The sequence below is a fragment of the Paraburkholderia sp. J8-2 genome, from assembly GCF_905220195.1.
Lineage (GTDB): Bacteria > Pseudomonadota > Gammaproteobacteria > Burkholderiales > Burkholderiaceae > Paraburkholderia.
The window spans coordinates 227,602-271,941 of record NZ_CAJMZA010000010.1 but is presented as its reverse complement, the minus strand read 5'-3'; the positions used below and the strand labels follow the sequence as shown (position 1 = coordinate 271,941).

Here is a 44,340-nt window from a genome sequence, read left to right as displayed (position 1 = left end):
GTCGAGCACGGCCTTCGCTTCTTCTTCGGTATCGCGCGCGATCACGAAAGCGTTCACACCGATACGGACCTGGTGATTGTTCTGCGCGGCCTTCGCACGGATATCGTCGATCTGGGCCTTGAGATTCTCCGGCGTGTTGCCGTTCGTGAAATACCAGTCCGAAACGCTCGCCGCGTTATCGCGCGCCGCACGAGAGCTTCCGCCCTGGAAAATCTCGGGATGGGGCTTCTGCACCGGCTTCGGACTCAACGTGTAGTTGTTGAAGCGGTAGAAGTCGCCCTTGAACGTGAAGTTGTCCTCGGTCCAGATACCCTTAAGCGCGCGGATGAACTCGTTCGAGCGGCGATAACGCTCGTCGTGCTCGAGCCACGGCTCGCCGATCGCGGTGAACTCGCCCTTGAACCAGCCGCTTACGACGTTGATCGCAATGCGGCCGTTCGAGATGTGGTCGATGGTCGCGATCTGCTTGGCGACCACAGCGGGATGCCACGGCCCGGGCAGGATCGCCGCGAGCACCTTGAGCTTCGTGGTCGACTGCAGCAGCGCCTGGCTGAACGACACCGACTCGTGCTGATACTCGGCGCCGTAGCCGGCTGTGAAGCGGATCTGGCTCAGCGCGTATTCGAAGCCCGCGCGCTCGGCCGTTTGCGCCAGGCGCTGGTTGTAGTCGAGACTCCAGTCGGTGCGCTGCTCGATTGTGCTGACGACAAGGCCGCCGCTCACGTTCGGCACCCAGTAGGCGAATTTGACGGCGTCGTTGGTTTGGGAAGTCTGGCTCATTGAAGGTTCCTTGGAAGACGTGGCATTCAGGCGGCAAGCGCCGCGGTGACGGTTTCCGCGCGGGCGCGCAGTTGTGGCGTGGCACGTTCGACAGCGAGCGCGACGCGGGCCCGCAACGCTTCGCTCGCGATCTCGTAGCGATCGAAATCGCTTTCGGAGGCGTAGACGCCGATCGGCAGCGTGCGCGCCTGGAAGAAGCTGAAGAGCGGCCGCAGTTGATGGTCGATCACGAGCGCATGGCGCTCGCTGCCGCCCGTGGCGGCCAGCAGCACTGGCACGTCGATCAGCGCCTCGTGGTGCACGAGATCAAAGAGATGCTTGAAGAGGCCCGTATACGAAGCGCGATACACCGGGCTCGCGGCGATCACGAGGTCGGCTGTCTCGATCGCGCGGATTTGCTCCTCGATATCCGCAGGCACCTGCGCACGCGTAAGCGCACCAGAGAGTCGCTCGGCGATGTCGCCCAGCTCGATCACGCGGATCTCAACAGGCAGTTCGGCCTCCAGCGCAGTCAGTATCGACTGCACCAGCGCCAGCGTGCGCGACGGTCGCTGCAGGCTGCCCGACACGGCCACGATCTTGTGTTTCTTGCTCATAAGGATTCCTTCTCGAATCGGGACATACTTGACCGGCCCCGTCGTGAGGTAAAGGCAAGCACCGTGCCAAATCGCGCGAACTGACCGCTCACGGCAGAAGTTCCGGCATAGCAGCAGTTTTCGTCGTCGAGCGGCGTTTCCAGCTGGGAAATGCACCTGATAAGCACATCCCGGCGATACTCGGATCGATATGCCGGAATGCGATGACGCACCGGCAACAACGCTGCTTCTTCGCTGCTTCTCACGCAGCAGCGTCGGTTCATCACATGAATGGAAGCACGCAGGACGCATGACTTCGCGGGTCGATGCTGCCAGCGCAGCAGCCTGATTAGGTTATGAGAAATCCTTGCTTCTCTCGCCGGCCAAAACCTTGAACACTGTGCTGATCCTGCAGCACGCATGCGCGTGTGGTGCTGCACCACCCGATCACACTGCAATGGCATCCATTTCCCTATCGTTGCCGCCGACCGACACGCCGGAGCCCATCCGGCCCGTCCTGCACGCATCGCCGCTAAGCGTCGCCCGGGATCTTGCCGATCGCTTCGTGCAGACCGCAGCGGAGCGCGACGCACGCGGCGGCACGCCGAAAGCGGAACGCGACGTGCTGCGTGCGAGCGGCCTGCTCGCACTGAGCATTCCAACCGTTCACGGCGGACTCGGCGCGAACTGGCGCACGACGCTCGACGTCGTGCGCATGCTGGCGAGCGCCGACAGTTCGCTTGCGCACGTGTTCGGCTTCCATCATCTGATGCTGGCCACGGCACGCCTGTTCGGTTCGCCTGCGCAATGGCAGGCGCTGTTCGAACAGACATCGCGCCACCGGTGGTTCTGGGGCAATGCGCTTAATCCACTCGATGAACGCACGGTCGGTCATCCCCGCAGCGCATGGTTCGAATTCAGCGGACAGAAGAGCTTCTGCTCGGGCGCGCTCGACTCGGAAATGCTGATCGTCTCCGCGCGCGATGCCCAAACGCGCGCGTTTCTCGTTGCCGCTGTGCCGGCCCAGCGAAGCGGTATCTCGATCGCCGAGGACTGGAACAATTTCGGGCAACGCCAGACCGACAGCGGTTCGGTGACGTTCGAACAGGTCCGCGTGGAGCATCACGAGATCCTCTCGAACCCTGGACCGCTCTCATCACCATTCGCATGTCTGAGGCCACTCATCGCCCAGTTGATCCTGACGAACATCTATCTCGGGATCGGCGAGGCCGCGTTCGATGACGCGCGGCACTACACGCTGAAAGAGGCGCGGCCCTGGCCCGCCTCGCAAGTCGCCAGCACCGGCGAGGACCCGTACATCCTGGGTCAGTACGGTGAGTTCTGGCTCGGGCTGGAAGCGGCGCGCGCGCTCGCGGACCGGGCCGCCGCTCGCCTCGACGAGGCGTGGTCGCGCGGAACCCGCCTCACGGCGGCCGAACGCGGCGAGGTGGCGCTGGCGATTGCCAGCGCGAAGGTCGTCGCCGCACAAACGGGTCTCGACATCTGTACCCGCATGTTCGACGTCGCTGGCGCCCGGGCGACCCACGGCGAGCTGCGGCTCGACCGGCACTGGCGCAACCTGCGCACCCACACGCTGCACGATCCGCTCGCCTACAAGATCCGCGAGCTTGGCGAATGGGCGCTCAATCGAACCTATCCCACGCCGAGCTTCTACTCATGAACCACCCGCTCCCCCACGCATGGTCCGACGACACCGAAGCCGACCACCACGTCCCCGTCTCTGTCCTGACCTTGCCGCACAAGCATTCGCTGACCACCTCGATCCGTGCCCGCGCGCAGGTGTTCGTCGATCCCCGTTCGCTCGAGCTGCTCGAGCGCATCCAGCTGGTCGCACCGAGCGACGCCAATATCCTGATCGTCGGCGAGACCGGCACCGGCAAGGAACTGGTGGCGCGTCACGTGCACAGCCTGAGCGAGCGGCGCGACAAGCCGTTCGTTGCCGTCAACTGCGGTGCGTTCTCGGAAACGCTCGTTGAAAGCGAACTGTTCGGGCATGAGAAAGGCGCCTTCACCGGCGCGTTCAACGCCAAGCCGGGCTGGTTCGAGGCGGCCAACGGCGGCACGTTGTTCCTCGACGAAATCGGTGACTTGCCGCTTTCAATGCAGGTCAAGCTGCTGCGCGTGCTGCAGGAGCGCGAGGTCGTGCGGCTCGGGTCCCGACGCGGCATCCCGATTGACGTGCGAGTCGTAGCCGCGACGAACGTCCACCTGCAGCACGCGGTGGCGGCCGGGCATTTCCGCAGCGACCTGTTCTACCGGCTCAATGTCGTTCAACTCGCAATTCCGACGCTGCGCGAACGTACCGGCGACATCCTTCCGCTCGCCCGCTACTTTATCGACGACTACCGCAGCCGGCTCGGTTACGGGCCGGGAACGATCTCACCGCGCGCCGAGCAGAAGCTGCTCGCGTACAGCTGGCCCGGCAACATTCGCGAACTGGAAAACGTGATCCATCACGCGCTGCTCGTGAGCCGCCACGACACCCTGCAGGACGGCGACCTGCACCTGTTCTCGTCCGGCATCACAGCGACGCCTGGCGCGAGTGTGCCGAGCGGGCCGCATCATGCACTCGAATCCGCGCTTCTCGAACTCTTCAACGGCGAGCACGAGAATCTCTTCGAACAGATCGAGGACATGGTGATGCGCACGGCGTTCGAGTACAGCCACCGCAACCAGATTCAGGCGGCGAGGCTGCTCGGCATCAGCCGCAACGTGCTGCGCGCGCGGCTGATCCGGACGAAGGAAATCGCGGCCCTGAAGTAGCAACGCCAGAAGGGCCGCCGCACGGCCGCGCTCAGGCAGCCTTCTGCCCCGCCGTGGGACCGGCGCCGATCGCCCAGACATACGGCGGCTCGGTGCCGTTGATCTCGCGGTCGCCGATGATACGCTCCTTGAAGACGATCGGGTTGTGCGAGGCCGCCGTGCGGGCGTTGCGCCAATGGCGATCGAGACGCTTCTGCTCGCTCGTGCCCGATGCACCGAGCGCATTGAACAGGAGCGTGGTCGCGCGCAGCACGAGATCGGCGATCGCGCTCTGGCCGCGCGCGGAATCCAGTTCGGCATCGACATTCGCTTCGTGCTCGGCCTGCGCATCGTCGCCGAAACGCGTCTCGTAAGCGCGCTGCGAAGCCTGCGCCGCGCGCACGGCCGTGGCCTCGGCCGCGAATACAAGCGACGATACCTGACCCACCACCTGCTGCACCTGCGCATCCTGTGCGAACGACGGTGCATTGCCGTGGCTGAAGATGCGCCGGCGCGAACGCACCTCCTGCGAGATGTCGCGCAGCGCGGCGCGCCCTGTGCCCGCGAGCACCGCCAGCAGCACCAGCTGGTAGAACGCAGTCTGGTATTTGAAGCGCGTCGAAAAGTCGATGATGTCGATCTCGTCCACCCCGGCGGCCACGAACGTAGTCGTGCCGCTACCCGTCGTACGCTGGCCGAAGCCGTCCCAGTCGTCGCGATGCGTTACGCCCGGCTGCCTTGCCCGCACGGCCGCGATCACATCCTCTCCGGAGTCGTCACGCCGGGCGAACACGTCGATCCAGTCGGCGAAGATGCTGCCCGTGCTGTAGTACTTCTCGCCGTTGACGACCCAGCGCTCGCCGTCATGGGACACCCGCGTGATCACGTCGCCGATTGCCACGCTCCCGACCTCGGTCCAGGCATTGCCGACCAGTTCGCCCGCAACGAAGCGCTTGAACCAGACATCGCGCGCCGGGCCCGGCTCGGCATTTAGGCGGTCCTCGACAAACGCGAAGTGGCCGCGTAGCGCCTGCGGCAGGTTCGAGTCCGCTTCGGCCAGCTCGATCAGCAACTGGATCAACTGCGGCAGCGATGCACCTGCGCCGCCATGCTCGACGGGCACACGCACCGCACCGAAACCAGCGGCCTTGAGCCATTCGATCTGTTCATAAGGCAGGGTACGATCGCGCTCACGCTCCAGCACACCCTCCGCAATGCGGGCGAAGATTGGTCGGAATCGCGATGCGAGGCGCTCGTAACCTGTACCGAGAGATAAAGCGGATGTAACACCCGCGCTGCTGGCGACATTCAATGCGGTCATGTGTGCTCCAGGTATCGGCTTGATGAGTGGCCCGTGAGGGGCCTCGTTCTTTACCGACAAAGCAGAAGCCATGCCAAATCGTCAGATGGGGAGCACGTATGCGAGAGATGGGAAAACCACACGCAGATTGCTGGCTCAGCGACAGGATATTGCTGATTCGCTGCTGCGTGGGCAGCGAGTCGTGCCTGATAGCCGCGCAGCATACCGGGAATTTGTCGCTGCGCTAATACGGGCGGAATCTGCATCTGCTTGCGCCGGCAGGTGTCCCGATGCGGGACGCTGCGGCGGTGACGGCCCACTCGGTTGGCTTCAGCCCGGCGGGATAGCACGCGCACAAATCCATCAAGCTGGTTAGTGACCGGTTACGCAAGGGCCATCGCTTTAAATTCAGCCCTCGCCCCCATTACCTCGCGAATGGCGGAGGCGGCGAAGTCTATGCCAGATTCCGTTACTCCCAAGTGAGTAGCCATTCGCAGGCGTCGCGGACCAAACTTGCTCACAAGTACGCCTTTTTGGCTCAGACGTGCGATGAGTAAATCTAGGTTGATGCCTGGGTCGATCACAGTCGCAAAAGCAAGATTGATGGGACTATCCTCGGGGGCCAAAATCACGCCTTCGATCTGCCACAGGTGTGTCCGCAGACGGGATGCGAGGCGATGATCCTCGGCCAGGCGATCGAGATTGTGGTCCAGCGCCCAGTTCGCCGCGGCCGCCAGAACCCCTGTCTGGCACATTGCTCCGCCAAGCTGCAACCTGACCCGTTTCGCTTCTGCTATCGCCTTTGCCGTGCCTGCGAGTACCGCACCGGCCGGGCAGCCCAGCCCCTTCGAGAAACAAACCGACACACTGTCGTTCTCTAAGCGTTATCGCACCGCGATAAGTTTCTCGTCAGATGCTCTACGCCCAGTATTCCCAACGCTGATAGAGGCGCCTGCTTTCATGACGTCTCCGGCAAAGAAACAGGCTGCTTCGTGGCGCTCACCAATAGCACGCAATAGTGGCACCTCTCTTGAACACTCAGTTTTCGCGAAAGTGCATCGCGTGCGGAATGCGCAGCCCGATGGCAGTTCGATGGGACTTGGTAGGTCACCCTTCAACGAACCGTCGCTAATGATTTTCCGTGTCGGGTCGGGGACGGGCACAGCTGCTAACAAGGCGCGTGTGTACGGGTGTGCAGGGGAAGCATAGACCTGCTCGACCGGTCCGCTTTCCACAATCTTACCCATGTACATGACGAGCACGCGGTCACAGATGTACTCGACCAGACTTAGGTCATGCGTGACGAAAAGCAGCGTGAGGTCCAAGTCCCGCTGCAGGTCGAGAAGCAGATTTACAACCTGCGCCTGGACTGAAACGTCGAGAGCTGACACTGCTTCGTCAGCGACAATAAACGACGGTTCGAGAGCCAGCGCACGCGCTATACCGATTCGTTGACGTTGTCCGCCAGAGAACTCATGTGGGTATCGGTTGATCTGGCTGCGGTTCAACCCCACACGCTCAAAAAGATTGACCACTCTATCGCTGCGTTCGGACTCAGAATAGAGATTGTGTATCGCAAACGTGTCAGAAATCTGAGAACCAACCGATTGCCTCGGGTTTAGGCTCGCGTACGGGTCTTGGAAGATGATTTGCATGCGTCGGCGAATCGACCGCATCTCACGCTGCGACGCTCCGAGGATGCTCTTGCCTTCGAACGTCACATTTCCGCTCGTAGGCTCGACCAGACGAAGCGCAGCGCGACCCAAGGTGGTCTTTCCTGAACCAGACTCTCCAACCAGGGCTACAATCTCACCGCGCGCGATGGAGAAATCAACTGAATCAACCGCGCGCACCACTTTCCGCTGGCCGAACCAGCGGGACCCAACCGCATAGTGTTTTGAAAGACCTTCAACTTTCAGAATCTCGTTCAACATTCTCTCCAACGGATACAGCGGCTGAAATGTCCTTCAACGCCAGCGGTTTCGAGGACCGGTTCTCGACTGCGACAAGCGTCCGTTGCCATGTCACAACGCGGCGAGAACGTGCACCCGTCCGGCAAAGCGATCGGTACCGAACCGGGAATGGCCTTGAGTCGAACACGCTCTCCAGTAGACGTACGAGTTCGGTTCCTTGAATCTGGAACACATGCCAAGAGGCCTTTGGTATAAGGGTGCTTCGGAGAAGCGAAGATTTCCACGGTCGGGCCTTCTTCGACCACGCGCCCTGCGTAAAGCACCACAACACGGTCGGCGACTTGAGCGACAACGCCCAAGTTGTGGGTGATGAAAAGAACACTCATTGTCCCGTGACGGTCATTCTGTTGCTTCTTCAGCAGCGCAAGAATTTCCGCCTGCAGCGTGACGTCAAGCGCGGTTGTCGGCTCGTCGGCGACCAGCAATGCCGGCTCGCAACACAATGCCAACGCGATCATGACTCGCTGACGCATCCCCCCCGAAAGCTCATGAGGGAATTGGTCCAGACGTCTTTTGGGGTCGGTAATGCCGACCTTCGTCAGCATCGCCAAGGCCGCCTCTCTGGCCTGACGCCGCGACACGCTCTGGTGCGTCAGGATGGATTCGGTTATCTGGTCCCCAATTCGATAGACCGGATTCAGACTGGTCATGGGCTCCTGAAAGACCATAGCGAGATCGTTACCCCGCAGCTTTCTGATTCCGGCGTCGCTGAGTTTCAGGATGTCGATATTCTCGGAGGCACCGGTCGCCTCGGACTTTGGGAACATTATCTGACCATTTGCTACTCGAACACCTGACGTAAGCAAGCCCAGTGCGGCAAGACTCGTCAACGACTTGCCCGACCCCGACTCACCGACGAGAGCGACGGTCTCGCCTTTGCCAATTGAAATCGAAACATCATTGACCGCTATCCTCTCGCCATTCGATGCGGGGACTGCAATATCGAGATTCTGAATCCGTAGTGCAGCCTGGCTGGAGACTGACCGGTCTACCAAGGTCGCTTGACGCCGGACATCAAGCTTAACTGCGGCAAGCTTCTTCTCTCCCTGTTTCGAGTGCCGTTCACGGGGGTCGTAAATCTCCTGAATGACGTCGCAAAGGTGGTTTACAGCGAACACAGTCAGTGCCAAAGCCACACACGGCCAGAGCAAGTTGAGCGGCTGAGTTGTCATCGTAGCTCTCGCGCTTTGGACCATGAGACCCCACGATGGAGTCGGCGGTGTCACGCCCAGGCCCAGGAAGCTCAGCCCGGACTCGAGCAAAATCACTGACGATACGGTGAGCGAGAACTGAACCAACAACGGCGGAAAGATGTTGGGTAGAACTGTCCGCAGCATGACCCGGGAGCTGGTTGCGCCGAGCGCTACAACTGCCTCGACGTACTCAAGCCGTCGAACAGTGAGGACCTCCGCATAAGTAATCCGCACAAAATTCGGCGCACTCAGCACGGCCAAGACCACTGCGAGCGTGACCGCTCCGGGCCCCACAAACGTGACGACCAGCAGTGCGAGGAGAATCGGTGGGAAAGAAAGCACCACGTCTGTTAGGCGAAGCGCTGCGGATTCCGCCAACCCGCCAAAATATCCGCCGAGCAGCCCAAGCGCAATGCCGAATATCGCAGACAGAACGGCGCTGCTGAATGCGACTGCGAGAGACGTTCGTGCACCGTAAAGCAACTGAGCGAGGATGTCATGGCCCAGGGCGTCGCTGCCAAGCGGGTGCGACCACGTCGGACTCGCAAAACGGTCTGCAATGTGCATAACGGTCGGGTCGTTCGACGTTATCAACGGTGCCGCTATTGCAAGGACAGTAATAAGTACAATTGCGGAACCCGCACGCGCGATGCGCCCGAGGTCGCGGTTAGTCTCAAGTTTGAGCCGGCTCATTTACTGCGTGCCCTCGGATCAAGTATCGGATAGATGACATCCGCGACCAGATTGATAAGGATGAATAGCGCCGCGACAACGAGTACTACGCCCTGAACTTCGGGGTAATCTCGGTAATCCACCGCAGTCACCAGCATCCCGCTCAGTCCAGGCCAGTTGAATACGTACTCCACCAATACCGTTCCCCCGATGAGCGAGCCAATTTGAAGACCTGTGAGCGTCACCACTGGACCAAGGGAGTTGCGGACGATGTGTCGACGCCAGACTTTTCGCTCAGTCAAGCCTTTGGCCCGAGCAGTACGCACCCAGTCCTTATCAATGACACCAAGCACCGTGGACCGCGCCATCCGGAGAACCATCGACGTGAAGCCAATAGCGATGGTCAGAGTTGGCAACAAAAGTGACTGCAGGTGACGTGCTGGCGATTCGCCGAATGACGCGTAGCCGCCAGCCGGAAACCATCCGAGAATCTGCGAGAACAGAAGCATGAGCACAGTTCCAATGACGAACACAGGGACGGACAAGGCTATTCCGGTCAGCCACTTCAATGCCCGGTCGGGCCACTCTCCCATTCGGCGTGCCGAGATAACTCCAAGCGGGATACCGACGAGCACTGAAAGCAGAGCGGCTGCGCCGACCAATTCCAGTGTTCGAGGAAGTCGATCTGCAATGACCTGCGTAACCGGCGTGTGGTCTTGAAAGGATGAGCCAAGGTCGCCATGTGCGATTCGGTCGAGATATGCCACGTACTGCGTGACCACCGGCTTATCCAGGCCCATCTCCTGTCGCAACTGCGTGACGGCTTCCGGCGGCGGCGCAACACCGCCGCTAGATAACAACATTACTGCCGGATCGCCCGGAACCAGGAATAGCAGGAAAAACACCACCGTGGCCACCACGTAAAGCAATATAAGTGCCGTAAACAGGCGCTTGACGATATATCCAGTCATCTGCCGACTTCCTCAAATAATGCTTCAGCGCATTGTCTAGACGGTCGTGTTTTGCAACGTGACGGCTGTGTAGACATCCAAGTTGCCGGGAAGAGTTTTGAAGCCAGCAACCTTCGGATTCACCGCGTAGGCTTCGACTCGATACGCCAGCGTGGTAATTGGCGTGTCCTTAGCAGCTTGGCGAGACACCGAGTCGTAAATTTGCTTGCGCTTTGCCGGCTCGACCTCTTGACGACCTTGCGCAAGCAGTTGGTCGAGCGTCGCGCTCTGAAACCCGAACGAACGACGATAAGACGGGGGCCCGGACCCGATAAGCGTCGTCAGGCCGTCTGGGTCCAGTCCGTCGAGCGCGCCGCCATTCACTGCGAGCTGATATCTGCCCTGGTTCCCAAGGCTGACCCGGGTACCCCAGTCCGGCAATTGCAGTTGGACCTGCAAGCCTACAGCGGTCAGATACTGCTGCACTATCTGAGCGATGTCGCGGTGCATTGCATATGTCGATGAGGCGAGCAGATTTATCTTCTGACCAGCAACGCCTGCTTCTTGAATGAGCTTCGCCGCCTTATCGGGGTCGTATGGCCACAGATGCTGTAACGCCGGGTTGTAGAAGGACGATGTCTTTTGGATAGGCAACCCGTCGAAGGGGCTTCCCTGACCGTAAAACGCGCCCGTGACGATGTCTTCCCGTTTAATAGCGTGCGCAACCGCAAGTCGGACGCGGGGGTCATTGAACGGCGCTGCCTGCGTGTTAAAGCAAAGGTACATAAACGCACCTTCACTGGCTTCGACCCGAACTCGCGAATCGGACTTGAGCTGCTGGAGGTTCTGCCAAGGCACGTATTCGATAATGTCAACGTCCCCCGACTGGACAGCGGCAACTCGAAGATTCTCGTCGGCATAGACAACAAAGCGCATCGAGTCGACTTTGGGCAGGCCCGCTCGATAGAAATACGGATTCTTCTTGAACGTCACCGAGATACCCCGGTCCATCGCTTCAAGGACGAACGGACCAGCTCCGAGCGGCTGTCCAGTCACAGGGTCTTTGAACTTTGGAGACACAATCGGTGCGTCCGGTCGCGCCAAGTGGTCTGGGAATGCAGGGGTCGGGGACTTGAGCGTTATTTTAACGACGGAGGGGTCGCTCGCATCGATGGACTCAATGGCCCGCATCTCATTCAGCAGGTATGCGGTCGAGTCAGGTGCAGCGATTTGTTCAAGCGAAAACTTGACGTCAGCCGACGTAAGAGGTGAGCCGTTCGCGAACCTGATGCCGGGGCGAAGCTTGAAAACATAGGTCCTGTCGCCCTGGAGCGTGTAGCTTTCGGCGATTTCCGGGACGATTTTTCCTTCGTCCGAGTAGCTGAGCAGACCGCGATAGATTTGCAGCTTCACAGTAGCAGCAGGTTGCCCTGTGTACTGGAACGGCTGCACGTTGGGCGGATAAGCCGAGAGGCCGTACCGGAGTACCTTGCTGCCGCCCTGCGCGAAGGCTTCATTCGTTCCCGTCGCAATCGTTGCGGCAGCGCTGAGACCGGCGATTAGGAACCGGCGGCGCTCGAGTGACGTGGCATCACCGTCTACAGAGATAGTCTCGATTTTGGTGGTCATGGTGTGAGCTATAGTGGCGCGTGATAATTCTTGTACGCGACAGGTCCGTGCAACGACCTGTCGTGAAGTCCCGGTGGTTCTAGCTTTCGGCGACAAGTCGCTTGCGCGCTTCTGTAACGCGCTCCGTCCCGTACTGCGAAGTTGCCAACTCGTCGCTCAGGACACCGTCGCGTAGATCTGCAGCCAATGCTTCGATGGGGCGGTCGGTCGCTGATCCGAAGCCTCCGCCGCCAGGCGTTTCAATCCGAATCGTCTCGCCAGCTCGCAGGAAGATGCCGCCCATCTTCGACTCGAGCGTTTCAGCTCTGTCAGTTCCATAATTACGAGTGATTCGACCTTTCCCGCCGTCGCCACCACCGTCGACACCTTCCGCGCCCTTCTTGTGACTGTCCGAGCGGAACGACACTTCGGTGTCGTCCAGCAAAGCGCGGATTTGGCGAACGATCCCCATCCCACCGCGTTGTCTGCCCGCGCCGCTTGAGTCTTCGACCAAACCGTAGTAGTCGACAAACAACGGAAATTCGTGTTCGAGTGCTTCAGTCGGCATGTTCAATGTGTTGGTGACATGCACATGGATGGCATCCATGCCGTCAGAGTCTGCGCGTGCACCCGAACCTCCACCCAAGGTCTCGCCCCAGACGTACATGCGTCCGTTCGGAGAATATCCAGAGAAATTGATGGACGGTAGAATATCGTTGCCGGACGCCATTACGCGGTGTTCGGGAAGCGCAGGACGCAATGCGCCGAAGATTGCGCCTGCGATTTTTTGGCACGTAATACTGCGTGCGCTCACGGCGGCGGGGAAGATCGGGTTCACGATCGTACCGGCTGGCGCGCTAATCGTCACAACGTCGATGAGCCCGCTGTTGGCCATTAGGTCAGGGTCAAGAAGCGCTTTCATGCAGTAGTACACGGTGGCGTTGAGCGCGTTCTCTGCGACATTCAGCCCGCCGCGCGCCTGACGGCCTGTTCCAGTCATATCGACCCAAAGCTTGTCGCCTTCGATGGTCACATTGGCGGTGATGGGAATCATCTCGCCGCCGAAGCCGTCATCGTCGAGATACGTCGTGAACGAATACTTTCCGTCGGGCATCGCCAGAATTCGCTGACGAGCCCGGTCCATTGTGTAAGAAAGGACGTCGTCGATGGCTTGCTGCACCCCGTGTTTGCCCATGCGGCCCACGAGCTCATGGACAGCGGCGGCGCCCCGAAGATTCGTCGCTACCTGAACCTTCAGGTCGAGCGTTCTCTCCTCCGGCAGCCGAGAGTTCGCTGCGATAATGCTCAGGAGGTCCTCATCGACGGTACCTGCACGCGCGATGCGGATGACGGGCAATCGAAGACCTTCGTCGAAGATGGACTTTGCGTTCGCCGAAGTAGAGCCTGGAATCGGACCGCCGATGTCTTCGTGGTGGCCGATGTTCGCTGCGAACATGAACGGCTTCCCGTCTTCGAAGATAGGGGTGACGATAGAAATATCGGGTAAATGCGTGCCTCCTGCGAGGTACGGGTCATTGCAGATGAACGCATCGCCGTCGACCATCTGGTCAAGGGTGTAGCGGCTCAAGACAGCACGGACGCTACCCAGCAAGGAACCCAGATGAAGCGGAATATGCGTTCCTTGCGCAATCAACCTCCCGTGAGCATCGAAGAGACCGACCGAGAAGTCACGGCGCTCCTTGATTTGTGACGAGAAGGATGAGCGCATCATATTGATGGCCATGTCTTCCGTAATCGTGAGCAATCGATTGCTGAAAACCTCCATTCCAATCGAATCGAATTTGGTGGACTTCATTGGCGTCGATTCCGGCGAATTTTCTTGCAACATGAGTGCGTTACCTGATAAAGAATTTGCGACTTGGTCAGTCGATAACGATGTTTCCGTAATGGTCGAGTTGAGCTTTCTGACCCGGGTGGACCACCGTGGTCGAGCTCATTTCCTCGATAATCGTTGGACCGACCACCGATTCAGCTACCGGCAGGCTCTTGCGGCGGTACACCTTGGTGTCGAGCCAACCATCGGCGGGTCCGAAATAAACTGACCGTGAATCGATGAGGGCGGACGCCAGCGAGCCGCCCTTCACGGGCGTCATGAGAACTGCGTTGGGGACAACACCGACGGCCTTGAGTCGGCAATTGACAATCTCCACCGCAACATCGTCGATGGCGTAGCCGTACTGATTCAAGTGGGCATCGTGGAACGCCTTCACGAAACCATCCAGACCGTCAACGCTAATTCCAGCCATGTCGACCGGGATATCGTGGTTCTGGCCTACGTAACGAGCGTCAAGCGACAGCACGAACTTCCGGTCCTGCTGTTCAATCTTCTCGCCCTCAAGCCATTGCTCGCCGTCACGCTGCAGGCGCTCGACCGCTTCACAGATGACTTCCCAACTCGCCTGGTTTGCGATGGCGAGCTGGGTGCGAACGAAATCACGGGAAACGTTGGAAACAAGCGCGCCCCGGGCACACATCGTCCCTGGCTCGATAGGCACCAGCAGTCGCGGGATGCCGCATTCGCGCGCAACTTCACTGGCATGCAGTGGCCCAGCGCCGCCGAAGGCCATCAGCGTGAAGTGCGCGAGGTCGTGTCCATGCTCCGTCGAAATTGCGCGGATGGCGCGGCTCATGCTCGCGCTTGCAATCTGAAGCATGCCGTAGGCCGCCTCGTCAACAGAAATCCCAAGCGGATCGGCGATGCGCTCTCTGATTGCAGCAGCTGCACGGTCGCGGTCAATTGGCATTCTTCCTTCGAGCAGAGCGACCGGATTCAGGCGACGCAGATAGATGTTCGCATCGGTTAGCGTTGGCTCGGTACCGCCCTTTCCGTAAGCGGCCGGTCCGGGCGCGGCTCCGGCGCTTCGCGGGCCAACCTTCAAGCCTCGCGCGTCGTCCACGTGCGCGATGCTGCCACCTCCGGCACCGATAACGTGGATATCTACCATTGGCACTTTCGCGGGGTAACCCGCCACCAGCCTGTTAGGTGTGAACTTCGGACGGCCCTTTTCAATCAGTGACACGTCCGTGCTGGTTCCGCCTACGTCGAATGTAATCAAGTCGGAAAAGCCTGCAGCGCCACCGACTGCCGCGGCACCCACGACACCTGCTGCAGGACCAGAAAGGCACGTAAGGACCGGAAGCTCCTCGACGGACTTAAGCGAAAGCAGTCCTCCATTCGAATGCACAGTCAAAGGCTCTACCGGGATGCCCACCTCGTTGACGCGCTCTTCGAGGCGAGCGAGGTAGCTCTTCATCGGCGGTCCAACGTACGCGTTCAGGACCGTAGTGGACGTACGTTCGTATTCGCGGAACTCTGGAAGCACGTCGGACGAGATGCTGACGTACGTGTTCGGCATAAGTCTCTGAACAACTTCCCTTGCTCGTTGCTCATGTTCAGCGTTGCGGTATGAGTGCAGAAAGCAAATCGCAACCGATTCAACTCCGCTATCACGCAGCGACTTGACAGCCTCTTCTGTTTGAGCGAGGTCGATGTCTTGCACGACCTCGCCTTTGGCATTGACACGCTCGTCTACTTCGACGCGTCGATAACGGTCAACGAGCGCTTCCGGCTTGACGGCTGAGTAGTCAAACAGCATCGGCCGCGTCTGCCGACCGATTGCGAGAACGTCGCGAAAGCCACGGGTCGTCAGCAGTCCCGTCGCCACCCCGCGGCGTTCGATAATCATGTTGGTTGCGACCGTCGTGCCGTGCCCGAAGAACGTAACCTGCGAAGGGTCCGCATCAAATAGGCGAAGCATCTCTTTTGCGCCTTCTGCGATTGCCACCGACGGGTCGTGGGGAGTCGAGGAAATTTTGAAGAACCGGAATTCTGCTTTGTGCGTGTCGATCAAAACGAAGTCCGTAAAACTGCCGCCCACATCTACGCCAATCCGCAACATCCGTAATTCCCCTAAGGTTCATTCGTTCGCGCACGTCACCATTAACGGCCACGGCCCTCCCTTGAGTGCGAGATTATGGTGGGGTCTCCAAAACATAGCGTCAAAGTCATTTTTTAATGCACCCTATTCTGGTTGGTTATACTGTTGAACCGACCTTTTTTAACTGCTACATCCACTGCCGGCCGTTAACCCTCATCCCTCGTCGTTTCCGACCGCAACAGCCGGTTAAGACTCCCTCTTTGATTGCGGATCCCCCTTGAGTTTCGAGAGTTTTTTAAAAAAACACAAACCTCAAAAAAAGGGCTCCCCCGCATTATCGAACTGAGATTTTCTTACTGTTGAATCAGCGCTGACCAATACTTTTTCAGGAATTTATTCTTCGGCTTTGAAAATTCATTAAACGTCCAAAATCAATAGAAACGTGTTGTAATGGTTCAATGTTCCTGGACACCTCTAAAGAGGATAATTGCTCCAACTGAGGTGAGAGATGAGCAGATGGAACCTGACTGACGAATTTAAGGCGGAAGCGGTGCAACTCGTGGTTGCGCAAGGCTATTCATTTTCGAAGGCCTGCGAAGGGCGACACTGCCCCGCGGCGCTGGGTTGCGCAATGGCGTGCCCAGCAGGCTGAGCCACCGCGCAGTCAGGCACAGATCCAGTCCGACCGGCGGCGCATCCGCGAACTGGAGGATCGCCTAATGGAGCTCGAACGGAAGCGCGAAATACTAAAAAAGTCTACGGCCGTCTTCGTCAAGGAAATGGATCGCTCCTCGAAGTGATCCGCTCGCTGAGGAAGGCCTGGCCCGTGAGTCTGATGTGCCGGGTGCCGAAGGTGCCGCGAAGCAGTTATTGTGCGCTGGCCAGGCGCCCCGCCAGGCCGGGCGCCACCGGGCCCGATTGCGCATGTGTGAAGCGCAACTGGCAGTCGCGCGGCGTCGGACACATCGATACCGTAAAGCCGAAGGTGAGGTCCTGATTGCGCCCAATCTGCTCGAGCGCCGGTTCGACCCGGGCGCCATCAACCGCGTGTGGGCAGGCGACATCACGTACGTGAGAACACCTCAGGGGTGGTCCTATCTGGCCATCATGATGGACCTGCACTCGCGCCGTATCGTCGGTTGCGCGTTTGCCATGCAGGCAGGCACCGAACTGGTGATCCGGGCGCTGCACCAGGCGCGTCGCAGCCAGCGCCCGAAGCGGGGTTGATGTTCCATTCCGCCCAGTACACCAGCGAGCGCTTTGTGCGCGAGCTGAAGTCAAACGGGATCATTCAGAGCATGAAGAGCGAGTGGATTGGCGAGCAGGACCACGCTGGTCACGAACAGGCCCAACGTGATATCACGGACTACATCGCTGACTTCTACAACTACCGGCGGATACATTCGGCGGCAAGCAACCTGCCACCCGCATCGTACGAAAGATCGACTTATTGAACAGCCACTTTCTGGGTGTCCAAAGAAATTTGACCACTACATGGTACCAATCAATTCTCTAGGCGAATACTGGGAAGGTGACTCGCTAGGCAGGACGGAGTCCGGCGCTTCATTCGCGGCTGCAGCCAAAATTACCTTGCCGTTGTCGGAACCGTCGAACGAAACTTTCGTGCTGCCTCTCTGCGCAAGGCGGGGTTTCCCCCAGTCTTCGAAGTCACTCCGCCGCAATTTTGGTTCTGTTACCCTAGAACCCAGCAAGCCGTTTGAGCCCATATCATTCGAAAAAGTTATACCACGAAGCTGCACACATGAGACACCAAGTTAACCTCCGCCAGATTGAAGCGTTCAAAGCGGTAATTGAGAGAGGAACCGTGAGCGCTGCCGCGGACGCACTGTTCGTTTCGCAGCCAGCCGTCAGCAAGCTCATTGCAAATCTCGAAGAAGACTGTGATTTGAAGTTGTTCGAGCGCGTTCGAGGGAAACTGGCGCCTACTCAGCACGGCATGCGCCTATATGCGGAGATCGATCGTGTCTTCGCAGGATTGCGCCAGGTAGAGCACGCGATCGAATCGATACACAGGGACGACCAGAAGCAGCTTACGGTGGGGGTCCTGCAAGCACTGTCTGGTTCCTTCATCAGCGAGGTTGCTCGCAGTTTCCTGAAGGTGCACCCCGATGTCTACGTCACCATCCACACACGTGACTCTCCCATCTTGGCCGATTGGTTGAGCACTCAGCAGATTGATGTCGCATTGATTAGCAGCATCGTCGACCATCCGTTCATAGAAAGAGACACCCTAATTGAGCACCCGCTCATGTGCGTACTTCCGACGGCGCATCATCTATGTATTAAGCAGGAGATCGACGTTACAGACCTGAATGATGAAGATTTCGTCGGCTTCATTCAGTCTGAATCGACAGCGACGCGCCAACGCGTAGACGCCATCTTTGACCAGTCGGGAGTTCGACCGAGAATTGTCGTGCAGGCGGCTACCGCCCCCACCGTAATGGAAGCCGTTGCGGCCGGACTTGGCGTCACACTTGTACATCCGCTATTCGCCGACGGCGTTAAGGACCGTGTGGCCCTCAGACACTTCAACCCCAAGCTTCCGTTTGGCTTCCAACTTTGCCGTAATCGAAGCTCTCACAACGTGCAATTGGTCAATGACTTCATTCGAGAAGCGAAGCGCGTCGCGGATGAGACGTCTCAGGAACTACTAGCTCGGTACTGAATCGCGACGCCGCACGCTATCCTCCTCGGCCTCTTACCGCAGCCGGAAACGTCCGTGCCCTCAGTGGCCAGTGCGCTGAGGTCACATCGCGCTACCTCGGCGTTGGCGTAGTCGTATGTCCTCGCAGGGCGAAATAGGAGACGTCGATCCTTCGCTACCACCAGGCTGGATAGGAGACCTTCACTCCCAAGCATGCTGTGCATTTTGGGACAAAAAAATGTCGCCCGAAGGCGACTGAATTTCCCTGGAGAAGAGGAGCGCCGATGCGACTCGGCGAAGCTACGCTAAAGCTGTTGGGTAATCAGAACTTATGCCGGATGCCGACGCGTGCGACGACCTGATTTTGGGTCGACGATGTGTTGCTGCCAAACAGATAGGCGTAGTCAAGCACGCTACCCGTACGATCGCCGCTGACGTGCTGATAGACGCCAAGCGCGTACACGTCGGTTCGTTTCGACAAATAGTAATCGGCCTGAAGGCCGACCATCTGGTAGTTCGGATTCAACTTCTCCACTGTTGTGTTGAAGTTGCTGTGTGTGTAGGTATACATCGCCCCAAGGAACAGGGCGGGAGTAACCGCGTAACGCCCGTTGATTTCGAAGTTCTGGTAGCGCAGGTTCGAGAGCGTGCCGGAAGCCGGAACAATCTTACCAACGTAGCCTGATGTCGTCGGGTCGCCGACGAAGGTGTTCGAGTAGGACAGACCGACTTGAGCGCTGCCGAAGTTGTACGTAGCGCCTGCTCCGAAGATGCGAAGCTTGCTGCCGACAAAGTTCTCGTCACCACCGTTGTTCACGGCACCAGTCGCGGTCGATGAAGGGTTGTTGCCTTCCATATAGGCAGCTGCGAGCACGAGGCCACCGACACTGTATTGGCCACCGAAGCTGTACATCCGGTTGTTCGCAAAGTTCGTATCGTTGCTGAAGCTATATGTGCCCCCAAACTTGAACCCGGCGACGGTAGGACTCGTGTACTTAACGGTGTTGTTGAGGCGGAAGCTGTTGTCGGTGTTGTCGTTGTCGTAAGGGTGCGAGAAAAGGAAACCGCCCCAGGCGCCGTTCGCAGTCGTCTGAGCAAGGTAGTTCACCACCGAATCATACTGACGTCCCAGAGTGACCGAGCCGTACGTATCCGAGGACACGCCGACCCAAGCCTGTCGACCAAACATTAACCCACCCTGACCGAGTTTGCCCGTACTCGCATTGAAGCCGTTCTCCAACTGGAAGATGGTTTTCAGGCCGCCACCGAGGTCCTCTGTGCCTCTCAGACCCCAGCGGCTCCCCTGCATCGTGCCACTGACAACCTCAAACTTATTGCTGCCCTGCTCATTGTTTGTGTAGCTCAGACCCTCGTCGATTAAGCCGTAGAGTGTGACGGAACTCTGAGCCATCGCTGGAGCTGCAGTGGCCGCCGTGACAAGTGCGGCAACAAGTCGTTTTTTCATTTAGGACTCCAAACCCTTGTGTGTCGTAGGAAGTTGAATTGCTCTGGTCGTTCTTATTGGTTTCTACATCAGTCGGTTAATCACGCCCGAATTCTGACGGTAGGTCCAAATTACGTATGCCGTCGCGTAGTGCTGACTGACTTACGGGCATGAGCGTATGGGGACGAAATACGAGTGTCAAAGTCGGATTTCGGATCGTCGCATTCTCATTGGTTATACCCTCGCAGTTCCTCTGTGTAGCTTGGTATGACGCTAAGGTGGCGCCGTCAGAAGTCCGTGGGAAAACGTTGTTTTTTTGCAAATGGACGCGGACGTCTGCGTCAAGATACCGCCCAGTAGATCAGCAGTACGAATCTGAAGACGACGGAATATTTAATATTCCTAAATTAATCCACCAGAATAGGGTGTCAGCTCAGATCGACTGGGCGTATCAGCTATGCACGAATACCAACAAACGGCGCGCTCCCCTGTCGCGATCCTAAGTAGCGCCGGCAGACTTCCGCGGGCTGCCGCATAGGCAGCGCGTCACCCGTTTCGAACGTACGTCCGACTCTGACAACGCGCTGTCTTCGGGTTTGCGGCGTTTACTTGAGGCCACCACCAAGGAACTGGCGGAGACGGTCACTCTTTGGTTGTCCAAGTACCTCACTTGGCACACCTTCCTCCTCGGTACGTCCTTTGTGCAAGAACACCACCCGATTCGAAACGTGTCGTGCGAAGGTCATTTCGTGCGTGACGACCACCATCGTACGCCCCTCTTCGGCAAGCGCCTGCATTACCTTCAGCACTTCTCCGACCAGCTCAGGGTCGAGCGCAGAGGTCGGTTCATCGAAGAGCAAGACTTCCGGCTCCATTGCCAAAGCTCGAGCGATGGCAACGCGCTGCTGCTGCCCCCCCGACAGGTGCGATGGGTACTGCTCGGCCACGCGAGCAGGAAGGCCAACCTTTGCCAGGTAAGCCTTCGCAGCCTCTTCAGCTTCTTTCCTGGAAAGGCCTCGAACTTGCATGGGCGCTTCCATAACGTTCTCGAGAGCCGTCATGTGCGACCAGAGGTTGAAGTGTTGAAAAACCATTCCAAGCTTCTTTCGAACCCGTTGCAGTTGAGCGGGGTTCAACTTGCTCGCGTTCGACTTGCCCTTTTCGCCGGCGTTGATAAGCTCGCCGTCGACCATAATGCTTCCCGAGTCGGGTCGTTCGAGAAAGTTGATGCACCGGAGAAAGGTACTTTTGCCTGACCCGCTCGCGCCGATCACACTGATAACGTCCCCAGCTATCGCGGAGAGCGAAATTCCGTTGAGAACGTCCACATCCCCAAACTTCTTTCTCACATCGTCGACCTTCAACTTCACCGGGTTTGCTTGATTTGTTGCAGCCATTTCTAATCTCCAAACTTTCCTTAGTGAGCTTCGTCAGCGACACCGACTTCAGATACTGGGCCTGACATCGACACCTTGGACGGCCGTCGGTACGGCGTCAGTCTCCGCTCAAGCCAATTCACGACTCGCGTAATTACGAAATTCAAGAACAGGTAGATTGCACCTGCACATATGAACACATCGATCGCGCGGTAAGTGTCCGAAATAATCTTGTGTGCAATGCCCGTGATTTCCATCAAGGTCACAACGCTCGCCAGTGAGGTAGACTTGACCATCAAGATAAACTCGTTCCCATATGCAGGAAGAGCCTGGCGGATGGCGAGCGGCACGACCACGCGACTCATAACCTTGAGCGGAGACATCCCGCAGGCGCGCGCCGCCTCAATCTGCCCCACAGGGACCGAGAGAATGCCCCCTTGGACAATCTTGCATCCGTACGCTGCGGTGTTCAGAGTCATTGCAAGCACTGAACACCAGAAAGGGTCGCGCAGATAAACCCAAAGGAAGCTCTCACGTACCGTTTGGAATTGGGCAATACCGTAGTAGATGAGGAACAACTGTGCCAGCAAGGGGGTCCCACGAAAAAGAAACACATAGAATGCGACAGCTCCTCTCAGCGGGCTCGCGCCATAAACTTGCAGGGTTGCCAACACGACGGCCAGCATCATTCCTACAACAATGGAAAGTACAGCGAGTTCGAGCGTGAGGGGAACGCCTCTGAGAAGACTTAAAAATGTGTCAAGGTAAAAATTGTCTTCCATTACGCCCTCCGTACTCCGCGGGATGTGTGCGATTCCAGGAACCTGAAGATCACGCCCGACACGCTGGTAATTGCAAGATAGAACAGCGCTGCTGCTCCATAGAAGTAGAACGGCTGCTGCGTCGTAGCCGAGCCAAGCGCCGACTGACGCATAAGTTCCACGAGACCGATCACGGAAATGAGCGCAGACTCTTTCAAAACGAGCTGCCAGACGTTGTTCATACCAGGGATGGAGAATCGCAACATCTGCGGAGCGATGATTCGTCGAAGCAGCGTCAGCGAGGTCATCCCATATGCTTGGCCGGCTTCAATTTCTCCCTTGCTGATAGCGAGGAATGCACCGCGCATCACCTCGGCTTGGTAGGCCGCTGACACGACGCCAATTGCAGCAGCGCCAGTCATGAAAGTCGGTAGCGTCACGAAGCCATCGCCACCGAGAAGCTGCTTGAATTGCGTCAGCAGCATGCTTCCACCGAAATAGAAGAGATAAATGACCAGGAGATCGGGCACGCCACGCAGGACTGTGACGTAAACGTCGGAGACCCAAAGCGCCACGGCACTGCGCGACAGTCGCGCCCAGCAAACGAGGGCCCCAATCGCCATGCCTATCGCGTAGCCAGCGGCCGCGACTGCTATCGTCGTCACAGCTGCGCGCAGCATGAGTTGTCCCCAGCCCGTCGGACCGAAGCTCATCAAGTCGAGGAAGTGCTCCATTGCATAACCCTATTTAATACTGTTGATAGACGCGGTCGGGGTGCTACTCGCGGCCGCGGCTAGTCTCCTACTCAGCAACGTCAATGCGTCTGCTTCAACGACTCCTTCATGGGCTCTTCCTGCTCCAAATGGAACCTCGCAGGACTAAATGCGTCCAGAGAGAAGGAGGACCTTCCTTCGACAATGTAGTCAGCGAGTGTCGCACCGACGCTGGGAGCAAGTTGAAACCCGTGACCCGAAAAGCCGAAGGCGTGCCACAATCGCGGCGCCCGCAGACTCGGGCCAATCACGGGAATGTAGTCGGGAGTGACGGCTTCGATTCCAGCCCATGTGCGAACAATTACGACGTTGCGCAAGCTCGGGAAATATTCCAGTACGACATTCGCGCTGCCTTTCATCCTGTCAATCACGGTCGCTGCGGTGCCTTCCTCAAGATTCGCGATTCCCAGGAATCCACCGCCAATGACGAGTGTTCCCGCCTCTGTCTGTTTGAAGGAGAGCGTTCTGCCGACGCCCAGGACAACAGGTTCAACAAACTTGGGCAACCGCGCAGTAACCATGAGGGAATACGGCTCGTTCTCACGGGGAACCACTTCGCCGACGTGTGCAGCAATTTCAAAAGCCCAGGCACCTGCGCAGTTGACGACAGTGTTAGCTCGAAATTTCCCACCCGTGGTCGCGACAACCCAGCCGGAGCCGGTATCTTCGAGTCCCGTTACCTTAGTCTGCTCCTTCACCACGGCCCCTAACTCTTCCGCTCGCAGGCGGAAGGCTTGAGTCGACCTCGCGGGGTTTGCATGTCCATCACGAGGCGACGTCAATCCACCTCTACAGGCCGGTGTGATGTTGGGTACTCGCTCCTCTACCTGACGCTTTGTGAGGAGTTGCTCGAAGTCGTAGCCAAGACGAGCCCCTTCCTGGAAGCGGTTCTCACACCAATCGATGCCTGCATCGTCTAGTGCGACGGCAATCTGGCCAACACTTCCTGAAAACTGACACGAGCGTGCCAATTCGCTTCCAAGGAGCGACTCCAGATTTAGCCACTGATCCATTGCTGCCATCGATAGCGGGATCTCGCGGAAATCACGTTTGAGCTGTCGGACGCCGCCGGCATTTACCCCCGAAGCATGGCGGCCGACCGTATGCTTTTCAAGCAACAGTACGGACACACCTTTTTTGACCAGGTGCAACGCGACACTGCAACCATGGATGCCGCCGCCGACCACAACAACGTCGAACTCTGATTTGTCACCGCTGCGATTCGCGCTAGTAGACATGGCGTCACTATCCCCTTGGGCTCTATTCATCATTCACTGGTACGGTACTTTCAGACGCGGCATGCTGCAACGATGCCAATGCTTCGAGCGGGAGCGGCCGCACCGGAATCCGCGGTCGATATGAACCCACGTCAAGGACGGATTTTCCAGTTTCGTCAGCAATGATGCGTGACACGGTTGTGCCACACATCCGTCCCTGACATTGCCCCATGCCACAGCGCGTAAGCGATTTGATTTGATTGGGGTCTCTCAGGCCCTTTACGATGCTTCGGCGCAACTCGTCAGCAGTAATTTCCTCGCACCGGCACACAATCGTTTCCCCGCGCGGCAAATCGCGCGTGAGCACCGGTGGGAACGCAAGATTAAGGAACGGGCGAATCAAGCCGAGCTTCTTCAAAAGTTTGACATCGGAGCGCGAACGCTCATCTCGCTCTTTCTGTGTGATTCGACCCAGGCGATAAGCCGCATCGAGAGCCGCAAGTCGGCCACCCGGCACCGCTGCTTTGGCGCCCGCGATCCATTGGCCGTCGCCAGCGACTGCGACACGGTCCAACGATGTTGCTCCCCACGGATCGGTTTCAGGAATCCAGGCAAGTTGCTGCTCGTCCCATTTATGGCGACAACCCGCTGCCCGAGTCAACGCCACATTGGGCACGACGCCTTCGTGGAGTAGGAGTACGGAGGCGTCGATGCTCCGACGCCCCTCCGAAGTTTCGAAGACAACGCGCTCTAGCGTTTCGCCTCCTTCGGCAGCCAGTTGCCTGACTCCATGATGAATCGCAATGCCAGCAGCTCGAAGCGCACGCATCCACGCGAGCCCCTTGCTCAACTCCTTGTAGCTCGCCAGCGCGGGAAGTAGCGCGCGAAGTGCGTCCATCGAGGGGATTCGCGACGTCGTTAGTAACAGTGCGCGAAGCGGTACGCCAGCTTTCAGCAACTGAACTGCGACCAACAACGCCAGGGGGCCGGAGCCAGCGATAACCGTAGGCGTCGATGGGACAACACTCGCCGATTTCAACAGTGTTTGCGCAGCACCTGCGCTCAGAACTCCGGGCAGATTCCAGCCAGGGACAGGCACTGGTCGCTCCATCGCGCCAGTGGCAATGACTATTCGCCTGGCGCGGAGAAGAGATGCCTGGCCGTTCTGAGTCACACCAACAGTGCCATCAGCCAACGCTTGCCAAACAGTGGAATTCGGGGCGTAGTGAACGTTGCTCCGGTTCAAGCTTTCGACCACGCCAATGCCCGCGCGATAGTCGTCCCCGAGCAACATCGTCACACGGTCGACATGCGCTGTGCGGTATTCAACACGGCGATAAATTTGTCCGCCTGGACGCTCTTGCTCGTCCAACAGCACCACGTCAAGACCGACTTCTGACGCCAGTGTCGCGGCGGAGAGTCCGGCAGGGCCGGCACCGATGACGGCCACATCGCAAGCCGTCCTGCTAGCGACGTTCGTGCTCATGACTGCTCCCAATCGCTCAAATCTACGTCGTGTTCGACCTGCATTCCGGCGGCTACCGTAACAAGGCACGCCTGGCGATTTGGAACTCCATCGATTCTCACCAGGCATTCGAAACAATTGCCAATCATGCAATGGGGCAAACGCGGTGCGCCGGTCACTGGCGTACGGCGGAAGCTCTCCACACCCGCAGCCAAGAGCGCAGCCGCCACGGAGTCGCCGCTGTTTGCCGTAACGGTTTTGCCCTCAAATGTGAATTGGACAGGAGCCGTGGGCGGCGTCATCCTCGAAAACATCGTCTTCCTCTGTGAATCGAATCCACGGACCGATAAGTCTGGTGATTCGATTTGTCTTACTCGATAAAGGGAGTGCTCGAGTACCTCGCGCACTCCTGCGGTTAGGCAGTTAGGGGAGCAAGTCCAGTCCAAACCACTTCTTCATCAACCGCAGATTGGTTCCGTCTTCGTTGACAGACTTGATTGCGCTGTTGAATTTATCTTGCAAGTCGGTGTCGGTTTTTCGGATGGCAACGTTGGCGGTTCCATGACCTACGACTCCACCCGTGAAGCGGGGGCCGGTGAAAGTGGCGTTAGCCATGTCGGGCTGCGAAAGCGACTTCTGCAGAACGGTGATGTTGCTCATGACCAGATCGATGCGGCCAGAAGCAAGGTCGAGGACGCTTGCCTCATGCGTCTTGTATTCGCGAACGTCGAGCAGTGGCTTGAGGTACTTGTCCGCAAATGCTGCTGCGGTAGATCCGCCTTGCACACCCACGACCTTCCCCTTCAAGAGCGGCGCGAGCTTTTCCAGTTCGGTCTTTGCCGCGCCTTCGTCCTGTGTGAGGTCGAACAGCTTACTCAGGTCGGGCAACTTCGAGAGTGAGTTGGATTTCATCGCGATGAAGCCGTTCGGTGCCTTCGCATACGGCACAGAAAACGCCACAGCCTTTTCTCGGGCTGCGGTTACGCCCATCGACGCGATAATTGCGTCGTATTTGCCGGCATTCAGACCCGGGATAATCCCGTCCCAGTCTTGCGCAACGATGGTGCATTGAGCGTTCATCCGCTTGCAAAGCTCAGCTGTGAGGTCGATCTCATAGCCCTCGAGCTTGCCGCTGGAGTTGGTGAAGTTCCAAGGTGCATAGTTGCCCTCGGTCGCCACGGTGATTTTGTCCCAAGTCTTGGCTTGCACTGACGTAATGGTGCAAGCAATGGTCAATGTAGCCGCGAGTGCGGCGAATTTTCGGAGGGTTTGCATAGGAGATTCCTAAAGGTCTGCTGTGGTTGTGGTTTGTCTCGATTTTTTCCGCGGACTGGCGGTGCCCGAATCCGCTTGTGATAACGCTATGCTCCTAATTCAAAAAGGCATAGTCCAATACTTTAGTTTGCGGGTACTATAGGACTATCCTATAGAGTCAGATCATGCACGAACGTCAAGGGGCGTAATCAGTGAACTATCGGCAACTTGAAGCATTTCGGGCGGTAATGGAGACCGGCACCGTGACGGCAGCGAGTCAAATACTATCCATTTCGCAACCTTCATTGAGTGCACATATCGCGAATCTGGAGCACGATTTGAAGCTGACCCTTTTTCAAAGGCGCAACGGTAGGCTGGTGCCTACCGCCGAAAGCAAGATGTTGCTTCCAGAGGTCGATAGCATCGTCAAAGGCATGTCCAGGTTGCGGGCCCTTGCGACGGACATGCGCGGGTTGCAATCTGGACGCATCACGATTGCTGCGTATCCTGCAATCTCGGGATTCGTTACCAACTTCGTTGCAACATTCGCCGCTCAGCATGAGCGAGCAACGCTTAACCTCCGCACGCATGGCTCGGAGCGAAATGCGGAGCTTGCGGCCGATCGCCTCGTGGATGTTGGACTGACGGCAATGCCGATTGCAGACCCCAGCGTGGCCTGCGAGGTCGTCACTGTAGCGCCTTCCGTATGTATCGTTCCAAGGGGTCACCGCTTGTCCGAGTTGAGCGCCATCGGCCCACGCGACTTACAAGGCGAGCCATTCGTTGCGCTGGGCCGAGCGGACGGCTACCGGCAATCGGTCGAAGAAGTCTTCGAGCGGGCAGGTGTGGATCTGAACATCCGGTTCGAGTCCACGCTTACTGAAACTGCATGCCACCTGGTTTCTGAGGGAGTTGCAGTGGCCGTCGTTGACCCCTACTGCGCGAATCTGTGGAGCGAACATCTGGAAATCCGCCCTTTCACCGCCGAAGTGCCTTGCTATGTTTATGCTGTCCGCAATCGCAACGTTGAAGTGTCGCTTTTCGTGCAGAGATTCGTAGACGAGCTTCGCACCGCATTCGAATCGGAGTTTTCAGCTCCCAAAGCGTGACGGGGAGCGCGCGCTCCTCCCCGTCACGTTCGCGATGAACGTACTGACGGTAGTCGAATCACGCGCGAACAAGTTACAGCATGGCTGCGCAGGCCGCCGCAAGGTCTTCCAGAGCGGTACCCACAGCCTTGAATACGGTGATCTCATCGGCCGATTGGCGGCCACGATGCTCTCGACGGCACAGCTCCTCAAGGCGGGCGCGAACGCCCTTCGCCTCGAGAACACCTGCTTTGATTGGCTCCAGAAGATCTCCCGCTTTAGCAAGCGCCTCGTCCGTGTCGATAAATACAGACGTGCCCGAGAAACAGTCGTTATCGCTCTCCCGCATGGCCGGAGTGAAGCCACCAATCAGGTCGAGATGAGTGCCTGGTCGGAGCCACTTTCCATGGATGAGTGGACTGGTCGAGAGCGTTGCACTGGATACAATGTCAGCTTGAGCGACGGCCGCCTCGAGGTCAGTCGCGACTTCGGCGACTGTGCCTTCTCGATTGAGCTTCTCGGACAGCGCGGAAGCGCTGCCGCTATCGATGTCCCAAACCAGCACCTTACGGATGGAGCGCACAGCGGAGTACGCTTCCGGAATCAGAGAGCCTACACGGCCACTGCCAAGCAGAAGTAGAGTCGAGGCGTCCGGCCGACTCAAGTAGCTTGCCGCCAGTGCAGACGCGGCAGCCGTACGCCGCGACGTAATGACATCGCCATCGAGCATCGCGAGTGGAACACCGGTCGACGCATCAAAAAGAATGTAGGTCGAGTGCAAGCCAGGCAAGTTCTGGCTACGATTGTCGGGAAAAATCGAGACAGTTTTAACGCCGAGCTTCCCGCCTTTCTGCCAAGCGGGCATCAGAAGGAGCGTTCCTTTTTGTTCGCCGTTGGCGGAATCAATCTTGTGGGAGTGTCGAAGCGGCACTTCACAACCCTCAACAAACATCGTTTCCAGCGCATCGATAAGCTTCGAAGCGGGAAGGCGGGCGATAGTTTCCCTTTGGTCGACAATCTGCATAAAGTTCCTCGTTGTGTGTGTCATGCGCCCCAGCAGAAGCGCGCCAGGAAAAGCCGAGATTCCTTCAAGAGGCTAGACCGAAAGCCGATAGAGACGCGTATGTCCCCCGTTTCAGCGCGCACTCAGACGAGTGTCATCAAATTCGAGTTGCCTCCCACTGCAGTCGTGTTAGCGCCCGACGCTCTCTCTGCGAGAAACTGTTCATATGCATAGCCTTGGGCAGCTGTCTTTGCGTTCTTCATCGACCGCTCCGGCGCGATCGAGCCGCTCCGCTTGCCAAGCGCGCTGGATCGCGCAAGGAGACTCTTCGCGTCTACCTCGTGATGCGGAGGAAGGCGCCACAGTTATCGGACGACGGCCCCGAAAGTCGACTGAGCTCTTTTGGAAGTGAAGTGCACTGAGAGACGAGACCGCCATTCGCAGAGACGCGCGGAACGAATTTATCCGCTTCGGCGGCCATGTGAGGCACGCAGCTGAAGCTATAACATCTGGGAATTTACCAATAATCAGTGGTTATGTACGCGAGAACCACCGGAGGACGCAATTTAAACCAATTGCCTCAGCAATGCAATGTCCTTATTTTCCTAGTAATTCAAACACCGCAAGCATTTCCTGACAATGAACAACAGTATCACCTCCTGGAATCGTCGGTTTATGAATGGTTATACGTCGGGCGCGAACTGACGATTCGAAGCAATTGAAGTCACGGATATGCATCTTGTGCACGGATGGCCTTCATAAAATCCTTCCGTATCCTCATTAACCAACAAAAAAAGACTGGCTAGCTGCCACGACTCGACCCCAACTCTTCGCGGCTCAGCTCAACGAACTTGGTCAGGCACGCCGCATCCAGCATGTGTTTGGAACGAAAAAAAACCCGGCGGAGCCGGGTCAACAGCTCGCGAACTCCCACAACGCGAGCTGACGTGGAGAGCTTTCGAAGTCTGCGTCTATACGGCGAATTGCACTGTCTCCTGCGAGCGGCCGAGGCAGACAAGCCTAAAGGGGAAAGCCACTCAGAGCGTCATCGAGATGAACGCAACGGGCAATGCCGAACGACCTCGCTTCCTGCAATTCCAGTTCGGTGCTACCTACCGCGATGACGCGATCGGGAGCGGTCTGGAGTGTGTATAGCGCAACGGCGTAGCGATCAACCAATTCCGACGAAAGAATTGCGGAAAAATAGGTCAACCCATTTTCTCCAAGCGCGGAGCCAATGGCGCTATTTAGATGCTCCGCGCTGAGATTGCTCAACAGCAGCAGCGGATACCCCTCATCCCTGATGCACTGAAGCAGCTGTCTAAGCGCTCTTTGCTTCGCGCGACCTGCTGCATTATCCAGATCGTCTTCTATCTCCAACCAGACGTGATCCATGTTTGCGAGAATTGCATCGATTGACATAGCGCGTTTCCGTGGCGTGCTGAGGATCCTTCAGTTTTTCGGTTTCCAGATGCGATTTCGATTACTAGCGCATCTCACTAAGCTGCTGAAGAATCGTAGGATTCTCAAGCGTCGACACGTCCTGCGTGATCTCTTCCCCCTTCGCGAGGGAGCGAAGCAGGCGGCGCATGATCTTGCCCGAACGCGTCTTCGGCAGGTTTTCGCCGAAGCGGATGTCCTTGGGCTTGGCAATCGGTCCGATCTCCTTGCCCACCCACGCGCGCAGATCGTTGGCGAGCTTCACGGCCTCGTCGCCCTGCGGACGCGTGGCCTTGAGCACCACGAAGGCCACCACGGCTTCGCCGGTGGTGTCGTCGGGGCGGCCCACCACGGCGGCTTCGGCCACGAGCGGGTTCGCCACCAGCGCCGACTCGATCTCCATCGTGCCGAGGCGGTGACCCGAGACGTTCAGCACGTCGTCGATACGGCCCATGATCGTGAAGTAGCCCGTGTCCTTGTCGCGCACGCTGCCGTCGCCCGCGAGGTAGAGCTTGCCGCCCAGTTCCTCGGGGAAGTAGCCCGACTTGTAGCGCTCCGGCTGACCCCAGACGTTACGGATCATCGACGGCCACGGGCGCTTCACGACGAGAATGCCGCCCTGCCCGTTCGGCACGTCCTGGCCGGTTTCGTCGACGATCGCGGCCATGATGCCCGGCAGCGGCAGCGTGCACGAGCCCGGCACGAGCGGCGTGGCGCCCGGCAGCGGCGTGATCATGTGGCCGCCCGTTTCGGTCTGCCACCACGTGTCGACGATCGGGCAGCGCTTGCCGCCCACGTTTTCGTAGTACCACATCCACGCTTCGGGATTGATCGGCTCGCCAACCGTGCCGAGAATGCGCAGCGACGAGAGGTCGTAGCTCTTCGGATGTACCTTCGCATCGGCTTCGGACATCTTGATGAGCGAGCGAATGGCAGTCGGCGCCGTGTAGAACACCGTGACCTTGTGCCTGGCGATCATGTCCCAGAAGCGGCCCGCGTTCGGGTACGTGGGCACGCCTTCGAACACCATCTGGGTCGCGCCGATCGAAAGCGGACCATAGGCGATATAGCTGTGGCCCGTGATCCAGCCGATGTCGGCCGTGCACCAGAACACGTCGCTCGGCTTGTAGTCGAAGGTCCACTTCATGGTCTGCGCGGCCCACAGCAAGTAGCCACCCGTGCTGTGCTGCACGCCCTTCGGCTTGCCCGTCGAGCCCGACGTGTAGAGGATGAAGAGCGGATGCTCCGCGCTCACGGGCACCGGCGCGCAGGTGTCGCTCTCGGCCGCCGAGACTTCGTGCATCCAGTGGTCGCGGCCTTCGCGCCAGGCAACCTTGCCGCCCGTGCGCTGGTACACGATCACGCTGTGCACCGCTTCGCAGCCGCCCATGGCAAGCGCTTCGTCGGCGATGTTCTTCAGCGGCAGCGCCTTGCCGCCGCGCATCTGTTCGTCTGCGGTGATGAGCGCGACTGCGCCCACGTCCACCATGCGCTCGTTGAGCGACTTCGACGAGAAGCCGCCGAACACCACCGAGTGCGTGGCGCCTATGCGCGCGCAGGCCTGCATCGCGACCACGCCTTCGACCGACATCGGCATGTAGATGACCACGCGGTCGCCCTTCTTCACGCCGCGCTTCTTCAGCGCATTGGCGAAGCGCGAGACGCGCGCGAGCAGGTCCTTGTAGGTGACGTTCGTGACGGTGCCGTCGTCGGCTTCGAAGACGATCGCGACGCGCTCGCCTATGCCCGCTTCGACATGCCGGTCGAGGCTGTTGTACGAGGCGTTGAGTTCGCCGTCTTCGAACCACGTGTAGAACGGCGCCTTCGATTCGTCGAGCACCTTCGTGAAGGGCTTTTGCCAGGTCAACGTTTCGCGCGCGAGACGTGCCCAGAAGCCTTCGTAATCGCGTTCGGCTTCGGCGCACAGCGCCTTGTAGAGGTCCATGCCGGACACATTGGCGTGTAACGTGACTTCCGCAGCAGCCGGGAAAATCCGGCGTTCCTGAAGCAAAGATTCAATTTGTGACATTCGTTCCTCGAAAACGACTGGTAAGGCTCGTCGGGCAGACGCAGATCCGATGAGACATATGATCGCTTGCCACGCCAGGCACGGTAGCTAGTTGCCTGTCCTGGCCGCAATAAAGTCCTTAACTCGCTGGGTGTCAGCCGGCAATACCTCAAAGCGCTGCGACAGTTCCTCAAGGCCCTCGAACGCCACCGGACGCTTCGGCTCACGCTTGAGCGCCTCGCGGACCGTCTCGCCGAACTTCACCGGCTGCGCGGTCTCGAGCACGATCATCGGCACGCCCGGCTGCAGGTGCTCGCGCGCGACCTTCACACCATCAGCCGTATGGGTGTCGATCAACGTCCTGTAGCGCGTGTAGAGATCGCGGATCGTCGCGATGCGGTCGTCGTGTGTGCTGCGGCCCGACACGAAACCGAACTGCTGCACGCGCACGAAGTCGCCGCTCGCCACGAGATCGAAACCACCCTTCTCCTCCACGTCGCGGAACAGTTGCGTCACGCGCGCCGGATCGCGGCCCAGCAGGTCGTACACGAAGCGCTCGAAGTTCGACGCCTTCGAGATGTCCATGCTCGGGCTGGTGGTGTGATACGTCTCCGCCGAGCCGCGCACGCGATAGATGCCGGTGCGGAAGAACTCGTCGAGCACGTCGTTCTCGTTGGTCGCGACCACCAGCTTTTCGATCGGCAGACCCATCATGCGCGCGATATGGCCCGCGCACACGTTGCCGAAGTTGCCCGAGGGCACCGTGAACGAAACGCGCTCGTCGTTCGACTGCGTCGCCGCGAAGTAACCGGCGAAGTAGTACACGACCTGGGCCACGACGCGCGCCCAGTTGATCGAGTTGACCGTGCCGATCTTCTGCTGCGCCTTGAACGCGTGATCGTTCGAAACGGCCTTGACGATGTCCTGGCAGTCGTCGAACACGCCTTCCACGGCCAGATTGAAGATGTTCGGGTCTTGCAGGCTGAACATCTGCGCCGTCTGGAACGCGCTCATCTTCTTGTGCGGCGAGAGCATGAACACGCGCACGCCCTTCTTGCCGCGCATGGCGTATTCGGCGGCGCTGCCGGTGTCGCCCGACGTCGCGCCGAGGATGTTCAGCTCCTGGCCGGCCTTCGCGAGCGCGTACTCGAACAGGTTGCCGAGCAGTTGCATCGCCATGTCCTTGAACGCGAGCGTCGGACCGTTCGAGAGTTCGAGCAACGACAGTTTCGCGCCGTTTTCCTCGCCGAGCGTGGTGAGCGGCGTGATCTTGCTCGCGTCTTCGCCATGACGCACGTTGCGGTACGTTTCGCCCGTGTAGGTGCGGCGCGTGATGTCGCGCAGGTCGTCGGCGGGAATGTCGCCGGCGAACTTCGAGAGGATCTCGAACGCGAGGTCCGCGTACGAGAGGCCGCGCCAGCGCGCGAGTTCTTCCTTGCTGATCTGCGGATACTCGGCCGGCAGATACAGGCCGCCGTCGCGCGCGAGACCGCCCAGCAGGATGTCGGAAAACGAATGATGCTCGCCGGCACCCGCGCCGCGCGTGGAAATGTATTTCATGAGCTTGTCTCAGCTGGTTTGAGCTTCGACCGACATGCTGTGGATGAGCCTCCCCAGGAAACGCTCGCACTCCACGAGCTGCGCCAGTTCGACGAACTCATTGGCCTTATGCGCCTGATCGATATCGCCGGGTCCGCAGATGATGCTCGGAACACCCGAACTCGAGAACAGCCCGGCCTCGGTGCCATAGGCGACCTTCCGCCTTTCCTGGTCTCGGGTAAGCGCGCGAACGAGTTGCGTGATGGCGGCCTGCTCAGTGGTATCGAGTCCGGGCGCCGTGGCGATCTTGCTCAATTCGATGTCGCCAGAGGGATACTCAGCCCGCATGAGCGGCAGCAGCGTTTCACGCGCGTAGCGGTCGATGCGTGCGAAGATTGTGGCCGGGTCAACCGTCGGCAGTCCGCGGAATTCGAATTCGAACTGGCATTCGGCCGGCACGGTGTTGATCGCATTGCCACCCTGGATCGTGCTGGTCTGGATGGTCGTAAATGGGACGTCGTACAGCTCATCGAACGGGCCATGATCGCGGAAAGCGTCAGCCATATCACGGATGTAACAGATCAGCCGCGCCGCATATTCGATTGCGTTGAGGCCCTTGGGTGTCAGCGAGGAATGCGCGGCGTGTCCGCGCACGCAGCATCGGTACATGTTGATGCTCTTGTGCGCGACGATCGGGCGCATACCCGTCGGTTCGCCGACGATGCAGCCGTCAGCCTTAACGCCGCGCTTCGCAAGGTCCCTGATCATCAGCGGTGCGCCAACGCACCCGACCTCTTCGTCGAACGACAAGGCGAAGTGAATCGGCCTGGCGAGTTTTGTGCCGATCATCTGGGGCACGAGCGTCAGCGCGGCGCCGATGAAACCCTTCATGTCGCAGGTGCCACGCCCGTATAGCCTGTCGTTACGTATTTCCGGCCTGAAAGGATCACTGTCCCATTGCTGCCCATCGACTGGCACCACATCTGTATGACCGGATAGCACGATTCCGCCATTGGTCTTCCCGTCGTGTGCCGGAATCGTGGCGAACAGATTGGCCCACTTCCCGCTTGCATCGTGGGTCAACGTCGAGTCAACGCCCAGGCTCTTTAGCTCGTCCCGTACAGTCTCGATCAGCCCGAGATTCGGATTTCGGCTCACCGTATCCATCGATACGAGACGCGTGACCCACGGAAGCGATTCGGGGAAGGCGGCGTGGGGGCGTGCGCTGTCGGATCGCGACGCAGCATTCGACGCATCATCAACACCTGACATGACTGAACTCCTGTATGGAAAGCGTGACACCTGGAATCGGGCGTAACAGCAAACGCGCACTTATGTGTCGCGATCAACGGTGCAAGAATGCACGAAATTCTTACCCGCGCCTTCGGTCAATCACCGCAGACAGGGTGAAACAAGTCGTCGTGTTTTGAACACCTTCCAGGCGGCTAATCTCCGCCCAGATCTCGCTCACACGTCCGCTACTGTTCGCGGTGATATGGACCATAAGATCGAGTTCACCGCTCATGATCGAGCAGTATTCGACTTCTGGAATCTTCGAAATCGCATCGGTCACTCCGACTCCCCGCATGCGATCTTTGCGGTAGACAAGTATCAATGCACTGACAATGTCATCGAGGGCGGGGTCGGCAAGGATCGCCGTGTATCCCTTGATGATCTTGCAACCCTCCAGTCTGTCAAGCCGGTGCCTGACCGACTGACGGGTAATTCCAACTTTCTCCGCGAGGTCGGCCAACGACATGCGTGCGTCCGCGACAAGCTCGTCAATGATCTTCTGATCGATCGCATCAACCTTCACAATCTCTCCACCACAAAAAATACATGCAGGATGCTGAACCAGAGCACCCACCGACCCCATTGACGCTTTTGCTCACGTGAAGCGAGATTTGCTGGATCGAAGACCCGTGCGCTTCCCTGGCCTTCGATCCAGCGGCACCCGCACCTCCCGCTTCAGTTCCGCTTTGCATTCGAGAGCGTCGCGTCGCGAGTTTTCGACGCTGCAGACAGCCGACCACCGTCGCATACCGCCTGGAAGGTTATTTTCTGCGGAAGCACACCACTTTCGGTTGACTCATTTCCATCATCGAAAACCGCACGCCCTCCCGTCCGAGTGATCCATACTTCGCGCCTCCGAATGGCATGCCATCGAAGCGATAGTCGGAAGAATCGTTAACCATGACGCCTCCGGCCTGAAGGCTTTCGGCTAACAGGAAGGCCGTTTCAAGGTGGTTCGTGAAAATTCCCGCCTGAAGGCTGCTCTCCGACGAGTTTGCAAGGGCGATCGCCTCATCGAGATCGCGAAAGCTCGAGATCGATACCACCGGCGCAAAGACTTCATCGGTCCAGATCTTGCAATCAACCGGCACGTCCGACAGAACCGTCGGGAAGAACAGCGCGCCCTGACGCCGGTTACCGGTGAGCACCCTGGCACCCTTCGAGACGGCCTCACTGACCCAGCTCTCGACACGCCGGGCTTGCTCCTCGCTGATCATGGGCCCAAGGTCCGTGGCCTCATCCAGCGGATCGCCTACGATCATTGCCTGTGTGAGTTCCACAAAGTATTTGACGAACTGGTCATAGGCCGCCTCGGCAACAAAGATTCGTTGCGTGCCGATGCAGTTCTGCCCCGCGGCCCAGAATGAACCAGAGACGCAACATTCTGCAGCGTCAAGCAAATCGCTGTCGGCCATAACGATGACCGGGGCGTTTCCGCCAAGATCCATTGCAATCTTTTTCAGACCGGCGTCGCGCGTGATAGCCTCTCCTGTCGCCGGTCCGCCGGTGAACGTCACCATTCGAACGCTGCGACTTCTCACGAGCGACGAGGCAATCTCAGCGCCTCCGTGGACGATCTGCAGCGCATCGCGCGGCACACCTGCTTCCCAGAAGCATTCCACCAGCGCCTGTGCAGATAGCGGCGCGAGCAGGGACGGCTTCAGGATCACCGAGTTTCCAGCGGCGAACGCAGGCCCCAGTTTGTGCGCGACGAGGTTGAGTGGGTCGTTGAAGGGCGTAATGGCCACCACCAGACCGATCGGTTCCAGCGTGAAATAGCCAGAGCGGTTCTCCGATCCGCTGTACGAGTCAAACGGAATGAGTTCCCCGACATGGCGTTTTGCTTCTTCTGCGGAAAGCCGCAGGGTGTTGACGCAGCGAGCCGTCTCCTTTTTAGCCTGGCGAATGGTCTTTCCTGCTTCACGTGCGATAGTCGTCGCGAACTGGCTGGAGCGCGCTTCAACCCGGTCCGCGACCTCAAACAGGATTCTTGCGCGCTCGCTGCGCGGTAGCCTCGAAACCTGCGAGGTTCCGGCGTTTGCCGCTTTCACCACATCGTCGACTGCATCGACGGGGGTCAGGCGTACCGAGCCAACCACAGCGCGATCGAACGGCGAGACAACTTCCACTGAACCCACAGAGTCCTGCAGGCAAGCTTGATTTGTCAGGGCATTCATTTCGTGCCCTCACGCGCCGCGCCATTGTGCACGCTTGCCAGTTCGAGAATATCGGAGAAGATCGCAAACGCCGTCTCCACACGACCCGCACCGGGTCCACTGATCGTCACGCTCCCGAGAGTATCGGTGTCGAACGTAATGGCGTTGGTCACACCCGTTGCTGCCAGGAGTGGGTGGCCGGCCGGTAGTAGTTGCGGACTCACGCCCGCAACGATCGTTCCGTCCTCGTTACGCTGGGCTCGCCCAATCAGACGCCAGCTGCTGCCGTTGTCGGGAGCCGAGCGGATCGCTTCTTCGCTTAGCCCGGTTATCCCTTCACAATGCACATCGCTGCGGCGCAGATCTGCACCCCACAGCGCGTTTGCGAGGATGAGAACCTTCATCTGAACATCGGATCCCTCAATATCGGCAGCAGGATTTGCCTCCGCGTACCCGCGCGCCTGGGCGTCCTTGACTGCTGCCTCGAAGGTGTCGCCTGCGGCAACCTTGCCAAGGACAAAATTCGAGGTGCCGTTCAGAATTCCGGAAAACGCGCGGATCTCGGCACCGCGCAAGGTCGTTGAGAGCTGACGGATAACAGGCGTTCCGCTCATGACGGAGCCTTCGAACATCAATCGTGCCCCGTGCGCGTCTGCGGTGGCCATGAGGGACTTGAACGCCAGGGCGACGGGTCCCTTGTTTGTCGTAATCACGTGCTTGCCAGACTCGAGCGCCGTACGGCAATGCGAAAGTGCCGGCTCACCCGTATTTGGATCGGTGAACGTCGCTTCAACGACGACATCCACGATGTCGGACGCGATTACCTTGAGCGTCGTAGCCAGATCGGCGTTCGGCTGGATATCCGTCCCCGCACAGTTGAGCAGGGGTTTCACTTCCAGTCCACATTCGATGCAATTGAGCAAAACATCGAGCGGGAAACCACCCGGGTTGGTTAGTACACCCATTCGCAAATCCACTACCGCGGTCACTTTCAGGTCGATGCCATATGCGCGAAGCACCTCCCTTTTCGTATCAAGCAGTTGCACAAGGCCCTGGTTCACACCACCGAATCCGATCAACGCCAGTCTGAGTTCCATCTTCCTCACCTCGTTAAAAAACCAGATCTCATTCTACGGATGCGTTTCGGTCACCAAAATCAGCCAAATGAACATTAACGACCTAAGTTGCCTGCGTATCGCCAATGCTGTCTGCCACGCGTTACAAACCATGCGGACGACGCGGGCAACGACGCGGATCACCTGTGGCGTCCATTGCCCATGGTCATCCGGAACGCTACCGACGAACGCCCTTGAACGGCTCCTCGACATTCATGAATGCCTGAGCGACTACCGAAACGGTAGTCGCTTTCTCTTATCCGTTAGAACGCGTGCTTCATCCCAATGCGCAGCAAGAGCTGCGAGTTGTTAGAGGACGGTGCCGCAGAACCGGTAATGTACGCATTTGCGAAAACGGTGCCTTCGCCACCCGTGACATGCTGATACGTGCCCTGAACGTACACGTCCGTCCTCTTCGAGAGATAGTAGTCGCCGAGTAGACCAACCTGATTCCACTTCGGCTTGCTCTTACCCGTCGAAGTATCGAGGTTACCTTCGGTAAAGTTGTACATCACCAAACCGAAGAATGCGGGGGTGAACTGATACTTTCCGAACACTTCGACATTGTCGAATTTCAGGGAACTGGTCGTACCCAGGGAGCCGATATAGGCAGACGACGTCGGGTTCAACAGAGACGTGTGGGTGTAGTTAAGGCCCGCTGTCGCGGAACCGAGCACATACGTCGCAGCAACCCCCCACGTCTGCTGGCGTTGAGCAACGAAGTTTGTGTCGTTGGTCGCGAGCGCTCCTGATGCGTTCGCGCCTCCCGCATTTGCCTGGAGATAGGCCGCTGCGAGCGACAAGCCGCCGCCCGAGTACGAAACGCCGGTGCTGTAGAGCCGATTGGTGGCAAAACCGCCCGCCTGATTACTGAAGCCGTAGAGCCCCTCGATTTGAGCGCCACCGAACTTCGGACTCGAGTATTTGACCGCGTTATTTGCGCGGAACGTGTTGTCTGTGTTGTCGTTATCGTATGGATGGGCGAAGGGCCAGCCACCGTAACCACCATTCGCCGTCAACGGACCCAGGTAGTCAACGATCGTATCGTATTGACGCCCGAATGTGACTGTGCCGAGGGAATCACTCTTCATGCCGACGAATGCCTGGCGCCCAAAAATGCGCCCTCCCTGGCCAAGTGCCCCGGAATCCAGGCTGAATCCGTTTTCAAGGGTAAAGATCGCGCTCAATCCTCCACCAAGATCCTCCGAGCCCTTCAACCCCCAACGGTCTCCCGCGTCCCACCCGCTTTGGGTCTGGTATGCCTTTTTCCCACCAGCATTGTTCGTAAAACCGAAGCCTTCGTCGATGAGACCATACAGAGTAACGGAGCTCTGTGCAAACACACCCGTTGAGATGAGCATTGACGCAACTGCGATTGCGGTCTTCTTCATATCCAAATCCCTTGTCGTAAAAATATTTCTTTGATTCAGCGGTGACGACATCTTGTAGACCAACGGTGCAACAGACGTGCATCGATAGAACGACTTTCTCTTTCCCTCCTTTCATGCAATCCACGATGAGATATCGTGTGAGAATTCTTTCGATTAGATGTTATTAATTCGCATACCTAATGATGTTGTAAATGTTTGTGTTCACGTCGATCGCAATCTTCCTGTTTGAAGGTTTCAGTGCGTCCGGGCGACGGTCCGGGATAAACCGTCGCGCGGCTCACATTCGGTGGTGCTGACTCCCGCGAGCTCGCACACCCCCGGCACAGCGAAAGCCAGCGATCGCGCCGACGCGGTCACAGACCGATCCCGGCTCCCTGAATCGCCTTCCTTCGATATAACAGTTGACGCATGCCCCATTGAGGGTGCGCGCGTTTGACACTGGCCCGCTCATCCTGGCAACGATGCACCGGCGGAAGCAGGTCTGCAGCCAACGTAGTTAGCAGTGACGCTCCACCGGTCGGTGACAATAGCGTTGGTAGCCGCGCCGTATCCGGTAGCGAGCGGGTTTTGGGCCCACTATCAAGGCCGCAGCTGACCATGGAGACTCACCGAGGTTGCCCCCTCGCCCCTAGATGCTCACGCGGCCCTCTCTCGCCCCTGCATCACGCGCCCGCCGAAGATGCTCGAAAAGGCAGCATCAAAGGCTTCTGGCTCATTGAAGAATGGCGCGTGACGGCCGTTCTCAATGTTGATGAGTGGATGTTCCCAGCCCTCACTGTCACAGATGCGTTGAATATATTCGTGATTCAGGAACGGGTCGTCGGAGCCATTGATAATCGCGAAAGGAATCTTCCCCTCCCACAGGAGCCTCATCTGCCTCGGCCAATTCACGACAGGCAACTTCGCGACCATATACGCACGGGCACGCCCGTCCGTCCGGGGCAGGTTACGGTGCATGAACTCGCTTTCCGGACTCCTGGGCGCCGTTGCGGAGTCGGCGTAATTCTGGCGTTCTTCAGCCGTAAAGTACTGCTTCCCCGTCAGCACCATGTGATGGCTGGGAACATAACCAGCGGCGAAATCGTCGGGCACTACTGTCAGCGGGGAGGTTCCGCAGATCGCAAGACCGGCGAGTTCGATATTTGCACGTGCCCCGAGTTCGAGCGCGACATATCCACCCAGGGACCAGCCAAACACGATCGGTCGTTTAACGCCCATTTCCTTCAGTACGATCTCGGCAACTTCCGCATATGCCGGTACGTTGTAGCCTGTCTCAGGTTCGGCGTTGTCCGATACACCATGCCCCGGAAGATCGAACGCAATCAGGCGGAAACGGCCGTGGAGTGACGTAAACTGATGGAAGAATGATTCCTTGCACGCAGAGTTTCCGTGAATAAGGAGAAGTGGCCGGCCGCTACCGCCGGTATCCGATACGGCGATCGTCCCGAAGCGCGTATTGATATACGTTTCTTTCGCCCCGTTCATGCGCGCTTCACGCTCCGCCTTGCCAAACCGCCGGCGAAATCTGGCCAGCAACTGGCTGCGCGTAACGTCGACCAGCTCCCGCATTTCCTGAATGAAGGCCCAGAGTCCGCCGGGGTAGAAGACCAGGACCAGCACGATGATGGTACCGACGATAATCTCCCGCCAGGCGCCAAGGTCGGCCAGTGCCTCCGAAAGACCCACCATCAGGAAAGCGGCTGCGAGTGGCCCCCACAGCGTGCCGGCGCCGCCGACGAGCAGTATCGACAGGATCGTCGTCAGGAACCCGGTGCCATAGACTTCCGGTGATGCCACTCGCACGTAGGAGCCATAGAACGCACCCGCGAGGCCAGTAAACAGAGCGCTCAATGCAAGCGCGGCTACCCGGGTTTTTGCTTCGGAGACACCACGCGCGATACCGAGATACTTCTGGTCGCGGAGGGCAACAATAGAGCGGCCGATGCGGGAACGCAGCGTGAGATAGATGAATGCCGTGGAGGCGACGAACAGCACCAGCGCAGTGTAGTAATACCCCAGTTTCGTATCCCGAATAAACGGATAGGCGCCGATTTTCAACCCCGGCAGGGACACGATGCCCGACGTACCGCCCGTCCAGTCGGACTGACTCACGGTGATCTGGTACAGGAGCTGACTCACAGCGACGGTGACGAGAATCACATAGATCCCGTCGAGCCGCAACACGGGCAGCGCAATGAGGACCGCGAGCAGAACGGCTGCCACGCCGCCTAGCACGATCGCAATCCACGGCGAAACATCGAGAAACTTCGTAGACAGCGCATAGACGTAGAGGCCGATCGCGAACAATGCGCCATGCGCAAAGTTCAGCAGGCCGCCAAAGCCAAGACTGAGGTCCCAGTTCGAGGCCACGATTCCATACACGAACGCCAGAATCAGAAGGTGGCGCACGTACGCGTCGTGGACGAAGAGTGGAGCAATCGCGGCCGCTGCAAGCAGGACGATCGCGGGCCGAAGACCGTTTGTACGGTGAAAGGAAGGATCGTAGCGCATTTAGACTGACCTCTGCCGAGTTGCAAAAAGCCCTTCAGGTTTCAGCACAAGCGTTGCGATCATGAGGGCGAACAGAACTGCGGGCGTCCAATAGAGCCCAATGAAGTAGGTAGAAAAGGCTTCGACGACGCCGACAAGGAGCGCGGCGTAGATGGGCGAAGTAAACCGGGCCACCCCGCCGAGAATCACAACGATGAGGGCCTTCTGCAGTGGATCATCGCCAAGCGCTGGCGTCATGAACCGGATGGAGCCTAGGAAGATACCCGTGATACCCGCGATCGCTCCCGATATACCGAACACCAGAGCGTACAAACGTGGCACGTCCAGGCCCATCATCTGTGCCGCCTCGCGGTTTTGAGCAACGGCTCGCATGGACCTGCCGAGCGTTGTCTTCAGAAGGAACCAGCCGAGAAAAGCGAAGGTTGCGGCCACTACAGCAATCATCATGCACTCGCCCGCACTTAACCGGAACATTCCGAGCGTGAAATCGCCTGCCACAGGAAAGCTGATCTGTTTGGAGCGAGGTCCCCAGATGACGTTTAGGAAGTTAACGAGAATGGTGGCGCCCGACAACGTCGTGATCACTGTCAGAATGACGATGTTCGGCTTGCGCGCAAATGGGCGGATAAGCAGCGTCTCAAAAACTACGCCGAGCGCGAACGTCCCGACCACGGCGGCCAGCGCCCCGATCCAGAATCCCAGCCCAAAACCACCGGGGTTACCGACTTGCCACGCAATGTAAGCCGCTACTGCGATGAATGCTCCATGAGCGAAATTGAAGATGCCGAGGGTGGTCCAGATGATTGCCAGACCAAAAGCCATCAGGGCGTAGAGGACCCCGAGTACCAGGCCGCCCGTCAGGATTGAGATCAGAGTGTGGATGTTCATCAGTGTGTCCTCTTTCCGAACATTTCGGCCATCAGCGTTTCATGATCCGGAATCTCGGACTGCTCCAGGCGTCTGGAAATCGATCCGTGGTCGAATACGTTCAGCGTGCCGACGAGGTCGCGCAGGAACTCAACATCCTGTTCCACCAGAATGATCGGGATGCCGCTCGCCCGAATCGCGTGAACGCAGTCAGAGAGTTCGATCCGAACCTTCGGGGACAGTCCGAGGGTAGGCTCGTCAAGAATCATGAGTTTGGGCACTGCGAGGATGCCGCAGGCCATCGAGAGCATCTGCCGTTCACCGCCCGAAAGAAACCGCGCTTTCGACTTCAAACGTTCCTTCAGTCGCGGGAACAGTGCGAACACCGACTCGGGATCGCAGACGCGTCCCGTACCTCGCGCAGCTGCGGGAGCGATCGACAACACCTCCGCGACCGTCATGTCGGGGAACAGCGTGGATCCCTGCGGCACGTGAATAAGCCCTGCCCTTGCAATTCTCTTTGGATCCATGCGGCGACGGGTCAGCACGTCGTAGTTCAGATTCCTTGAGCGACGTGCCTTCCTTTCCGTCGGAGCGTTGAGCCTTTCCCCGTCGAAGACGATGGAACCCGACCATGGATCGATGACGCCGCTAAGCGTTTTCATCAACGTCGATTTCCCATGACCATTAGGTCCAAAGAATCCAACACATGCCCCTTCCGGAACTGTCAGGTCGACGTTGCTGAATATCTGCGTTGGCTCGTAGCCCCCGCTCAGGTTTTCAACTTGCAAGAGGCTCATATTTCTTTCCCAGGTAGGCTTCAATCACACGCGGGTCAGCAATAACCTCGTCGGGACGACCATAGGCGACGAGCGTGCCGTAATCGAGAACGGCGAGCCCGTCGGAGACAGACGTAAGGAGTGGAAGCACGTGTTCGATAAGCAGGATCGTCATGCCAAGCGATTTCAACTTCAGGATCAGCACCTGGATGCGGGCGACTTCATGAGGGGTGAGACTCGATGCCGGTTCATCGAGGAGGAGAACCTTCGGCCGTAGCGCCAGGGCCGACGCAATCATGATCAACTTTCGGAGAAACACCGGCATGGTGCCCGCCGCAGTGTTGTGCATGTTCGCAGGAAAGCCGGCCAGGTCGAGCGCCCATTCCGCCGTTTCGAGGTTGGCGGCAAACTTTCCGTGCCCCGCCGAGTTTTCGACCGCCACAAGGACATTGTCGATTGCAGACAGGGACGCGAAGACGCTT

At 58.5% G+C, this 44,340-nt stretch carries 34 protein-coding genes and 2 pseudogenes (1 of these 36 only partly in view); 5 read left to right on the top strand and 31 right to left on the bottom strand.

Features of this window, described 5'->3' with window-relative positions:
- Together sfnG and msuE are read right to left on the bottom strand one after the other, a co-directional pair.
- Positions 1-780, bottom strand: a 780-nt coding sequence (gene sfnG, locus U5A52_RS23005) for a dimethylsulfone monooxygenase SfnG (RefSeq protein WP_321936367.1), incomplete at its 3' end; no start/stop codon positions are given.
- Positions 781-806: 26 nt separating this feature from the next.
- A complete protein-coding gene (msuE, locus tag U5A52_RS23000) occupies positions 807-1,376 on the bottom strand; it encodes an FMN reductase (protein ID WP_321936366.1) in 570 nt (189 codons plus the stop codon).
- A gap of 436 nt (positions 1,377-1,812) precedes the next feature.
- On the opposite strand from msuE, the gene U5A52_RS22995 reads away from it, so the two are divergent.
- Positions 1,813-3,036 carry an acyl-CoA dehydrogenase family protein gene (locus U5A52_RS22995; RefSeq protein WP_321936365.1) on the top strand — a complete coding sequence of 408 codons (1,224 nt, stop codon included), beginning with the start codon at positions 1,813-1,815 and terminating at the stop codon, positions 3,034-3,036.
- Positions 3,033-4,139, top strand: coding sequence for a sigma-54 interaction domain-containing protein (locus U5A52_RS22990; protein ID WP_321936364.1), 1,107 nt, complete (start codon positions 3,033-3,035; stop codon positions 4,137-4,139). The genes U5A52_RS22995 and U5A52_RS22990 overlap by 4 nt, the downstream gene beginning before the upstream one ends.
- Positions 4,140-4,170: 31 nt before the next feature.
- On the opposite strand, the gene U5A52_RS22985 is transcribed toward U5A52_RS22990, so the two are convergent.
- From U5A52_RS22985 to U5A52_RS22950, 8 genes are all read right to left on the bottom strand, one after another.
- Positions 4,171-5,439 (bottom strand): acyl-CoA dehydrogenase family protein, encoded by a 1,269-nt coding sequence (locus tag U5A52_RS22985; RefSeq protein WP_321936363.1) that lies wholly within the window; start codon positions 5,437-5,439, stop codon positions 4,171-4,173.
- A gap of 362 nt (positions 5,440-5,801) precedes the next feature.
- Positions 5,802-6,284 (bottom strand): beta-eliminating lyase-related protein, encoded by a 483-nt coding sequence (locus U5A52_RS22980; protein WP_321936362.1) that lies wholly within the window; start codon positions 6,282-6,284, stop codon positions 5,802-5,804.
- Positions 6,285-6,302: 18 nt separating this feature from the next.
- The gene (locus tag U5A52_RS22975; protein ID WP_321936361.1) at positions 6,303-7,352 is read right to left on the bottom strand and encodes an ABC transporter ATP-binding protein; all 1,050 of its coding nucleotides are present in this window, start codon (positions 7,350-7,352) and stop codon (positions 6,303-6,305) included.
- On the bottom strand, positions 7,346-9,277 hold the full coding sequence (locus U5A52_RS22970) for a dipeptide/oligopeptide/nickel ABC transporter permease/ATP-binding protein (protein WP_321936360.1): 1,932 nt from the start codon (positions 9,275-9,277) through the stop codon (positions 7,346-7,348). The genes U5A52_RS22975 and U5A52_RS22970 overlap by 7 nt, the downstream gene beginning before the upstream one ends.
- On the bottom strand, positions 9,274-10,227 hold the full coding sequence (locus U5A52_RS22965) for an ABC transporter permease (RefSeq protein WP_321936359.1): 954 nt from the start codon (positions 10,225-10,227) through the stop codon (positions 9,274-9,276). The genes U5A52_RS22970 and U5A52_RS22965 overlap by 4 nt, the downstream gene beginning before the upstream one ends.
- Positions 10,228-10,263: 36 nt before the next feature.
- Positions 10,264-11,835, bottom strand: coding sequence for an ABC transporter substrate-binding protein (locus U5A52_RS22960; RefSeq protein WP_321936358.1), 1,572 nt, complete (start codon positions 11,833-11,835; stop codon positions 10,264-10,266).
- 79 nt (positions 11,836-11,914) lie between these two features.
- Entirely contained in the window at positions 11,915-13,663 is a 1,749-nt protein-coding gene (locus U5A52_RS22955) for a hydantoinase B/oxoprolinase family protein (RefSeq protein ID WP_321936357.1), read from the bottom strand.
- Positions 13,664-13,697: 34 nt separating this feature from the next.
- Positions 13,698-15,734, bottom strand: coding sequence for a hydantoinase/oxoprolinase family protein (locus U5A52_RS22950; protein WP_321936356.1), 2,037 nt, complete (start codon positions 15,732-15,734; stop codon positions 13,698-13,700).
- 487 nt (positions 15,735-16,221) lie between these two features.
- Here U5A52_RS22950 and U5A52_RS22945 point away from each other — a divergent pair.
- Positions 16,222-17,167: pseudogene (locus U5A52_RS22945) on the top strand (DDE-type integrase/transposase/recombinase).
- A gap of 308 nt (positions 17,168-17,475) precedes the next feature.
- Complete coding sequence (locus tag U5A52_RS22940; RefSeq protein WP_321936355.1) at positions 17,476-18,399, top strand: LysR family transcriptional regulator; 924 nt, start codon at positions 17,476-17,478, stop codon at positions 18,397-18,399.
- 301 nt (positions 18,400-18,700) lie between these two features.
- Here U5A52_RS22940 and U5A52_RS22935 read toward each other — a convergent pair whose 3' ends face one another.
- The 8 genes and pseudogenes from U5A52_RS22935 to U5A52_RS22900 form a co-directional block, all read right to left on the bottom strand.
- Positions 18,701-19,843, bottom strand: a complete 1,143-nt coding sequence (locus U5A52_RS22935; protein ID WP_321936354.1) for a porin — start codon at positions 19,841-19,843, stop codon at positions 18,701-18,703.
- 584 nt (positions 19,844-20,427) lie between these two features.
- Positions 20,428-21,219, bottom strand: coding sequence for an ABC transporter ATP-binding protein (locus U5A52_RS22930; RefSeq protein ID WP_321936353.1), 792 nt, complete (start codon positions 21,217-21,219; stop codon positions 20,428-20,430).
- Positions 21,220-21,239: 20 nt separating this feature from the next.
- Positions 21,240-21,980, bottom strand: a complete 741-nt coding sequence (locus U5A52_RS22925; RefSeq protein WP_321936352.1) for an ABC transporter permease — start codon at positions 21,978-21,980, stop codon at positions 21,240-21,242.
- Entirely contained in the window at positions 21,980-22,693 is a 714-nt protein-coding gene (locus tag U5A52_RS22920; protein ID WP_321936351.1) for an ABC transporter permease subunit, read from the bottom strand. The genes U5A52_RS22925 and U5A52_RS22920 overlap by 1 nt, the downstream gene beginning before the upstream one ends.
- 80 nt (positions 22,694-22,773) lie before the next feature.
- Complete coding sequence (locus U5A52_RS22915; RefSeq protein WP_321936350.1) at positions 22,774-23,970, bottom strand: FAD-binding oxidoreductase; 1,197 nt, start codon at positions 23,968-23,970, stop codon at positions 22,774-22,776.
- 22 nt (positions 23,971-23,992) lie between these two features.
- Positions 23,993-25,543 (bottom strand): NAD(P)/FAD-dependent oxidoreductase, encoded by a 1,551-nt coding sequence (locus tag U5A52_RS22910; RefSeq protein WP_321936349.1) that lies wholly within the window; start codon positions 25,541-25,543, stop codon positions 23,993-23,995.
- Positions 25,471-25,716, bottom strand: a pseudogene (locus U5A52_RS22905) ((2Fe-2S)-binding protein); the annotation flags it as partial. The pseudogene U5A52_RS22905 and the gene U5A52_RS22910, both read right to left, overlap by 73 nt.
- 121 nt (positions 25,717-25,837) lie before the next feature.
- Complete coding sequence (locus tag U5A52_RS22900; protein WP_321936348.1) at positions 25,838-26,689, bottom strand: transporter substrate-binding domain-containing protein; 852 nt, start codon at positions 26,687-26,689, stop codon at positions 25,838-25,840.
- Positions 26,690-26,880: 191 nt separating this feature from the next.
- Between U5A52_RS22900 and U5A52_RS22895 the strand changes: the two genes are divergently transcribed.
- A complete protein-coding gene (locus U5A52_RS22895) occupies positions 26,881-27,777 on the top strand; it encodes a LysR substrate-binding domain-containing protein (RefSeq protein ID WP_321936347.1) in 897 nt (298 codons plus the stop codon).
- Between the two features lie 73 nt (positions 27,778-27,850).
- Here U5A52_RS22895 and U5A52_RS22890 read toward each other — a convergent pair whose 3' ends face one another.
- From U5A52_RS22890 to U5A52_RS22830, 13 genes are all read right to left on the bottom strand, one after another.
- Entirely contained in the window at positions 27,851-28,780 is a 930-nt protein-coding gene (locus tag U5A52_RS22890; protein WP_321936346.1) for an ornithine cyclodeaminase family protein, read from the bottom strand.
- A 999-nt stretch (positions 28,781-29,779) separates the two neighbouring features.
- Complete coding sequence (locus U5A52_RS22885) at positions 29,780-30,181, bottom strand: hypothetical protein (RefSeq protein WP_321936345.1); 402 nt, start codon at positions 30,179-30,181, stop codon at positions 29,780-29,782.
- Positions 30,182-30,245: 64 nt separating this feature from the next.
- Positions 30,246-32,228, bottom strand: a complete 1,983-nt coding sequence (acs, locus tag U5A52_RS22880; protein WP_321936344.1) for an acetate--CoA ligase — start codon at positions 32,226-32,228, stop codon at positions 30,246-30,248.
- 87 nt (positions 32,229-32,315) lie between these two features.
- On the bottom strand, positions 32,316-33,767 hold the full coding sequence (thrC, locus tag U5A52_RS22875) for a threonine synthase (RefSeq protein ID WP_321936343.1): 1,452 nt from the start codon (positions 33,765-33,767) through the stop codon (positions 32,316-32,318).
- Positions 33,768-33,776: 9 nt separating this feature from the next.
- Positions 33,777-35,018: an acetylornithine deacetylase gene (gene argE, locus U5A52_RS22870; protein WP_321936342.1), complete on the bottom strand. Its 1,242-nt coding sequence runs from the start codon at positions 35,016-35,018 to the stop codon at positions 33,777-33,779.
- Positions 35,019-35,118: 100 nt separating this feature from the next.
- A complete protein-coding gene (locus U5A52_RS22865) occupies positions 35,119-35,562 on the bottom strand; it encodes an Lrp/AsnC family transcriptional regulator (protein ID WP_321936341.1) in 444 nt (147 codons plus the stop codon).
- Positions 35,563-35,800: 238 nt separating this feature from the next.
- Positions 35,801-37,216 (bottom strand): aldehyde dehydrogenase family protein, encoded by a 1,416-nt coding sequence (locus tag U5A52_RS22860; RefSeq protein ID WP_321936340.1) that lies wholly within the window; start codon positions 37,214-37,216, stop codon positions 35,801-35,803.
- Complete coding sequence (locus U5A52_RS22855) at positions 37,213-38,292, bottom strand: homoserine dehydrogenase (protein WP_321936339.1); 1,080 nt, start codon at positions 38,290-38,292, stop codon at positions 37,213-37,215. Before U5A52_RS22855 ends, U5A52_RS22860 begins: the two co-directional genes overlap by 4 nt.
- A gap of 281 nt (positions 38,293-38,573) precedes the next feature.
- Positions 38,574-39,701: a porin gene (locus U5A52_RS22850; protein WP_321936338.1), complete on the bottom strand. Its 1,128-nt coding sequence runs from the start codon at positions 39,699-39,701 to the stop codon at positions 38,574-38,576.
- Positions 39,702-40,337: 636 nt separating this feature from the next.
- Positions 40,338-42,212: an alpha/beta fold hydrolase gene (locus U5A52_RS22845; RefSeq protein ID WP_321936337.1), complete on the bottom strand. Its 1,875-nt coding sequence runs from the start codon at positions 42,210-42,212 to the stop codon at positions 40,338-40,340.
- Positions 42,213-43,100, bottom strand: coding sequence for a branched-chain amino acid ABC transporter permease (locus tag U5A52_RS22840; RefSeq protein WP_321936336.1), 888 nt, complete (start codon positions 43,098-43,100; stop codon positions 42,213-42,215). It lies immediately after the preceding gene.
- Positions 43,100-43,879 carry an ABC transporter ATP-binding protein gene (locus U5A52_RS22835; protein ID WP_321936335.1) on the bottom strand — a complete coding sequence of 260 codons (780 nt, stop codon included), beginning with the start codon at positions 43,877-43,879 and terminating at the stop codon, positions 43,100-43,102. The genes U5A52_RS22840 and U5A52_RS22835 overlap by 1 nt, the downstream gene beginning before the upstream one ends.
- Positions 43,860-44,340, bottom strand: the 3' portion of a protein-coding gene (locus U5A52_RS22830; protein ID WP_321936334.1) for an ABC transporter ATP-binding protein. The gene runs 266 nt beyond the window's last position; the window shows 481 of its 747 coding nt (coding positions 267-747); its start codon lies beyond the right edge, outside the window; the stop codon is at positions 43,860-43,862. The genes U5A52_RS22835 and U5A52_RS22830 overlap by 20 nt, the downstream gene beginning before the upstream one ends.

Coding starts and splice junctions, on each gene's coding strand:
- U5A52_RS22845 (WP_321936337.1), bottom strand. CDS start 42,212: ATGCGCTACGATCCTTCCTTTCACCGTACAAACGGTCTTCGGCCCGCG.
- U5A52_RS22960 (WP_321936358.1), bottom strand. CDS start 11,835: ATGACCACCAAAATCGAGACTATCTCTGTAGACGGTGATGCCACGTCA.
- acs (WP_321936344.1), bottom strand. CDS start 32,228: ATGTCACAAATTGAATCTTTGCTTCAGGAACGCCGGATTTTCCCGGCT.
- U5A52_RS22930 (WP_321936353.1), bottom strand. CDS start 21,219: ATGGCTGCAACAAATCAAGCAAACCCGGTGAAGTTGAAGGTCGACGAT.
- U5A52_RS22990 (WP_321936364.1), top strand. CDS start 3,033: ATGAACCACCCGCTCCCCCACGCATGGTCCGACGACACCGAAGCCGAC.
- thrC (WP_321936343.1), bottom strand. CDS start 33,767: ATGAAATACATTTCCACGCGCGGCGCGGGTGCCGGCGAGCATCATTCG.
- U5A52_RS22985 (WP_321936363.1), bottom strand. CDS start 5,439: ATGACCGCATTGAATGTCGCCAGCAGCGCGGGTGTTACATCCGCTTTA.
- U5A52_RS22940 (WP_321936355.1), top strand. CDS start 17,476: ATGAGACACCAAGTTAACCTCCGCCAGATTGAAGCGTTCAAAGCGGTA.
- U5A52_RS22850 (WP_321936338.1), bottom strand. CDS start 39,701: ATGAAGAAGACCGCAATCGCAGTTGCGTCAATGCTCATCTCAACGGGT.
- U5A52_RS22835 (WP_321936335.1), bottom strand. CDS start 43,879: ATGAGCCTCTTGCAAGTTGAAAACCTGAGCGGGGGCTACGAGCCAACG.
- U5A52_RS22950 (WP_321936356.1), bottom strand. CDS start 15,734: ATGTTGCGGATTGGCGTAGATGTGGGCGGCAGTTTTACGGACTTCGTT.
- U5A52_RS22885 (WP_321936345.1), bottom strand. CDS start 30,181: ATGTCAATCGATGCAATTCTCGCAAACATGGATCACGTCTGGTTGGAG.
- U5A52_RS22935 (WP_321936354.1), bottom strand. CDS start 19,843: ATGAAAAAACGACTTGTTGCCGCACTTGTCACGGCGGCCACTGCAGCT.
- U5A52_RS22970 (WP_321936360.1), bottom strand. CDS start 9,277: ATGAGCCGGCTCAAACTTGAGACTAACCGCGACCTCGGGCGCATCGCG.
- argE (WP_321936342.1), bottom strand. CDS start 35,018: ATGTCAGGTGTTGATGATGCGTCGAATGCTGCGTCGCGATCCGACAGC.
- U5A52_RS22975 (WP_321936361.1), bottom strand. CDS start 7,352: ATGTTGAACGAGATTCTGAAAGTTGAAGGTCTTTCAAAACACTATGCG.
- msuE (WP_321936366.1), bottom strand. CDS start 1,376: ATGAGCAAGAAACACAAGATCGTGGCCGTGTCGGGCAGCCTGCAGCGA.
- U5A52_RS22840 (WP_321936336.1), bottom strand. CDS start 43,100: ATGAACATCCACACTCTGATCTCAATCCTGACGGGCGGCCTGGTACTC.
- U5A52_RS22900 (WP_321936348.1), bottom strand. CDS start 26,689: ATGCAAACCCTCCGAAAATTCGCCGCACTCGCGGCTACATTGACCATT.
- U5A52_RS22920 (WP_321936351.1), bottom strand. CDS start 22,693: ATGGAGCACTTCCTCGACTTGATGAGCTTCGGTCCGACGGGCTGGGGA.
- U5A52_RS22995 (WP_321936365.1), top strand. CDS start 1,813: ATGGCATCCATTTCCCTATCGTTGCCGCCGACCGACACGCCGGAGCCC.
- U5A52_RS22910 (WP_321936349.1), bottom strand. CDS start 25,543: ATGCCTGGTGAGAATCGATGGAGTTCCAAATCGCCAGGCGTGCCTTGT.
- U5A52_RS22925 (WP_321936352.1), bottom strand. CDS start 21,980: ATGGAAGACAATTTTTACCTTGACACATTTTTAAGTCTTCTCAGAGGC.
- U5A52_RS22915 (WP_321936350.1), bottom strand. CDS start 23,970: ATGTCTACTAGCGCGAATCGCAGCGGTGACAAATCAGAGTTCGACGTT.
- U5A52_RS22890 (WP_321936346.1), bottom strand. CDS start 28,780: ATGCAGATTGTCGACCAAAGGGAAACTATCGCCCGCCTTCCCGCTTCG.
- U5A52_RS22965 (WP_321936359.1), bottom strand. CDS start 10,227: ATGACTGGATATATCGTCAAGCGCCTGTTTACGGCACTTATATTGCTT.
- U5A52_RS22855 (WP_321936339.1), bottom strand. CDS start 38,292: ATGGAACTCAGACTGGCGTTGATCGGATTCGGTGGTGTGAACCAGGGC.
- U5A52_RS22860 (WP_321936340.1), bottom strand. CDS start 37,216: ATGAATGCCCTGACAAATCAAGCTTGCCTGCAGGACTCTGTGGGTTCA.
- U5A52_RS22955 (WP_321936357.1), bottom strand. CDS start 13,663: ATGTTGCAAGAAAATTCGCCGGAATCGACGCCAATGAAGTCCACCAAA.